Source organism: Streptomyces cavernae (assembly GCF_004023625.1).
Classification (GTDB): domain Bacteria; phylum Actinomycetota; class Actinomycetes; order Streptomycetales; family Streptomycetaceae; genus Streptomyces; species Streptomyces cavernae.
The window spans coordinates 1-57,671 of sequence record NZ_RPDJ01000046.1; the positions used below are offsets into that span (position 1 = coordinate 1).

General features: G+C 71.3%; 45 protein-coding genes, 1 other RNA gene and 4 pseudogenes (1 of these 50 running past the window's edge). 26 read left to right on the forward strand and 24 right to left on the reverse strand.

Going from position 1 to position 57,671, the window contains the following annotated elements; genetic code table 11:
* Positions 1–318 precede the first annotated feature (318 nt).
* Positions 319–1,668 (forward strand): MFS transporter, encoded by a 1,350-nt coding sequence (locus tag EF387_RS39480; protein WP_162467290.1) that lies wholly within the window; start codon positions 319–321, stop codon positions 1,666–1,668.
* Between the two features lie 10 nt (positions 1,669–1,678).
* Here EF387_RS39480 and EF387_RS39485 read toward each other — a convergent pair whose 3' ends face one another.
* Positions 1,679–1,906, reverse strand: coding sequence for a hypothetical protein (locus EF387_RS39485; protein ID WP_128381440.1), 228 nt, complete (start codon positions 1,904–1,906; stop codon positions 1,679–1,681).
* Between the two features lie 58 nt (positions 1,907–1,964).
* Here EF387_RS39485 and map point away from each other — a divergent pair, with 58 nt between their 5' ends.
* Together map and EF387_RS39495 are read left to right on the forward strand one after the other, a co-directional pair.
* Positions 1,965–2,822 (forward strand): type I methionyl aminopeptidase, encoded by an 858-nt coding sequence (map, locus tag EF387_RS39490; protein WP_128381441.1) that lies wholly within the window; start codon positions 1,965–1,967, stop codon positions 2,820–2,822.
* A gap of 223 nt (positions 2,823–3,045) precedes the next feature.
* A complete protein-coding gene (locus tag EF387_RS39495) occupies positions 3,046–3,714 on the forward strand; it encodes a biliverdin-producing heme oxygenase (RefSeq protein ID WP_128381442.1) in 669 nt (222 codons plus the stop codon).
* Positions 3,715–3,729: 15 nt separating this feature from the next.
* Here EF387_RS39495 and EF387_RS39500 read toward each other — a convergent pair whose 3' ends face one another.
* Positions 3,730–4,374, reverse strand: a complete 645-nt coding sequence (locus EF387_RS39500; protein WP_128381443.1) for a PhzF family phenazine biosynthesis protein — start codon at positions 4,372–4,374, stop codon at positions 3,730–3,732.
* Between the two features lie 242 nt (positions 4,375–4,616).
* Between EF387_RS39500 and EF387_RS50225 the strand changes: the two genes are divergently transcribed.
* The 6 genes and pseudogenes from EF387_RS50225 (at position 4,617) to EF387_RS39525 (ending at position 10,162) form a co-directional block, all read left to right on the forward strand.
* The gene (locus EF387_RS50225; RefSeq protein ID WP_155589814.1) at positions 4,617–4,763 is read left to right on the forward strand and encodes a hypothetical protein; all 147 of its coding nucleotides are present in this window, start codon (positions 4,617–4,619) and stop codon (positions 4,761–4,763) included.
* Positions 4,760–5,583: pseudogene (locus EF387_RS39505) on the forward strand (heme ABC transporter ATP-binding protein). The gene EF387_RS50225 and the pseudogene EF387_RS39505 overlap by 4 nt, the downstream one beginning before the upstream one ends.
* A 202-nt stretch (positions 5,584–5,785) precedes the next feature.
* Positions 5,786–6,943 carry an iron uptake system protein EfeO gene (gene efeO, locus EF387_RS39510; protein ID WP_128381444.1) on the forward strand — a complete coding sequence of 386 codons (1,158 nt, stop codon included), beginning with the start codon at positions 5,786–5,788 and terminating at the stop codon, positions 6,941–6,943.
* 44 nt (positions 6,944–6,987) lie between these two features.
* Positions 6,988–8,292 carry an iron uptake transporter deferrochelatase/peroxidase subunit gene (efeB, locus tag EF387_RS39515; protein ID WP_128381445.1) on the forward strand — a complete coding sequence of 435 codons (1,305 nt, stop codon included), beginning with the start codon at positions 6,988–6,990 and terminating at the stop codon, positions 8,290–8,292.
* A 3-nt stretch (positions 8,293–8,295) separates the two neighbouring features.
* Positions 8,296–9,186: an iron uptake transporter permease EfeU gene (gene efeU, locus EF387_RS39520; protein ID WP_128381446.1), complete on the forward strand. Its 891-nt coding sequence runs from the start codon at positions 8,296–8,298 to the stop codon at positions 9,184–9,186.
* Entirely contained in the window at positions 9,128–10,162 is a 1,035-nt protein-coding gene (locus tag EF387_RS39525) for an SCO2278 family lipoprotein (protein ID WP_128381447.1), read from the forward strand. Before efeU ends, EF387_RS39525 begins: the two co-directional genes overlap by 59 nt.
* Positions 10,163–10,255: 93 nt before the next feature.
* On the opposite strand, the gene EF387_RS39530 is transcribed toward EF387_RS39525, so the two are convergent.
* The 11 genes from EF387_RS39530 to add all read right to left on the reverse strand — a co-directional run bounded on the left by EF387_RS39530 (position 10,256) and on the right by add (position 23,852).
* A complete protein-coding gene (locus tag EF387_RS39530; protein ID WP_128381448.1) occupies positions 10,256–10,981 on the reverse strand; it encodes a bifunctional DNA primase/polymerase in 726 nt (241 codons plus the stop codon).
* A 434-nt stretch (positions 10,982–11,415) separates the two neighbouring features.
* Entirely contained in the window at positions 11,416–12,150 is a 735-nt protein-coding gene (locus EF387_RS39535; RefSeq protein WP_128381449.1) for a TetR/AcrR family transcriptional regulator, read from the reverse strand.
* 44 nt (positions 12,151–12,194) lie between these two features.
* Positions 12,195–13,415 carry a hypothetical protein gene (locus tag EF387_RS39540; protein ID WP_128381450.1) on the reverse strand — a complete coding sequence of 407 codons (1,221 nt, stop codon included), beginning with the start codon at positions 13,413–13,415 and terminating at the stop codon, positions 12,195–12,197.
* A gap of 53 nt (positions 13,416–13,468) precedes the next feature.
* A complete protein-coding gene (locus EF387_RS39545; RefSeq protein WP_128381451.1) occupies positions 13,469–14,272 on the reverse strand; it encodes an IclR family transcriptional regulator in 804 nt (267 codons plus the stop codon).
* 245 nt (positions 14,273–14,517) lie between these two features.
* Positions 14,518–15,264, reverse strand: coding sequence for an MBL fold metallo-hydrolase (locus EF387_RS39550; protein WP_128381452.1), 747 nt, complete (start codon positions 15,262–15,264; stop codon positions 14,518–14,520).
* Positions 15,255–16,553 (reverse strand): M20/M25/M40 family metallo-hydrolase, encoded by a 1,299-nt coding sequence (locus tag EF387_RS39555; protein WP_128381453.1) that lies wholly within the window; start codon positions 16,551–16,553, stop codon positions 15,255–15,257. Before EF387_RS39555 ends, EF387_RS39550 begins: the two co-directional genes overlap by 10 nt.
* Positions 16,550–17,593 (reverse strand): ABC transporter permease, encoded by a 1,044-nt coding sequence (locus EF387_RS39560; RefSeq protein WP_128381454.1) that lies wholly within the window; start codon positions 17,591–17,593, stop codon positions 16,550–16,552. Before EF387_RS39560 ends, EF387_RS39555 begins: the two co-directional genes overlap by 4 nt.
* On the reverse strand, positions 17,590–18,543 hold the full coding sequence (locus EF387_RS39565; RefSeq protein WP_128381455.1) for an ABC transporter permease: 954 nt from the start codon (positions 18,541–18,543) through the stop codon (positions 17,590–17,592). Before EF387_RS39565 ends, EF387_RS39560 begins: the two co-directional genes overlap by 4 nt.
* Positions 18,536–20,629: a sugar ABC transporter ATP-binding protein gene (locus EF387_RS39570; RefSeq protein WP_128381456.1), complete on the reverse strand. Its 2,094-nt coding sequence runs from the start codon at positions 20,627–20,629 to the stop codon at positions 18,536–18,538. Before EF387_RS39570 ends, EF387_RS39565 begins: the two co-directional genes overlap by 8 nt.
* Complete coding sequence (locus tag EF387_RS39575) at positions 20,626–21,705, reverse strand: ABC transporter substrate-binding protein (protein ID WP_128381457.1); 1,080 nt, start codon at positions 21,703–21,705, stop codon at positions 20,626–20,628. The genes EF387_RS39570 and EF387_RS39575 overlap by 4 nt, the downstream gene beginning before the upstream one ends.
* 1,121 nt (positions 21,706–22,826) lie before the next feature.
* Positions 22,827–23,852, reverse strand: a complete 1,026-nt coding sequence (add, locus tag EF387_RS39585) for an adenosine deaminase (protein WP_128381459.1) — start codon at positions 23,850–23,852, stop codon at positions 22,827–22,829.
* 523 nt (positions 23,853–24,375) lie between these two features.
* Here add and EF387_RS39590 point away from each other — a divergent pair.
* The 3 genes from EF387_RS39590 to EF387_RS39600 are packed head-to-tail and all read left to right on the forward strand — an operon-like array spanning position 24,376 to position 25,664.
* A complete protein-coding gene (locus tag EF387_RS39590) occupies positions 24,376–24,795 on the forward strand; it encodes a hypothetical protein (protein ID WP_128381460.1) in 420 nt (139 codons plus the stop codon).
* Positions 24,796–24,801: 6 nt separating this feature from the next.
* Entirely contained in the window at positions 24,802–25,113 is a 312-nt protein-coding gene (locus EF387_RS39595) for a hypothetical protein (RefSeq protein WP_128381461.1), read from the forward strand.
* Positions 25,110–25,664, forward strand: a complete 555-nt coding sequence (locus tag EF387_RS39600) for a hypothetical protein (RefSeq protein ID WP_128381462.1) — start codon at positions 25,110–25,112, stop codon at positions 25,662–25,664. Before EF387_RS39595 ends, EF387_RS39600 begins: the two co-directional genes overlap by 4 nt.
* A 154-nt stretch (positions 25,665–25,818) precedes the next feature.
* Here the strand turns inward: EF387_RS39600 and EF387_RS39605 are convergent, their stop codons facing one another.
* From EF387_RS39605 to EF387_RS39630, 5 genes and pseudogenes are all read right to left on the reverse strand, one after another.
* The gene (locus EF387_RS39605) at positions 25,819–26,802 is read right to left on the reverse strand and encodes a small ribosomal subunit Rsm22 family protein (protein WP_128381463.1); all 984 of its coding nucleotides are present in this window, start codon (positions 26,800–26,802) and stop codon (positions 25,819–25,821) included.
* Positions 26,803–26,993: 191 nt separating this feature from the next.
* On the reverse strand, positions 26,994–29,039 hold the full coding sequence (locus tag EF387_RS39615; protein WP_128381464.1) for an NAD(+) synthase: 2,046 nt from the start codon (positions 29,037–29,039) through the stop codon (positions 26,994–26,996).
* Between the two features lie 64 nt (positions 29,040–29,103).
* Positions 29,104–29,334 (reverse strand): annotated as a pseudogene (locus EF387_RS39620) (Lrp/AsnC ligand binding domain-containing protein); the annotation flags it as partial.
* A 167-nt stretch (positions 29,335–29,501) separates the two neighbouring features.
* The gene (locus tag EF387_RS39625; protein ID WP_128381465.1) at positions 29,502–30,716 is read right to left on the reverse strand and encodes a serine hydrolase domain-containing protein; all 1,215 of its coding nucleotides are present in this window, start codon (positions 30,714–30,716) and stop codon (positions 29,502–29,504) included.
* Positions 30,650–32,080 carry a multidrug effflux MFS transporter gene (locus EF387_RS39630; protein WP_238431953.1) on the reverse strand — a complete coding sequence of 477 codons (1,431 nt, stop codon included), beginning with the start codon at positions 32,078–32,080 and terminating at the stop codon, positions 30,650–30,652. Before EF387_RS39630 ends, EF387_RS39625 begins: the two co-directional genes overlap by 67 nt.
* A gap of 124 nt (positions 32,081–32,204) precedes the next feature.
* Between EF387_RS39630 and EF387_RS39635 the strand changes: the two genes are divergently transcribed.
* Entirely contained in the window at positions 32,205–33,242 is a 1,038-nt protein-coding gene (locus EF387_RS39635; RefSeq protein WP_238431954.1) for a Gfo/Idh/MocA family protein, read from the forward strand.
* Here EF387_RS39635 and EF387_RS39640 read toward each other — a convergent pair.
* The gene (locus EF387_RS39640; protein WP_238431955.1) at positions 33,229–34,878 is read right to left on the reverse strand and encodes an alkaline phosphatase D family protein; all 1,650 of its coding nucleotides are present in this window, start codon (positions 34,876–34,878) and stop codon (positions 33,229–33,231) included. The genes EF387_RS39635 and EF387_RS39640 overlap by 14 nt on opposite strands.
* Before the next feature lie 184 nt (positions 34,879–35,062).
* On the opposite strand from EF387_RS39640, the gene EF387_RS39645 reads away from it, so the two are divergent.
* Positions 35,063–35,854: an SDR family oxidoreductase gene (locus EF387_RS39645; RefSeq protein ID WP_128381468.1), complete on the forward strand. Its 792-nt coding sequence runs from the start codon at positions 35,063–35,065 to the stop codon at positions 35,852–35,854.
* Positions 35,855–36,364: 510 nt separating this feature from the next.
* On the opposite strand, the gene EF387_RS39650 is transcribed toward EF387_RS39645, so the two are convergent.
* Positions 36,365–37,360, reverse strand: a complete 996-nt coding sequence (locus tag EF387_RS39650; protein WP_128381469.1) for an aldo/keto reductase — start codon at positions 37,358–37,360, stop codon at positions 36,365–36,367.
* A gap of 175 nt (positions 37,361–37,535) precedes the next feature.
* Here EF387_RS39650 and EF387_RS39655 point away from each other — a divergent pair, with 175 nt between their 5' ends.
* From EF387_RS39655 to EF387_RS39665, 3 genes are all read left to right on the forward strand, one after another.
* The gene (locus EF387_RS39655) at positions 37,536–38,117 is read left to right on the forward strand and encodes a DoxX family protein (protein ID WP_420802677.1); all 582 of its coding nucleotides are present in this window, start codon (positions 37,536–37,538) and stop codon (positions 38,115–38,117) included.
* A 643-nt stretch (positions 38,118–38,760) separates the two neighbouring features.
* Positions 38,761–39,402 (forward strand): NUDIX hydrolase, encoded by a 642-nt coding sequence (locus EF387_RS39660; RefSeq protein WP_162467291.1) that lies wholly within the window; start codon positions 38,761–38,763, stop codon positions 39,400–39,402.
* Between the two features lies 1 nt (position 39,403).
* Positions 39,404–39,919, forward strand: coding sequence for a hypothetical protein (locus tag EF387_RS39665; RefSeq protein WP_128381471.1), 516 nt, complete (start codon positions 39,404–39,406; stop codon positions 39,917–39,919).
* Between the two features lie 75 nt (positions 39,920–39,994).
* Here the strand turns inward: EF387_RS39665 and EF387_RS39670 are convergent, their stop codons facing one another.
* Positions 39,995–40,741, reverse strand: coding sequence for an SDR family NAD(P)-dependent oxidoreductase (locus tag EF387_RS39670; RefSeq protein ID WP_128381472.1), 747 nt, complete (start codon positions 40,739–40,741; stop codon positions 39,995–39,997).
* Positions 40,742–40,836: 95 nt separating this feature from the next.
* On the opposite strand from EF387_RS39670, the gene EF387_RS39675 reads away from it, so the two are divergent.
* The 9 genes and pseudogenes from EF387_RS39675 to EF387_RS39720 all read left to right on the forward strand — a co-directional run bounded on the left by EF387_RS39675 (position 40,837) and on the right by EF387_RS39720 (position 55,213).
* Positions 40,837–41,445 carry a TetR/AcrR family transcriptional regulator gene (locus EF387_RS39675; RefSeq protein ID WP_128381473.1) on the forward strand — a complete coding sequence of 203 codons (609 nt, stop codon included), beginning with the start codon at positions 40,837–40,839 and terminating at the stop codon, positions 41,443–41,445.
* A 1,366-nt stretch (positions 41,446–42,811) separates the two neighbouring features.
* A complete protein-coding gene (locus tag EF387_RS39685; protein WP_128381475.1) occupies positions 42,812–44,395 on the forward strand; it encodes a trypsin-like serine protease in 1,584 nt (527 codons plus the stop codon).
* A gap of 155 nt (positions 44,396–44,550) precedes the next feature.
* Positions 44,551–45,345 carry a response regulator transcription factor gene (locus EF387_RS39690; RefSeq protein WP_128381476.1) on the forward strand — a complete coding sequence of 265 codons (795 nt, stop codon included), beginning with the start codon at positions 44,551–44,553 and terminating at the stop codon, positions 45,343–45,345.
* Positions 45,346–46,584, forward strand: a complete 1,239-nt coding sequence (locus EF387_RS39695) for a sensor histidine kinase (RefSeq protein ID WP_128381477.1) — start codon at positions 45,346–45,348, stop codon at positions 46,582–46,584.
* A 188-nt stretch (positions 46,585–46,772) separates the two neighbouring features.
* A pseudogene (locus EF387_RS39700) lies at positions 46,773–47,234 on the forward strand (3-hydroxyacyl-CoA dehydrogenase family protein); the annotation flags it as partial.
* A 158-nt stretch (positions 47,235–47,392) separates the two neighbouring features.
* On the forward strand, positions 47,393–50,671 hold the full coding sequence (locus EF387_RS39705; protein WP_128381479.1) for a BTAD domain-containing putative transcriptional regulator: 3,279 nt from the start codon (positions 47,393–47,395) through the stop codon (positions 50,669–50,671).
* Positions 50,672–50,679: 8 nt separating this feature from the next.
* Entirely contained in the window at positions 50,680–52,767 is a 2,088-nt protein-coding gene (locus EF387_RS39710) for an AfsR/SARP family transcriptional regulator (protein ID WP_128381504.1), read from the forward strand.
* A 98-nt stretch (positions 52,768–52,865) separates the two neighbouring features.
* Complete coding sequence (locus tag EF387_RS39715) at positions 52,866–53,837, forward strand: helix-turn-helix domain-containing protein (RefSeq protein WP_202918516.1); 972 nt, start codon at positions 52,866–52,868, stop codon at positions 53,835–53,837.
* 404 nt (positions 53,838–54,241) lie between these two features.
* Positions 54,242–55,213, forward strand: a complete 972-nt coding sequence (locus tag EF387_RS39720) for an alpha/beta hydrolase (protein ID WP_128381481.1) — start codon at positions 54,242–54,244, stop codon at positions 55,211–55,213.
* A gap of 301 nt (positions 55,214–55,514) precedes the next feature.
* Here EF387_RS39720 and rnpB read toward each other — a convergent pair.
* From rnpB to EF387_RS39735, 3 genes and pseudogenes are all read right to left on the reverse strand, one after another.
* An RNA gene (gene rnpB, locus EF387_RS39725) (RNase P RNA component class A) lies at positions 55,515–55,919 on the reverse strand.
* A gap of 91 nt (positions 55,920–56,010) precedes the next feature.
* Positions 56,011–57,102 (reverse strand): annotated as a pseudogene (locus EF387_RS50230) (DMT family transporter); the annotation flags it as partial.
* A gap of 169 nt (positions 57,103–57,271) precedes the next feature.
* Positions 57,272–57,671: the final stretch of a helix-turn-helix domain-containing protein gene (locus EF387_RS39735; RefSeq protein ID WP_128381482.1), read on the reverse strand. It continues 413 nt past the right edge of the window; only the last 400 of its 813 coding nucleotides appear in the window; its start codon lies beyond the right edge, outside the window — the gene reads right to left on this strand; its stop codon occupies positions 57,272–57,274.

Below are 57,671 nucleotides of genomic sequence, written 5' to 3' on the forward strand. Positions count from 1 at the left end.
GATGAAGCTGGCGCTGGAGGAGCGGGGGGTGACGGCATGAACACGTTCCAACGGGGGCCCAGCTCGCGGCGGTGGCGGGCGGCCCAGCTCGCGGCGGTGGCGGGCGGCCCAGCTCGCGGCGGTGGCGGGCGGCCCGGCTCGCGGCGGTGGCGGGCGGGCGGTGGCGGAGAGCAGCGGCTCGGGCGGCGGCGACAGGCTGACCGGGTGGCGGCGGTGGCGGGCGGTGGAGGGCCGCCGCTGTGGGTGGCGGCTGAAAACCGTGGGTGCAGCCGGAAAACGGTTGTCCGCGGTGGGGTGCCACGCCGAGCATGGCCCGTCGTGACTGACGACGTCCCCGTGTCCGCGGCCCGCTCCCGCCTGGGCGCCCTGCTGCCCGACCTGGCTCCCTGGAAGGTCTCCCGTGATTTCCGGCGGCTGTGGGTGGCCGGGCTGATCACCAACTTCGGCAGCTTCCTCACCTTCGTCGCGCTGCCCGTGCAGATGAAGGAACTGACGGGTTCGGCGGCGGCCGTGGGCGCCATCGGGGCCGTGGAACTCGTCCCGCTGATCGTGTTCGGGCTGTACGGCGGGGCGCTCGCCGACGCGCTGGACAAGCGCAGGCTCATCCTGTGGACGGAGGCCGGGCAGGGTCTGTGCTGTGCGGTGCTGCTGGTCAACGCGCTGGCGCCGGAGCCGGGGGTGTGGCCGCTGTACGTGGTCGCCGCGTTCACCTCCGCGCTGACCTCCGTGCAGCGGCCGGCGCTGGACGCACTCGTGCCGCGCATCGTCCCGCACGAACACCTGCCGGCCGCCGCCGCCCTGAACTCCGTGCGCTGGACGGTCGGCGGGGTGGCGGGCCCGGCGGTGGCGGGGCTCGTCGTCGCGTACGCGGGCGTCGGCTGGGCGTACGCAGCGGACGTGGTGACCTTCGCGGTGTCCGTCGTGCTGTGCCTGGGGCTGGCCTCGTCGCCCGCCTCCAACGAGGCCGCGAAGCCGTCGCTGAAGGCGATCGCGGAGGGCGCGCGCTATGCGTGGGGCCGCAAGGAGCTGCTGGGCACGTACGTGGTGGACCTGGCGGCGATGTTCCTCGCGATGCCGCTGGCCGTGCTGCCGTTCCTGGCGGACGACCTGGACGCGGAGTGGTCGCTGGGGCTGATGTACGCGGCCGTCCCGGCGGGGTCGCTGCTGGTCAGCGTCACCAGTGGCTGGACGTCACGGGTGCACCGGCACGGGCGTGCGGTGGTGTGCGCGGCGGCGGCGTGGGGGGTCGCCATGGCGGGTGCGGGGCTGACCGGCAATGTGTGGCTGGTGCTGCTCTGCCTGGTGCTGGCGGGCTGCTGCGACATGGTCAGCGGGATCTTCCGCGCGGCGATGTGGAACCAGACGATCCCGGACGAGTTGCGGGGGCGTCTGGCCGGCATCGAGCTGTTGTCGTACTCGGTCGGGCCGCAGCTGGGTCAGGTGCGGGCGGGTTCCATGGCGGCGTGGCTGGGTGTGCGGGCTTCGGTGTGGGGTGGGGGTGTGCTGTGCGTGGGGGCGGTGGGCGTGCTGGCGCTGTGCCTGCCGAAGCTGATGGCCTACGACGTGCGGACGGACGCGCACGCGCGGGCCGTGCGAGAGGCTCGGGAGGGCAGCTCCCCCGAGCTCCCGAGCGCGCTGGAGCAGGGGGGCTCCCCCATGAGTGGCTGAGCTGGGCGGCTCAGGCCTCGTCCTCACGCGCGGCCGCATCGCTCCACCGCGGGTCGGTCTCCCACTCCACGTTGCGTTCGCGGGCGATCTCCATCGCGTGGTTGGCCTCCTCACGGGAGGCGTACGGGCCCATCCGGTCCTTCCCGGGGCATTCCGGGCCCTCCTCGACCTTCTTGTGTTCGAGGCAGTAGTACCATTCACCCGGTTTGCCCGCCGCCCGCTTCTTGAACAGGGCCATGACCCGCTCCTTTCGACAGGGAGAGAGTCCCCCACCCGTGCTGGATACACTCGCTGACATGTCTGGCCAGTCGCTGCTCGTACCCGGAGAGCTCTCTCCCACCCGTTCCGTTCCCGGAAACATCCGCCGCCCCGAGTACGTGGGCCGGCCGGCGCCGACACCGTACTCGGGCCCGGAGGTCCAGACCCCGGAGACCGTGGAGGCGATGCGCGTCGCGGGCAGGATCGCCGCGCGGGCGATGGCCGAGGCGGCGAAGCTGATCGCGCCCGGGGTGACCACGGACGAGCTGGACCGGGTGGCCCACGAGTACATGTGCGACCACGGCGCCTACCCGTCGACACTGGGCTACCGCGGCTTCCCCAAATCGCTGTGCACCTCGCTCAACGAGGTCATCTGCCACGGCATCCCCGACTCCACGGTGCTGCGCGACGGCGACATCATCAACCTCGACGTCACCGCGTACATCGGCGGGGTGCACGGCGACAACAACGCGACCTACCTCGTGGGCGAGGCGGACGAGGAGTCGCGGCTGCTGGTCGAGCGGACCCGGGAGTCCCTGAACCGCGCGATCAAGGCGGTCAAGCCCGGCCGCCAGATCAATGTGATCGGCCGGGTCATCGAGTCGTACGCCAAGCGCTTCGGCTACGGCGTGGTGCGGGACTTCACCGGGCACGGGATCAACACGTCGTTCCACTCCGGCCTGATCATCCCGCACTACGACAACCCGCACGCCACCACCGTGATGCAGCCGGGGATGACCTTCACGATCGAGCCGATGCTGACGCTGGGGACGCACGAGTACGACATGTGGGACGACGGGTGGACCGTCGTCACCAAGGACCGGAAGCGCACGGCCCAGTTCGAGCACACGCTCGTGGTGACGGAGACCGGCGCGGAGATCCTGACCCTGCCGTAGTCGTACGGCCACCGAGCCTGCCCCCGCGGAGGGGCGGGCTTTGTCGTGCGCGCTTCGATGGGGGCGCGCCCATGTGGACCCGCCCCGGATTCGGGATGTGGACCCGCCCCGGATCCTGGGTACCTTTTTGCCGACGGGTTGTCGGGAAACTCATTGACTTAGGTAAGCCTAACCATAGAAGATCTGGGTGACTCCCGTCTCCCGTCGGCACCGGAGGTCCACCATGAACCCGTCGAGCACGCCACCTCCCCCGTTCTCCACGGTCATCCGCACCGCGTCCCACGAGCAGCATGTCGAGGCGGAGACATCGACGTTCATGAGCGACCTGCTCGGCGGCCGGCTCGGGGTGGAGGCGTACACGCGTTACACCGAGCAACTCTGGTTCGTGTACGAGGCGCTGGAGGAGGCGGCGCCGGAGCTCGCCGACGACCCGGTCGCGGGCCCCTTCGTCCGGCCCGAGTTGCTGCGGCGCGACGCGCTGGAGCGGGACCTCACCCATCTGCGGGGCGCCGGGTGGCGCGACACGGTCGCCGCGCTCCCGGCGACCGAGGCGTATGCGGAGCGGGTGAGGGAGTGCGCCCGGACCTGGCCCGGCGGATACGTCGCCCACCACTACACGCGCTACCTCGGAGACCTCTCCGGCGGGCAGATCATCCGGGACAAGGCGGAGAAGACCTGGGGGTTCGCCCGCAAGGGTGATGGGGTCAGGTTCTACGTGTTCGAGGGGATCACCAACCCGGCCGCCTTCAAGCGGGGTTACCGGGAGTGGCTGGACGCGATCCCCGCGGACGAGCTGGAGAAGCAGCGCATCGTCGGCGAGTGCAGGTCGGCCTTCGCCTTCAACACCGAGGTCTTCCGCGCGCTGGGCGACGAGTTCCCGCTGTCGGCGTGAGGACCGTGAGAACGCTCAGCGCTCCAGGAAGACCCGTCCGCCGACCTCCACCCAGCCCTCGGGCTGCGGCGCCGTGAGGATCTGTGAACCCGTGCCCTGGACGATGTTGAGGGCTCGGCCCAGCTGGGCGGTGAGCAACAGTGCCGCCGCGCCCGTGGCCTCGTCCTCGTCGATCCCGTCGTCGCGGCCGGGGAAGGCACGGGCCCGGACGCGCCCGGCCGCCTCGTCCTCCCACGCCCAGGCATAGATCCAGTCCCCTTTCGCCGGCACGGGGAGAGCGTCCACCTCGGCGGCCGACGCGTACTGGCGCAGGGTGCGCGGCGGGACCCACTCCGGGCGGGCCTCGATCCAGCTGAACTCGCCGTCGAGGCGGGCGCCGACCACCCCGGCGGGGGTGACCAGCTCGGGGACGTCGAGCAGCCAGGCGACGCCCACACAGGGGTACCCGGCGAAGGGAAGACGGAGTGTCGGGGTGTAGATGTCGATGACCCCGCGCTCCGGATCGTCGACGAACACGGTCTCGCTGAAGCCGAGCTTCGCCGCGAAGGCCTGGCGGTCCTCATAGCCGGGGATCACCGAGCCGTCGCGTACGACACCGAGCTCGTTGCCGTATCCCCCACGGGGCCCGCAGAAGACACGCAGCACGTCATAGCTAGTCACCCGGGCATTGAAGCATCACCCGTGCGCGGCGGTCTCACCGTGGGCCCAAACCTCTCAGCTAGGGACGGGCGGGGCGCAGGGGGCGACACACCCCATAACGGCCAGGAGCCAGAAAGGTCAGGACCAAGTGACCACCGGTGAGCAGGAGTTGGACGAGCCCGTTGCGGGCGAGGGCCGGAGACCGGGTTAGCCGGCTCTCGTCCCCGCCGCGGCGCGGCACACCCTGGCTCCTCACCGCCGCCATGACCGCCGCCATCCTTGTGCTCACCCTCTCCTCCGCCGCCCTCGGCGCCTACCAGATCTCCCTCGGGGAGGTCGGGGACTCCGTGCTGCACCGGACCGGGCTCGCCGGGGACGCGCTCGACCGGGTGGGCGAGTCGGTGTTGTGAGGTGGATCAGACGGAGGCCCGTGCCGCCGGTTCGCCCGGAACCCGGTGACCAACTCGTCGAAGCGAGGGGCCTGCACGTCCGGCTGAGCGACCACACCGCCCTCGCCGATGTGGACCTCGACGTCCGGGCCGGCGAGGTGCTCGCGCTCGTCGGCCCCAACGTGGCGGGGGTAGTCCACCCTGTTGAGCGCGGTCGCCGCCGATCTCCCGGCCGCCGAGGGTGTCGTACGGATCCACGGCCGGCCCGCGCACGCCTGGTCCGTGCCCGAACTGGCCCTGCGGCGGGCCGTGTTGCCGCAGTCCGCCGCGCGGTCCTTCCCGTTCACCGTCGAGGAGGTGGTACGGATGGGGCGCGCCCTGGGCCGGGACGGTGCGGGAGGACGAGGACGACCGTGCGGTCGCCGAGGCCATGGCGGCGACGGAGGTGACGCCGTACGCGACCCGGGCCTTCGCCGCGCTGAGCGGCGGCGAGCGGGCCCGGGTCGCGCTCTCCCGGGTGCTGGCCCAGCACGCCCCCCTCTTGCTGCTCGACGAGCCGACCGCCGCGCTGGACCTGCGACACCAGGAACTCGTACTGCGGCTGTGCCGGGAAAGGGCGCATGCCGGGGACGCGATGGTCGTGGCGTTGCACGATCTGGGGCTCGCGGCGGCCCATGCGCACCGGGTCGCGATCCTGTGCGCCGGACGTGTCACCGCCGACGGCCCGCCCGCGGAGGTCTTCACGAGTGCATTGCTCAGCGACGTCTACCGGCAGCCGGTCGAGGTGTTTCCGCACCCGAGGACCGGAGCCGTCCTGATCACTCCGGTTCGGGGGTCTTGACCGGCACTTGACCGGTTGATGGGCACCGTTTTGAGCCACCGTGATCGAGTCGTGTCTGCCCGTCGTTCGTGCACTTTTTATGAGAGCTGAATCACTGTACGAGCGGGTATCGGTGAGGCAAGCCTCGGATAAGTTAGGGCAGCCTCACCAATCCCGGTGTGGGCAGTCGCGCGCTGTTTGTCCGCCTGATTTGGAGCCCGAAATGCGTTCCGCCAGACTCCCCTTCGCCACCGTCGCCGCCACCGCGGCGGCTCTGACTGTCGTCACCGGGTGCACGGAGAAGAGCTCGGCCGAGGGCGCCGACAACATCATCCAGGTCACCGCGACTGACTCGAAATGCGAGGTCTCCAAGAAGGAGGTCCCGGCCGGGCACATCGAGTTGGCGGTCGAGAACAAGGGCGCCAAGGTCACCGAGGTCTATCTGCTCTTCCCGGACGACCGGATCGTCGCCGAGCGCGAGAACATCGGTCCCGGCACCAAGCAGACCGTCACCGCCGAGGTGAAGGCCGGCGACTACCGGATCGCCTGCAAGCCGGGCATGAAGGGCGACGGCATACGCCAGGACGTCACCGCCACCGGCACCGGCAAGGTCGCCAAGCGCGATCCGCGTCTCGACACGGCCGTCGCCGCCTACCGCAAGTACGCACAGGCGCAGGCCGACGAGACGATTCCGCTGGTCAAGGTGTTCACGGACGCCGTCAAGGCCGGTGACCTGGAGGCCGCGAAGAAGGCCTACGCGCCCTCGCGCATCGGCTGGGAGCGCACCGAGCCGGTCGCCGAGTCCTTCGGCGACATCGACCCCAAGGTCGACGTCCGAGAGGACGGGCTGGAGGAGGGCCAGGACCCGGCCACCGACTGGACCGGCTGGCACCGCCTGGAGAAGGCGCTCTGGCAGGACAAGAAGCTCGGTGACCGGGAGAAGGAACTCGCCGACCTGCTGGTGAAGGACCTGAGCGACTGGCAGAACCGGGTCGGCAAGGCCGAGATCACCCCGACCTCGATGGCCAACGGCGCCAAGGAACTCCTCGACGAGGTCGCCACCGGCAAGGTCACCGGCGAGGAGGAACGTTACTCCCACACCGACCTGGTCGACTTCAAGGCCAACGTCGAGGGCGCGCAGAAGTCGTACGAGCTGCTGAAGCCGGTCGCCCAGGAGAACGACGCGGCCCTGGTGACGGAGCTCGACAAGCAGTTCGCGGCGCTGAACACGCTGCTCGACAAGTACCGCACGGACAAGACCTCCTACGACTTCACCTCCTACGACAAGGTCGGCAAGGCCGACCGCAAGGAGCTCTCGGACGCGGTGAACGCGCTCGCGGAGCCGCTGTCCAAGCTCGCCGCGGCCGTCGTCTCCCAGTAGTCCGGCCTGGCTCGGCGCAGTTGAGAAGTGATCGAGGGACCGCCATGACGGACACCACCACCGAGACCGAGACCACCGACAACGCGGACAACACCGGCAACACCGCAGGCGGCACCACCCGTGCCCCGTCCCGGCGTTCGCTGATCGGCTGGGGCGGCGCCGGCCTCGCGCTGGGCGCCGCCGCGGCCGGGGGCGCCGTGGCGGTGGCGCGCACCGGGGACGACGAACGGCCGGCGGCCGCGGCGGCGGGCGCCGCGGTCGCCTTCCATGGCGTGCACCAGGCGGGCATCGCGACACCGGTGCAGGACCGGCTGCACTTCGCCGCGTTCGACGTGAAGACCACCGACCGCGCCGAGTTCGTCCAGCTGCTGAAGGACTGGACTGCGGCGGCGCGGCGGATGACCGCGGGACGCGCCGTCGGCGAGGGGGCCTACGGCGGCCTCCCCGAGGCTCCGCCGGACGACACCGGTGAGGCCCTCGGCCTCAAACCGTCCCGGCTGACCCTGACGATCGGCTTCGGCCCGTCCCTGTTCGAGAAGTTCGGCCTCGCGGACCGGCGGCCCGAGGCCCTCGTCGATCTGCCGAAATTCGCGGGCGACAACCTGGACCGCAACCGCAGCGGCGGCGACCTGTGCGTACAGGCGTGCGCGGACGACCCGCAGGTCGCGGTGCACGCCATCCGCAACCTCGCCCGGATCGGCTTCGGCAAGGTCGTCATCCGCTGGTCCCAGCTCGGCTTCGGCAAGACGTCGTCGACGACTCCCGAGGCGCAGACCCCGCGCAACCTGATGGGGTTCAAGGACGGCACCCGCAACATCGCGGGCACGGAGACGGCGCGGCTGAAGAAGTTCGTGTGGGTGGGCGAGCAGGACGGCCCCGCGTGGATGACCGGCGGCTCGTACCTCGTGGCCCGCCGCATCCGGATGAACATCGAGACCTGGGACCGGACCTCGCTGCAGGAGCAGGAGGACATCTTCGGCCGGGACAAGGGCGAGGGCGCACCTGTCGGGAAGGCCAAGGAGCGCGACGAGCCGTTTCTGAAGGCGATGAAACCGGACGCGCACGTACGGCTGGCACACCCGGACACCAACGGCGGGGCGACCATCCTGCGCCGCGGCTACAGCTTCACCGACGGCGACGACGGGCTCGGCCGGCTGGACGCTGGCCTGTTCTTCCTCGCCTACCAGCGCGACGTGCGCAAAGGCTTCATCCCGGTGCAGCGGAGCCTGGCCACGGACGCCCTCAACGAGTACATCCAGCACGTGGGTTCGGCGATCTTCGCGATCCCGCCGGGCGTCCGGGACGCGGACGACTGGTGGGGCCGGGCGCTGTTCTCCGAGGAGGCGTAGCCCGTGTTCAGCAACTATCTGATCGGTCTGCGGGAGGGACTGGAAGCCTCTCTCGTCGTCTGCATCCTCATCGCCTACCTGGTGAAGACCGGGCGGCGGGACGCGCTGAAGCCCATCTGGGCCGGCATCGCGGTCGCCGTCGCCATCGCCCTCGGCTTCGGCTCCGTGCTCGAATTCGGCTCGCAGCAGCTGACGTTCAAGGCGCAGGAGGCGCTCGGCGGCTCGCTGTCGATCCTCGCGGTGGTGCTGGTGACCTGGATGGTCTTCTGGATGCGGCGCACCGCCCGGCATCTGAGGTCCGAACTGCACGGCAAGCTGGACGAGGCGCTCAGGATGGGCACGGGTGCGCTGGTCGCCACCGCGTTCCTCGCGGTGGGCCGGGAGGGCCTGGAGACCGCGCTGTTCGTGTGGGCGTCGGTGCACGCGGCGAGTGACGGCACCCCGCGCCCGCTGATCGGGGTCGCGCTCGGCCTGGCCACCGCGGTCATCCTCGGCTGGCTCTTCTACCGAGGCGCGCTGCGGATCGACCTCGCCCGGTTCTTCACCTGGACCGGCGGCATGCTGGTCGTGGTGGCGGCGGGTGTCCTCGCGTACGGCTTCCACGATCTGCAGGAGGCCGACCTGGTGCCCGGTCTGACGGACAAGGCCTTCGACATCACGGGTACGATCCCGCCGGACAGCTGGTACGGGACGCTGCTGAAGGGTGTGTTCAACTTCCAGCCCGATCCCACCGTGGTCCAAGTCGTGGTGTGGGCGCTGTACTTGATCCCGACGCTCGCGCTGTTCCTCGCCCCGGTAGGGTTCGCCTCCGGGAAGGGGAAGGTGAAGGCACCTGATGAGCGCGGATCGCAGCCCTCGGAGGCTTCGCAGGCTTCGGAGACTTCGCAGGCGTAAGGACGTACCGTCGGCGCGGCTGGTACGCGCGACGGCGGCGGTGGGTGTGCTCGTGCTGACGGCGAGCGGATGCGTCACCGTGCACGGCGAGCGGGAGGTGGTGCCCACGGCCACCAAGTCGGAGGCGGCGCGGGCCCTCTCGGACTTCACCGCCGCGTACAACGACGCGGACGAGGCCTTCGATCCGGCGCTGGACGCGGACCGGGTCACCGGGGCACTCGGGGCGATCAACCAGGCCGGGCTGAAGGCCCAGCGGGCGAGCAGCCCCACGGGCAACCCGAACCACGTGCCGCTGAAGCTGTCCGACACGAGGTTCGTCATCCCCAAGAAGGCGGGCTGGCCGCGCTGGTTCCTCACGGACTCGGACGCCAACCGAGGCAACGGCTCGGACCGTTGGCTGCTCGTCTTCACCCGGGCGACACCCGACGACGTGTGGGCGGTGGCGTATCTGACGGTCGTGCCGCCCGACCAGGTGCCGGCCCTGAAGACCGACAAGGACGGCTACGCCGAGGCGGTTTCCGCGAACTCCGACGAAGTGGCCGTGCGGCCCGCGGACCTGAGTCAGAACTACGCGAACTACCTGCAGCAGGGCGGCGAGGTCTTCGCGCCCGGACCGCACACCTCCGACTGGCGGACCCAGCGCGAGAAGAGCGCCAGCCTGCCCGGCAAGTCCACCCAGTACGTCGACCAGCCCCTCACCTCGGACACGTACGCCCCGCTCGCCCTGCGCACCGCGGACGGCGGCGCGCTGGTCTTCTTCGCCACCCGCCACTTCGAGAAGCAGACCGCGGCGCAGGGGCTGAACCTGAACGTGGACGCGAACGTCCGGGCGTTGATGACGGGCGAAGCGAAGAGTTCGATCACCCTGGAGCGGGTGTCCAACCAGGCGGTCCTGGACCCGGCGAAGTCGGCTGCGGATCGGCAGGTGCGGTTTCTGAGCAGGATTCAGGGGTTGACGGGGGCGCGGGGCGAGTGAGCCGTGGGGCCGTGGGTGGGGGGGAGCCCCAGAACGGGCCCCGGCAGCCCTCCGCCCGGCCCGGCGTTCGAGTTCCGCCGCGACCGGGGTGGTTCAGCCCCGCAGGGGCCAGCCGGCCGCGGCGTGGTCGGACTCCTGCCCGGCATACCGTGCGCACGCGTCCGTGAGTGCCTCGAGCAGGGTCAGCGGGTCGGGCAGCGGTTGCTCGGGGCCCCGGCCCTCCACCCAGTCGACGGTCAGGTCGCCGGGGAGGCGGGCCGGCGGGACCAGGACGTAGGAGCCGCGGCAGTGCCACCGCAGACCGGGGTGTTCGTCCATCGTCTCGGGGTGGCAGTCCAGTTCACAGGGCCACCACTCGTCCTCGTCCTCGGGCGTGCCCCGGGTGAGGGTGAAGAAGAGCATCCGGCCGTCACCGGTGACGGCAACGGGACCCACCTCGACGCCCTCGGACAGCAACCGGTCCAGCGCCTGCTGCCCGGCCGCGCGCGGTACGTCCAGCACGTCGTGCGTCATCCCCGTCGCGGTGATGAAGTTGGCGCCCGGCTGGTGCCGCGCCCAGCGCTCGACCTGTGACGGGTCGCTCGTCGACTGCGTCTGCCAGGCGTGGGAGACGGGGTGCCGCGCGGGAGTGGGACAGCCGACTCGGTCGCAGGAGCAGCGGTATCCGGCGGGGTGCGCGGCCGGCGCGAGCGGCAGTCCCGCCGCCGCGGCGGCGAGCAGCAGTGTCTCCCTGTCGTCGTCGCCGGATGCCTCCGGCTTGGGGCGACGACCGCGCAACCACTGGGAGATCCTGCCCCGCCCGCCGAACTCTGCGCCCATCTATCCCCTCACCTCACCGTGATTCCGTCCATGGTGCCACCATCCTGCGCCCCCTATGACCACAGTTCCTCCGCGGGGTACCCAGGGTCACACCGCTCATGGCGGACCTTGTGGGATTTTGCCGGAATTATGCTCGGGAACCGGGCTAGGGCCCTTACCGGGCTAGGGCCCTTCTGATGGATCTCCGTGGGAGAAGGAGCGGCGTTCGATGCGTGATCTGGGGGTCCCCTGCTCGAAGAGCTTGGGGGAGTGCCGGGCGGAAGCCCTCGATGGGGGGTCCCCCCGCTCGAGCGAAGCCGAGAGTGGGGGAGGAGCTACTAGGGCTTTTGTCCGGTGCGGTGAGTGGGGGTCCCCCCTGCTCGAAGAACTTGGGGGAGCGTGCCGGCCGTCGTGACGTCGCAGAGATCCATCAGAAGGGCCCGGTGAGAAAGCGCTCAGCGCGGGGCGAGGCCAAGGAGGGCGTAGTCGACGAGGGTGTCGGTGTACTCGTACGAGATGGGGCCCGTGTGCTGCAGCCAGCGCTGGGCGAGCGGGGAGACGAACAGTTCCAGGGCGATGCGGGGGTCGACCTCGGGTCGTACGGCGCCGGCCTGCTGTGCCGAACGCAGCCGCTTGACGTAGAGCTGGAGCTGGGGTTCGAGAAGCCGGCTCACGAACACCCGGCCGAGCTGTTCGTTGACCAGGCCCTCGGCGGTCAGGGCCCGTGCCGGCACCTCGAACCTGGGGTCCCGCAGTTCGTCGACGGTGGCCCGCAGCACCATCTTGAGGTCGGCGGCCAGGTCACCGGTGTCGGGGATCTCGTACACCGGCACCTCATCGGGTGCCGGTGACTGCTCGGCACCCTCCGGGGCCACCTGGGCGCTCAGGTCCATGAACGCCTCCAGCAGGACGTCCGCCTTCGAGGGCCACCAGCGGTAGATCGTCTGTTTGCCGACCCCGGCCCGTGCGGCGATGGCCTCGATGGTGGTCTTCGGATAGCCGACCTCTCCGACGAGGCCCAACGCGGCCTCGTAGATCGCCCTGCGCGACTTCTCGCTGCGCCGGCTGGAGTCGGGCCTCCTGGACGGCTTGCGGTCGGCGGGGCCCTGGTCGGTGCGGTCCCGGTCGGTGTGGTCCCGGTCGGTGTGGTCCCGGTCGGTGTGGTCCCGGTCGGTGGTGTTCTGCGCCATGGGGCGAATCTAACAGCGCTGACAAGACGATACGTCTCGCGGTGTCACCGTCCGTCCCTCGCTTTGAGCGCCACGGGGATGCGGTCCAGGACCGGGTACGGAACCAGTCCGTAGTGGTAGAAGTCCACGGCGTCGGCCCCACCGGGGCCCGTGGCCGCCGCGGTCTTCTCCGCCAGGTGCTCGGCCGACGACGTGTCGGGGGCGCCCGGGCGCAGGACCGCGCGCAGGGCACAGCCGTCCGGCAGCGCGGCCCGGTAGGCGGCGGTGTCGGCCGCGACCCGGTCCGGGTCCTGGGCGTAGGCGAGGATTCCGAACCCGGGGACGACGGCACCGATCGCCGCCGGGTCGACGCCGATCCGCCAGGCCTCCTCGACGGCGGGCGCCCCGGTGGGCCGCCCGTCCGCGTAGCCCTTCACCGCGCCGGTCAGATCGAGGAAGACCAGCCGCGAGCCTTCGTCCGCGACGGCGTCGGCGACCGTCGCGGCGAGCGAGGTGACGGTGTCCGGGCGGGTGCGTACGTACGCTGCGACCGGTTCGGGGAGGTCCCCGAGGCCCGCCGCACCGGGCCGGGGGTCCGCGCCGTCGAGCACACGGCCGACGGTCCGCGCGGCCTCGGCGCGGGCGGCCACGGAGTCCGCCCCGGCGGACTCGGCGCGCTCCGTGCAGTGCGGGCAGAAGCACAGGCCCAGCAGGAACTCCTCCACCGGGCCGAGCGGCACGAAACTGCGTTCGTGGTGGTAGCCGTGGCCGAAGGTGCCGTAGTGCAGGGACTCGGCGACCACCGCGTCCACGCCCTGCCGGGCCACCGAGCGGGCCAGCGCGACGGCGTAGGCCCGTACGTCGGGGTGGGCGGGGCACAGATCGGCCGGGGCGGCCCGGTCCCCGAAGCAGTTCTCCTGGGTGACGTCGGGCTGGGCCAGGCCCAGGGTGGTGTTGTGCAGGAACACGGTCCAGCCGTGCAGTGCCGCGCCCCGCTCCGCCGTACTCCGGCGCAGCGACCGCAGCGGCTCGTCCTCGGCGCCCGGACGCACCGGCGGAACAAGCCGCAGGCCGTCGAACAGGTCGGCCGGCGGGAGGAGGTGGACGCCGTCCCCGCGCAGGGTGACCCGTGCCGGGCCGTGCGGGGTGACGTCACGGGCGCGGTGGTAGGCGGCTGCGACGGTGAGCGTGTCGCAGCCGTACGTTCCGAGGATCCGGTCGAGCACCTCTTCGGTGCCCTCCGCCCGCAGGTCCTCGACGAACGTGTACACGGACGAGCTCTGCACGGGTTTCAGCCCTTCTCGGTCAGGCGGTCGAGCGGTCAGGCGGTCGAGCGGCCTCAGTGCCCGACGTCCCGGACCCGCGAGGAGCCGAGGACGTGGGAGATCTCCAGCCCGGTGCGCACCACCATCGGCCCGACCTCGCGGACCCGGGCGGGCGTCATCCGGGTGGTGAGCCCGGAGACGCTGAGCGCGCCGACCGCCGCGTCGGTGTGGTCGAAGACGGGCGCCGCGACGCACCGCACCTCCGGTTCGTTCTCCCGGTCGTCGATGGCGTAGCCCTGCCGCCGCACCCGGTCGAGTTCGATGCGCAGCCGTTCCGCGTCGGTGACCGTGTGCTGGGTGACCGGTGGCATTCCGGCGGCCACCACGACCCGGAACGCGTCCTCCCCCAGCCAGGCGAGGATGGCCTTGCCGACGGCGGTGCGGTAGGCGGGGACCCGGCTGCCGACCCGGGAGGCCATACGGACGTTGGTCTCGTTCTCGACCTTGTCGATGTAGACGACGTCCGGCGGCTCGTACACCACCAGGTGGCAGGTCTCCCCCACCGCGTGCTGGAGCAGCCGCAGCGGTTCGGCGGCGACGGTCCGCAGGTCGAGCGAGGAGAGGTAGGCCTGACCGAGCCGCAGGGTGCCGTGGCCGAGCCGGAACCAGCCGGTCTCGCGGTCACGGACCAGCAGGTCGGCCTCCATGAGCGGGGTGGCGAGCCGGAGCACCGTGCTCTTGTTGAGGCCGAGTTCGTCCGCGATCCGGGTCAGCGACATGCCGCGGCCGGTGCCGGCGTGGTCGCGGATGTACTCGAGGACGGTGAGGGCGCGGCGCAGCGACGAGGACTGGTTGCGGCGGGCCGCGGGTGCGGTCATCGAAAGCTCCTTGCTGCGGATTACCCCACTTCGGGCTGCTTTGGCAGGTTCTTGGCCACTGGGTCGGCGACAACCAGGTCGGCCGGTCCACCGCCGGGCCGACGGCAAGTCAGGTGTCGAGCTCGAGTAAGACCACCGGGCGGCACACCGCCCCCTCGCCGTTGATTCGGGGTGGCTGTGGGCTGCGAAGCGGAAACAGCGGCCTGTGAGGGCCGATTGCCTTGCTTCGAGCCGTCAGGGAGAGGTCACGTCGTGCTCCTCGGCAGTAGTCCGCGGGCGATGGTGTCGTGGGCGGCGGTCAGGTGCCGCCCGGCCCGGGCGAGTGAGACCTCGTGGTGGCCGGGGAAGAGCGCGTCGACATCGAGCGCCGCCAGCCGCGTCAGACTGGCCGCGTACTCGGGCACTCGGCAGTCGTGCAGATTCTGCAACGAGATCCGGCCCCCGGTGAAGAGGCAGTCCCCGGAGAAGAGTGCCTGGTAGTCGGGAGTGCGCAGGTGGTAGCAGAGGTGACCGTCGGCGTGCCCCGGGGTGGCTATGGCCCGGACGACGACATCGCCGCCGAGGTCGATCTCCTCGCCGTCGGCGATGGGCCGCACCCGGGGGCACGGCGGGAAGGCGTACTCGGCCGGGTAGACCCCGGCGGCCCTGCCCTTGTCCACGCTGAGGCCCCGCTCGTCCCCCTCGGCGATCCAGCGGACGGCCTCGGCGCCCGCCAGCACGCGCAGTCCCGGCAGGTGTTCGGCGAGGGCGGCGGCCCCGCCCGCGTGGTCGGCGTGGCCATGGGTGAGGAGGAGGTGGTCCGGCGCGGTGGCCGGCTCCGACTCCGCTTCGGCTGCTCGCAGGATGGTGTGCGCGGACCGGCCGGCGCCGGCGTCGACCAGCACACTGCGGCGGCTGCCCCGTACCAGGTAGACATGGCAGTCCAGCGGGTCGGTGAGGTCGAACCCGGCGGCTCCGCTGGCGAGCAGGGTGACGTGGTCGGTCAGGCGCATCGCTCCCCCATCCCGCGTACCGTCGCCACCACGACCCGCGCGGCCAGCTCCACCTCGGCCAGGGACACCGACTCGGCCGCGGAGTGGGCGTCCGTCACCGAGCCGGGGCCGAAGACCACCGACGGGATGCCGGCGCGGGCCAGTTTGCTGGCGTCGGTGCCGAAGGGCATGCCCTGGACGGCGGACGGGCGGCCGTGGGCGGTGAGCGCCCCGCGCAGGGCGGCGACGACGGCGGCGTCGGGCGGCGTGTCCAGGGCCCAGTCGACGGTGAACGGGGGATCCGTCTCGGCGTCCAGCGCGGCCAGTTCGGCACGGTCGGCCTTCCACACGGCCTCCGGGTCCTCCCCCGGCAGTGTGCGGCGGTCGACGTCGATCTCGCAGGTGCCGGGAATGGTGTTGGGTCCGGTGCCGCCCCGGACGCGGGTGACCGAGCGGGTGGCCGGGCCCAGCAGCGGATGCGGTGGGACGGCCGGGGGCGGGGCCGCGAGGTGGGCGATGACCGGGGCCATCAGCGTCACGGCGTTGACGGCTTCGTCGGGGCGGGAACTGTGCCCGGCGCGGCCCGTGGTGCGCACGGTGTAGCGGACGACGCCCTTGTGCGCCACGGCCGGGACCAGCCCGGTGGGTTCGCCGACGATGGCACCGACGACGGTGCGGCCGGCCAGGGCGCCGGTCCGGTCGACCACGGGTCCGGGGCGGCCGGGGAGAGCGCCCGTACGGTCCCCCAGGGGTCCGGGGCGGCCGGGGAGAGCGCCCGTACGGTCCCCCAGGGGTCCGGGGCGGCCGGGGAGAGCGCCGGTGCGGTCCGCGAGGGTATCCAGCAGGTGCAGGACGCCCCGGTAGTCGTGCTCCTCGTCGCAGACGCCGGCGAGCAGCACCGTGTGCGACAGCGGCTCGCCGCGGGCGAGTTCGGCGGTGGCCAGCAGGAACGCGGCGAGCGGTCCCTTGGCGTCGCAGGCGCCCCGCCCGTACAGCCGGCCGCCGTGGACCGCCCCCTCGTACGGGCCGACGGTCATGCCGTCCGTCTCGACGGTGTCGAGGTGGGACTCCAGCAGCAGCGCCGGTGCCGACAGGTCCCGGCCGGGGACGACGGCGACGACGTTGCACCGCCCGGGCAGCACCTCGTGCAGCTCGGCGTGTACGCCGCGGTCCGCCAGCCAGTCGCGTACGTACTCGGCGACCGCCGTCTCGCCCCCGTCGCCCGCGCCGCCGCGGGGATTGACGCTGGGGATGCGGACGAGATCGCGTACCAGATCCCGTACCAGGTCCGCCGTGTCCGGGGCCGTCACGTCCGGCGCTCCCTCGCGTACACCAGCAGCAGGCCGATGATCAGGACGCCGAGGATGACCTGGCGTACGCCCTCGGACAGGTTCCACGACGTCAGCAGCGCGGTGAGCAGGGTGAGCAGCAGGGCTCCGCCGACCGTGCCGAGGAGGTGACCGCGGCCGCCGAGGATGGAGGTGCCGCCGAGGACCACCGAGGCGATGGACAGGAGCTGGTACGGGTTGCCCATGGTGAGCGAGCTGGTGCCGGTGAAGCCGAGCAACACCAGTCCGGACACCCCCGCGAGCAGCGCGCAGGACACGTATGCGGTGAACGCGGTCGCGGCGAGCGGCACTCCGGAGGCGCGGGCGGCGCTCTCGCCGGCGCCGAGGGCGAAGGCGTACCGGCCGGTGCGGGACAGGTGCAGCAGCCACCAGGCGGCGGCCGTGACCACCAGCCAGAGCACGAACGACCACGGCACCCCCAGCAGACGGCCGTTGGCGGCCGTGTCCAGCAGCGGGACCTTGGCAGAGCTGGGTGAGCCGTCGGTGTAGACGAGCAGGGCGCCGGCGAGGACCGTGCCGGTGGCGAGCGTCATCACCATCGGGGGGACGCGCAGCCACACCACTCCGGCCGCGTTCACCGCCCCGACGAGCGCGCTGAGCAGCAGTGCCGCCGTGATGGCGGTCGCGCCGCCGCCTGTTCCGGAGGCCACCTTGGCGCAGACGACCGCCGAGAGCGCCACCACGCCCGACACCGACAGGTCGATGCCGCTCATCATGACGACCAGGGTCTGGCCGACGGCGACGATGCCCAGGAAGGACGCCGTCTGCACCAGATAGCGGAAGTTGGAGACGCTGTCGAAGCCGTCGGCGAACAGGATCGCCGCCAGCCAGGTGACCGCGAGCACGCCGAACGCCCAGGCGGGCCGGCTGCCGCGCAGGGCGGCCAGTGCTTCGGTGCGCTGCCTGGCCGCGCGGCCCGTCGCCGGGCGCGTCGTGCTCGTCGCGGCGTCCGTCGTCGCGTGCGCCGTCGTGTCCGTCGTCGTTTCCGTCGTGCCGGTCATACGGTCGCCTCCCTCGTGAGGTAGGTCTTCAGGGCGAGCGCGACGACGAGGATCACGCCCTGCATGATGAGCTGGTAGAAGGGCGAGATCCCGGTGAACAGCAGCAGGTTGGTGAGCAGACCGATCACCAGCGCGCCCAGGACCGTGCCACGCATCCGGCCGACGCCGCCGAAGAAGCTGATGCCGCCGAGGACGGAGGCGGCGATGGAGTTGAGCGTGTACGGCACGCCGATCGTGGGGTCCGCCGATCCGGTCTGGATCGCCAGCCCGATCCCGGCGAGCCCGGCGAACGCGCCCGCGAGACCGTATCCGGCGATCTTCACCCCGCGGGTGTGCAAACCGCTGGCGTAGGCGCCGTGTTCGTTGCCGCCGACGGCGTACAGGGCGAGCCCGTGCCGGGTGGTGCGCAGCAGCTTCCAGACGGCGAGGACTCCGGCGATGGCGACGGCCGGCAGGGCCACCCCGTTCCAGCCGTTGTTGTACGCGGTCACCAGCCCGCCCGGCACATGGCCCCCGGGCTGCGGCAGCACCACGAGCGTGACGCCGCCCCACAGGAACGACGCGGCCAGTGTCACCACGATCGGGGGCAGCCCGGCGTAGGCGACCAGGGTCCCGTTGACGGCTCCGGCCGCGACGGCGACGCACAGGGCGAGCACCATCGCCGTCACCACACCGCCCGCGCCCTGTGCCTCGTAGATGGCGAACACGGCCATGGACAGCCCGAGCACCGCCCCCAGGGACAGGTCGATGCCGCCGAGGAGCATCACGGTCGTCTGCCCGGCTGCGGCCAGGATCAGCGGCAGGAACTGGGCGGAGAGGATGGTGATGGAGGCGGGGGTGAGCAGGCTGGAGTCGTAGTGCTGGTAGGCGACCAGCAGGACGAGGAGGAGGGCGAGCAGCCCGAGGAGGTCGGTGTTGCCGCGGGCGGCGACCGTGAGCTTCTCACGCATGGGCGACACTCCCGGAGGGGTCGGGACGGTCGGTCTCGTCGATGGCTGGTTCTTGGCCAGGGTTCACGACCGGAACCGCCACGCTGGTGGCCGTCTCGACGGGAGCCGCGACGCTGGTGGCCGTCTCCACGGGAGCCGCCACGCTGGGGGGCGCCTCGGCCGGAGCCGTCTCGGCGGGAGTCGTGATGACGGGGGTCTCGGCGTGATTCGTCATGACGGGGGTCTCGGCGTGATTCGTCATGCCGGCGGTCTCGGCGGGGGTCTCGACGGGAACTGCCTCGGCCGAAGCCGTCACAACGGGAGCCGTCTCGGCGGGAGCCGTCTCGGCGGGAGCCGTCTCGGCGGGAGCCGTCTCGGCGGGAGCCGTCTCGGCGGGAGCCGTCTCGGCGGGAGCCGTCTCCGTCGGAGCCGTTTCGGTGGGGGCGGCGGTTTCCGGGCCGGGCGTCGTGGGCCCGGCGGCCGGCTCGCGGATCCCCGTGGCCGTGCCCATCACCGATGCCCGGACCAGGCGTTCCTCCGTCAGGGCCGGGCCCATGAGGCGGTCGACGACCGTGCCCTCGTACAGGACCGCGACCTCGTCGCAGAGGCCGACCAGTTCCATGGTGTCTCCGGAGGTGACCAGGACCGCCAGGCCGTCGTCGGCGAGGCGGCGCAGAAGGTGGTAGATCTCGCGCTTGGTGCCGATGTCGATGCCCCGGGTGGGTTCGGCGAGCAGCAGGACGCGGGGCTCGGTCGGCAGCCACTTGGCGAGGGCCACCTTCTGCTGGTTGCCGCCGGACAGCCGGCGGGCCTCCTGCGCCGGGGAGGACGCCTTGATGCGCAGCCGGTCGATGAGTTCGGCGACCAGCCGTGCCTCCGCGGTGCGGGAGACGGTGGTGAGGCGGTTCGCCGGGGCGAGGGTGCGCAGACTGGGCAGGGCGAGGTTGTGGCGCACGCTGCGGGCGGTGTGCACGCCCTCGGTCTTGCGGTCCTCGGGGACGTAGGCGATGCGGTGCCGGATCGCGTCGCGGGGCGAGGAGAGCCGGACGGGGCGCCCGTCGAGGGTCGACCGGCCGGTGTGCCGGGCCAGTCCGAACAGGGCCCGCAGCACCTCGCGCTGGCCCTGTCCCTGGAGTCCGCCGAGGCCGAGGATGCGGCCGGGCGCGAGGTCCAGGTCGACACCGGAGCAGGCGCCGGGGACGGTCAGGCCCCGTACCGAGAGCACGGGTTCGACCGGGCCGACGGGCCCGTCCCGCTTCACGTCCCCCTCCCCCGCCTCGTCCCCGTCCCCGTCCCCGGAGGCCTTCTCCGGGAAGAGGTCCGACAGTTCGCGGCCCACCATCAGGCGCACGATGTCGTCGTGGTCCGTCCGGTCCCGTTCCCGGGTCGCCATCACCGCCCCGTCCTTCAGGACGGTCAACCGGTCGCTCACCGCGAAGAGTTCGGCCATGCGGTGACTGACGAAGATCACCGAGCCGCCCTGGTCGCGCAGTTCCCGGACCACCCGGAAGACGGCGCCCACCTGGTCCTCGTCGAGCGCGGACGTGGCCTCGTCGAGGATGAGCAGCCGCGGCTCCCCCGCCAGGGCCTTCGCCAGCTCCACCAACTGCTGGCGGCCGAGCGGGAGTCGCCCGGCCCGGGTGCGCGGGTCGACGTCGAGGCCGACCCGCTCGAGCAGGGGCCGGGCCCGCGCCGCGAGGTCGCGGGCCCGCACCAGGCCGCGGCGGCTGGGCCAGGCGCCGAGGAAGACGTTCTCCGCGACGCTCTGGTGCGGATTGAGGCTCAGCTCCTGCTGGACCGAGCCGATCCCGGCGGCCCGGGCGCGGTGCGGCGACCACGCCCGGACCGGGGCGCCGTCGTAGACGACGCGCCCGGAGTCGGGTGCGAGGAGTCCGGTGACGAGGGAGAGGACGGTGGACTTGCCGGCCCCGTTCTCCCCGACGAGCGCGAGTACCTCCCCGCGCTCGACCTCGAAACTCACCTCCGTGAGCACCCGGTTGCCCGCGAACGACTTCGACACCTGTTCCACGCTCAGCAGCGGCGCCATGGTCACCTGCTCACCCGTGTACTCGTCCGTGTGATCGTCAGTGCGCTCGTCCCGGCTCACTTGCCGATGAGCTTGTCGATCTCGGACTGCGGCAGGTCGTTGATCGGGTACGAGTCGTCCGGCTGGTCCGTCTTCACGAACTCCGAGAGGTTGTCGTCGGTGATCTCGGGCAGCGGGACGGTGATGTCCTGCGGCACCGACACGCCCTCCTCCTTCGCGACGGCCGCCTCCATGGCGATCACGGCGAGGTAGTTGGGCTGGGCGGTGGCGATCGAGGAGAAGCCGTCCTTCTTCTTGGACTCCCACATCTTCAGGAAGCCGTTGTAGTTCTCACCGGTGATGGGGACGAGCTTCTTGTCCTGCTTGATCAGCGTCTGCAGCGCGGCGGCCGACAGCGCGCCGCCCTGCGAGAAGACGCCGTCGATGTCGGAGTTGGCGGAGTACGCGGAGGCGAACGCCTGGGCGGCCGGGGCGAGGTTGTACTCGCTGTGCACATTGCTGACGATCTTGATGTCCGGGTACTTCTTGAAGACCTCCTCGGCACCGGCCCAGCGGTCCTCGCTGACGGCCACGCCCGCGGGGCCGTTCATCGCGATGATGCTGCCCTTGCCGTCCAGCTTCTTGGCCAGCCACTCGGCCATCATCGAGCCCCAGGCCTTCTGGTCCGTGCCGACCCGGATGACCTTGGTGCTGGTCGGCAGGGAGTCGAAGGCGACGACGGTGATGCCCGCGGCGACGGCCTGTTCGAGGGCCGGGTTGAGGGCCGTGGAGGAGCCCGCGTCGACGAGGATGACGTCGTACTTCTGCTGGATCATGGCGCGGATCTGCGAGATCTGCTGCGAGGTGTCGCCGTTGGCGTTGAAGGTCTTGAACGAGGACACCTTGCCCGCCGACTTCAGCTTGTCGACGTCGGCCTCGAGCATCTTCAGGGTCTGCTGCATCCACGACGGGGTCAGGTAGATGGTGGACCAGCCGACCTTGAGGTCCTTGGCCTGCGCGGGCGACGCGCTCTTGTCGCCACCGCTGCTCGCGGTACCGCTGCCGCTGTCGGACTCGACGTTGCACGCGGCGAGGCCCGCCAGCGTGCACACCGAGGCCGCCATGGCCACCACACCACGTACGAAACGTGCGTTCATCGAAGCTCCTCAGATCCCTCGGGAGGTGCCCGGGCCAGGCACGGAGCCCGGGTGACAGGTGAGTTGGGGAGGGTGAGTCGGGGAGGGGGCTTTCGCCGGGCCCGCGCCCCGGAACATCGCTGTTCCGGGTGGTGGGGGACGCGTCGCCCGGTGAGGACCGGTCCTGTTGAGAGGGGAACGTAGGAGGTCGGCGCGGCCGCGCACCACGTCTGCAACACAGAATTTCGCATTGCACAACATGCCCGCTCGGAGGGCTGCTCGGAGGGCTGCTCGAGGCCGGTGCCCGGGGGTGCGTGCTGCTGCCGCTTGACCGAGCGCAGGCGCGCATGGGCGAGTGTGCGTGAGCGCGCATGGGTGAGTGTGCGTGAGTGCCGGTGCCGGCGGCGAGGCGGGGGGCGGGCGGACGGTTTCGGCGTTCAGAGCGCGGGGTGAGGAGATCCAAGGAACCGGCGTTGGGAAACGCCGCTCACAGCGACGATGACAGCGGAAGGAAGCGGCGAGCCGGGCCCGACCCGCCGGACTCGCTCAGCGCGCCGGCTCACCGGGCGGGCGGCGAGGTGCTCAACCCCGGGCTCGCCAGGGCGCACGGAGGCCCCGTTCAGCACACCTCCCCAGTCACCTCCGGCACGAGCGGCAGCACACTAGCCCCGGCAGGCACCGTTTGCCCGTCAAGGAGCGGCGTCATGGGGGTCCCCCTGCTCATGGGGGTCCCCCCGCTCGAGCGCAGCCGAGAGTGGGGGAGAAGTCGAGAGCTTGAGGGAGCGTGCTCTGGGGGTGCCCCCTGCTCGAAGAGCTTGGGGGAGCGTGCCGGGCGTCGCGACGGGGCGAACGGTGCCTGCCGGGGCACTAGGCTGAAGCCGCTGACCAGCCCTGGGGTGCTGGCCATTCGGGAGGGGTTTCGGCGATGCCGCTGAGCAGCGGAGGAGCGGGTTCCATCGGGTCCATAGGCGGCTACGCGCTCGTCGACCGGCTCGGCAGTGGCGGCATGGGTGTCGTGTACTTGGGCCACTCGGCATCGGGACGTCAGGTCGCGGTCAAGGTCGTGCACGCGCAGTACGCGCAGGACGAGGAGTTCCGGGCAACCCCCACCCGTAAGACCTCTCTGTGTCCTGGCAGCGGACTCACTCCCGCTCGGTCTCCAGGAACGGTGCCGTTGCTTGTGCAGGGGCGTCCAGCCAGTCGTCGATGAGTGTGAGCGCAGCCTTCGCCGCGGCGGGCGGGGCGCCCGAGAACTCGATCGACGTGCGGGCTATCGCGGCGAGTTGGGGGTCGGTCAGAGCGAAGGCCGCGCGGGCCGATTCGTACTCCTCCAGGAGGCCGGGACCGAACAGAAGGGGGTCGTCGGCGTTGAGCGTGCACCGGACGCCGGCTTGCAGCAGCAGCGGGAGGGGGTGAACAGCCAGCGATGTCACGACGCCGAGGGCGACGTTGGAGGTGGGGCAGACGTCCAGGACTACGCCTTCCGCGGCCAGGCGGGCGACGAGAGCCAGGTCCTCGACCGCCCGTACGCCGTGGGCGATCCGTCGCGCGCCGAGCACGTCGAGCGCGGCGCGCACGCTGGCCGGGCCGGCGAGTTCCCCCGCGTGCGGAGCGGAGATCAGCCCGGCGTCACGGGCGATGGCGAACGCCTCGGCGAAGGGCTCGGGCGGATATTGGGCCTCGTCTCCGGCCAGACCGAAGGCGACCACCCCGTTGCCTGCCCGCCTGGCTGCGAGGCGGGCGACCTCGACAGCCTCCGAAGGGTCCGCGTTACGCCGGGCGAACAGCAGGACGCCGAAGCCGATGCCCAGACGTGCAGCGGTACGACGACCCTCGTCGACCACCGCGTCCAGCACATCGAGCGCGGCGTCCGGATCATCCTCGTAGGTCAGGGGGTTCACATGCGGCTCGATCCATACGGCTCCGTCCGCGGCGGCGTCCTCGACCACTTCGCGCACCAGCCGCAGAAGGTTTTCCCGCGGTCCGCAGCGCACCACTCGCGCAGCGGCGCGATACATGGGCGTGAAGTCCTCGAACGACGTGAAGCCGCCCCGGTCCGGCGGTTGTCCGCCCTGCGCGGCCGTCAGTTCCGCGAATGTGGTGGGGCGCATCGCGCCTTCAAGGTGCAGATGCAGGTGGGCCTTCGGCAGACGGACAAGGCTGCGCATGAGGCATCACTCTAGGACCACCCCGACGGTCGTTCGGAGCCGCACCGATCGTCGATGGCGCGCGCCGGGACCGTCCGTGGCGCCGGGGTCGCCGCCCCAAGCTCTCGACTCTGTCTCGATCGGACCACCGTCCGTACCCCTCACCGCGACCGATGGGACGTGGCTTGGTCCAGTCCCCCATCGAACGACGTCCCGCATCCGATCACCTTGGTTGGTCACCCTCCACCCGGCGTGACAGCCGGTCCACCAACCTGCCTGAAATCGGCACAAACAGCCGAGACGGCCTACCGAAAAAACCGACGGACCGTCACGAAAGGTCGACGACAGTTCGCAACCAGGCCATCCACCTTTCGACGGAATTGAGTATTCCATATAACAAGGATCACCCAAAGGGGTGTCAGAATTGGCCAACATGGCAGTAGCGTGACGTTCGCAGACCTTTGTTGAGCAAGGTTCTGTCGGTGTCAGGACCAATCGGTCGCTATTCACGGGGGACTCAACAGTGATCGGCTTCAAGAAATCCATGATAATTTCGCTCGCGGTCGGCGGGATGCTCCTTGGCGGAGCGGCACCCTCCGGTGCGGCGGAAGTAGACGTGGAGCCCCAGCACGTCATCACCTGCGAGTGGGACAGCGGAGTGGGCACACCCTGGTCCGTCGACGCGGACACGGTGAAGGGCTTTGTACGGGTGAAGTGCTCGGACTCACTCGACAACGCGAACACACAGGCTCAGATCCAGTATCTCTACGGCTACGAGTGGAGGGACAAGGGCGTGGAGAACGTCAGCTACAGCACCGCGAAGACGATCCACGTCAACGACAGCACCACCAAGGTTGAAGGCCGCTGGCTGTACCGCACCAAGGGTCAGCATTATGGGCAGCACGGCAACATCTGGGCGCTGCCCACGTACTACTCGCCGTCGCGCTACCTCACGAGGAGTTGACAGCCGATGCGGGACCTGACCCCTGACGCGCGCACCCTCTTCTTCCTGTCCCAGGAAGTCACACGGTCCAGGAACGGTCGCGTCTGCACACCCCGGGATGTGGTCTTTGCCTACGTCCTGCTCAAGGTCGCCACACCCGAGCTGGCATCCGGCAACCTCGCCGCACAGGCCAGCACCTCACCGGACATGGTGCAGATGGGGCCTGAAATCACGGCTGTCATCGCACTGGAGACACCCGAGCCGGTACAAATGGCGGAACTCCTGGATGTCGCCGCGGAAGGGAATCCGGATCTCGCGGATTATCTCGACCTTCCATGAACGCGGCGAAGTTCACCGCAGGGCTGTTGCTCATCTTGTGCGCCGCCTGCGCAGCCCCGCAGGAACCGTCTCTGGAAGAAGCGCTGGAGGAAGCCGGCTGGAAGAAGGAAGCTACCCTCAGCGGCGCGGAATCAGAGATATCCTCCGTGTCACCACCGTGCGAACAACTCTTCCGGCTTCTGGACCGCAGCAATGACAAAGACTCCGTCTCCGGTTTCCGTAACGAAAAGCGCGATTCTTATCTTCTGATCCGGGATTTCCCGGCGGGCCGGAATCTACCTGGTGCGGTTCTTGACGCCGCCGCGGCATGTCCTCGCATGGAGATGGGTTATGACTCCACCGTACTGGTCTACACCATCAAAGTCGTAGGTGAGTGGCAGAACGAAACCCGTCTGCTGCTCTCGGTTCGCGAGGGCGTCGGCGAAAAGATCAACGAGATGCTCGTCTCCGCATCCACCGGCCAAGGCGAGAATCGCCTGATCCGGGTGATGAACCCGACCGGGATCACAGGACCCGAAGAAGATGCCGCGGACCTTGCCGCGCTCCGCTAGTGCCCCAATAGGCAACCCGCCCATAATTCGCGATCATTGATGCGGGACGATCACGGCCGCGACGCCGGCGGGCTCGCCGCCCTGGCCAGCCGACCAGCCAGGCATTCCGGCCCACGCCACGACCCCTACCAACCGGACACCGAGTTCGTCGGGGTCACCTGTCGGCCGGCGGCCAGGCGTCGCCCCAGTCGGTGTCGCGGGCGGACCTGTAGAGGTCGCCGTGACGCTTGGTCACCGTTTCGCGGTGCAGGTCGGCGGCGCAGAGGTCCAGCAGGACCTGTCCCTTGCGGATCTGGGGGCGGCGGACCACCCGTGACGGGGCCGGCGCGACCGGGAAGCGAGTGGCGGCGACGTAACTGAACTTCTCGTCCTCGTAAGGGAGTTGGCCGCCTTTGACCTGGCGGTGCAGCGAGGTGCGGCTGACCCGTGCCGAGAAGTGGCACCAGTCCTGGCCCGGGACGACGGGGCATGCGGCGCTGTGCGGGCACGGCGCCGCGATATGGAACCCGGCTGCGACCAGCCGGTCGCGGGCCTCCAGGACCCGGAGGTAGCCGTCGGGGGTGCCGGGCTCTACGACCACGACGGCCTGCGCGGCGCCCGCGGCGATGTCCACGACACTGGCGCGGTCGGCCTCGGTCAGCTCGCCTAGGACGTACGACACCGTGACGAGATCGGTGCTCTCGACGGTGAGCGATGCTCCGATACGAGAGCGGCGCCACTCGGCGTCCTTCAGGTCCGGGTGCGCCGCCGCGATCTCCCGGCCCAGTGCGAGCGCGGGCTCGGCCCAGTCGAGCACCGTGACGGGCCGCTCGCCGCCCCAGGTGGCGGCGACCGCCCAGGTCGCGGCGCCCGTGCCGCCGCCGATGTCGACATGACCGCCCGGCCTCCACCCGGGTGCGGCGTCCGCGAACGCGTCCAGCGCCGAGCACACCGCCTCGAAGGTGGCGGGCATCCGGTAGGCGGCGTAGGCGACGACGTCCGAACGGTCGCGCAGTACGGGGGCGCCGGTCGGGGTCCGCCCCCGGTAGTTGGCGATGAGCCGCTCCACGGCCTGCGCGGCCTGCCGGGGCGGCAGGCCGTCGAGCAGCCCGGCGAGGGCACTGCGCAGGGTCTCGGGCACGGCGGAGGGAACGGTCACCCGGTGATTGTACGGAGGTCGACGGCACCGCCCGTGTCCGCCGGGAGGCGGACCGGGGCCTCCCGGCGCGGGCGGCGGAGCCACTGCCGGCGGCGCGTGCGGGGCCCGTCGGCTCGCAATCCGTCAGCCACCGGGTCACGTGCTCGGGGATTGGTGGGGGCTGGTGCGGGTGACCGGCTACTCCGGCCTGCCTACTCCCCGGCCTGCGGCACGTCCCAGCGGGCGAGATCTCGCAGCCAGGCCTCCGCCGTACTGTCGGAGGGTGCGCGCCAGTCCCCGCGAGGCGAAAGGGAACCACCGGCCAGGACCTTCGGCCCGTTGGGCATGGCTGAGCGCTTGAACTGCGCGAACCCGAAGAAGCGGCGGCAGAAGCTCTCCAGCCAGTGCCGGATCTCCGGCAGGTCGTACGCCGTCCGCTCGGCTTCGGGGAACCCCGGCGGCCATGCGCCGGCGTCCCGGTCGTGCCACGCGTGCCAGGCCAGAAAGGCGATCTTCGACGGCCGGAAGCCGTGGCGCAGTATGTGGTAGAGGGTGAAGTCGTGGAGCGCGTACGGTCCGATCTTGGACTCGGTGGACTGCAGTTCCTCCCCCGGCACGAGTTCCGGACTGATCTCCGTGTCGAGGATCGCGGCCAGGGTGTCGTTGGTCTCCTCGTCGAATTGGCCACTGCTGATGACCCAGCGGATCAGGTGCTGGATGAGCGTCTTCGGCACGCCGGAGTTGACGTTGTAGTGGCTCATCTGGTCGCCGACGCCGTAGGTGCACCAGCCGAGCGCCAGTTCGGAGAGGTCACCGGTGCCGAGCACGATGCCCCCGCGCTGGTTGGCCAGCCGGAACAGGTAGTCCGTACGCAGTCCGGCCTGCACGTTCTCGAAGGTCACGTCGTACACCGGCTCTCCGGACGAGAACGGGTGACCCATCTCCTTGAGCATGAGCCGGGCGGTCGGCGTGATGTCCAGTTCGGCTGCGGTGACACCGAGCGAACGCATCAGCTTGTGCGCGTTGCTCTTGGTGTGCTCACCGGTTGCGAAACCGGGCAGCGTGAAGGCCAGGATGTCGCTGCGGGGGCGGCCGGCGCGGTCCATGGCCCGGGCGGCGACGATCAGCGCCTGCGTGGAGTCCAGGCCACCCGACACTCCGATGACGACCTTCGGGCCGCCGATCGCCGCCAGTCGCTGCTGCAGACCCGCGACCTGGATGTTGTAGGCCTCGTAACAGTCCTGGGCCAGGCGGGAGGGGTCGGCCGGCACGAATGGGAACCGCTCGATGCGGCGGCGCAGTCCGAGGTCGGTCGCGGGCGGGTCGAGCCGGAACGACACGTGCCGGAAGCCGCTGGTACGCGCGGCGTGGGTACGGCGGTTGTCGTCGAACGTGCCCGCCCGTCGGCGGGCCTGTTGCAACAGGTCGAGGTCGATGTCGGCCACGGCGTACTGATCGTCCTGCGGGAACCGGTCGGTCTCGGCCAGCAGGACACCGTCCTCGTAGATCATGGTCTGGCCGTCCCAGGACAGGTCGGTCGTCGACTCGCCCAGTCCGGCCGCCGCGTAGACGTAGGCGGCGAGGCAGCGCGCGGACGCCGAGCGGCACAGCAGCCGCCGGTCCTCGGCCCGCCCCACCGTGATCGGGCTGCCCGAGAGGTTGACGAGCACGGTCGCTCCGGCCAGCGCCGCCTCCGCGCTCGGTGGCACCGGCACCCACATGTCCTCGCAGATCTCCGTGTGCAGCACCAGGCCGGGCACGTCCTCGGCCGCGAAGAGCAGGTCGGTGCCGAACGGCACGTCCGCGCCGCCGATGCGGATCGTCCCGCCTCGCTCGTCGTCGCCCGCGGCGATCTGCCGCTTCTCGTAGAACTCGCGATAGTTCGGCAGGTAGGACTTGGGCGCGACGCCGAGGATCCGGCCGCGGTGCACGGTCACCGCGCAGTTGTAGATCCGGTGGCGATGGCGCAGCGGGGCGCCGACGACGAGCGCCGTCAGCAGGTCCGCCGACCCGGCCACCACGGTCTGGAGCGCCGCCTCGACCTCGTCGAGCACCGCATCCTGCAGCAGTAGGTCCTCGATCGAGTATCCGGACAGGCAGAGCTCGGGGAACACGGCGACGGCGACCCCCTCCTGCGCGCATCGGCGCCCTTGCCTCAGGACCGCCTCGGCGTTGGCGGACGGCTCGGCGATGGCCGCATGGCCGGTGCACGCGGCGATGCGCGCGAAGCCGTGCTGATAGATCGACCTGAAGTTCACGACGCGAAGTGCCCTTTCCCGGCAAGCTGTTTCACGATGGGGTGCGTCCCGGCACCCCGCGGCATCAGTCGGCGCGGACCGGCCTATCGAAGAAGGTCTCCAGCACGACCGTCGCCTGTGTCCCGCTCACACCCTCGATCGCGTAGAGCCGCCGCAGGACGTCCTGCAACTGCTCCGTGGTGTCCGTGCGCACCTTCACGAGGACGGCGGCGGTTCCTGCGATGATATGGGCTTCCTGAATCTCGGGGATGGCGGCGAAGGACTCGGCCCTGTCCCCCATCCAGGCCGACGAGTCGAAGCGACCCTCGCTGTACTCACTCGTCATGTCCGTGACGGGCCTGCCACGGGTGCTGTGACGGCCGCACGGGCATCGGATGCTCGCGCCTGCGGCCGTACGGCATCGGATGCTCGCGCCCGCGGCCGCGAACCCCTCCGACGGCAGGCGGGCAGGGGGACGGATCGCTAGGCCGGATCAGCCGGCCGGCGCACCGCCCGCACCGCTCTGGCCAGCCGTGTCCCCGCCGCCGCCCGCGGCGCGTTGTCCGGTGGTCGGCGCCGCGGATGGACGGTGTTCGCGAGCAGCACGAGGAAGGTGTCCGTCGCCGGGTCCAGGACCAGGGAGGTGCCGGTGAAGCCGGTGTGGCCCGCCGCCCCGCGGCCGGACAGGGCGCCCATGAACCAGGGCTGGTCGAGGGCGAAGCCGAGGCCCGGCGGGGTGAGCATCAGCTCGACGAAGTCGGGGCCGAGGATACGGGCGGGCCCGTAGGAGCCGCCGGCGAGCAGTGCGCGGCAGAAGACCGCGAGGTCACGGCCGGTGGAGAAGAGCCCGGCGTGACCGGCGACCCCGCCGAGCGCCCACGCGTTCTCGTCGTGGACCACACCCCGCAGCATCCCCCGGTCCGCCCTGGCCCACGGCCGCCGCTGGTCCTCGGTGGCGGCGGCGTCCGGGCAGGGCCCGAACCGGGTGGACATCATGCCCAGCGGCCGGGTGATGCCCTCCCGGATCAGCGCGTCCAGCCGCCGCCCGGTGAGGCGTTCCAGCAGGTGCTGGAGCAGCAGCATGTTGAGGTCCGAGTAGCGGAAGACGCCCGGCGGCCCGGTCGGGGCCTCCGCGCGGAGCATCTCCAGCCGTGCGTCCGGGGTCGGGCGGTCGTACAGCGGGAGGTCCGGGCGCAGCCCGGAGGTGTGGGTGAGCAACTGCCGTACGGTGACGCCGTGTTCGGCGGCGGCCCGGAAGTCCGGCAGATACGCCCCGACGCGGGCGTCGATGCCGAGCGTGCCGCGCTCCAGTTGCTGCACCGCGGCCACCGTGGTGAACAGTTTGGTGAGCGAGGCCAGGTCGAACGGCGTGTGCAGCCGTACCGGGACGCGGGAGGACCCGCGCGGTTCGGCGCCGGCGTCGGTGTCGGGGTCGTAGGCCGAGTAGCGGACCGCCCAGCCGGCGGCCTCCTCCACGGCGACGACCGGGCCGCGTCCGGCGACCACCACACAGCCCGCCGCCCAGGGGCGGGGTCCGCGGGTGAGGTCGCGTACTTCGCGGACGAGGTGCCCCAGTTCGGCAGGGTCCAGCCCGGCTCGTTCCGGGGTGTCGGTGCGCAGTCTCGGCGCGCTCAGCTCCCTGCTCCCTCCACGACGCTCTCCATCCGCTTCCCGGCCCTGCTCCGCCCGGGACGGCACAGTGCCATGAAGCAGACCGCGGCCACCACCGCGGACGCCAGTTGGACGACGGCCATCGGGACGGCGGTGTCCTCGCCCGCGACGCCGACGAGCGGGGAGGCGATCGCCCCGACGAGGAAGGAGGAGGTGCCGAGCAGCGCGGAGGCGGAACCGGCGGCGTGCCGGGTGCGCATCAGCGCGAGGGCCTGGGTGTTGGGCAGTGCCAGGCCCATCGCGGACATCAGCACGAACAGCGCTGCGGCGACCGGGGGCAGGCCCACCTCGCCGAAGGCGCCGGTGGCCATCAGCAGCAGCGCGGTCGCGGCGAGGAGTACCAGCAGCAGGCCGACGGCCAGCACCGTGTCGAGGCTGACCCGGCCGACCAGCACCTTGCCGTTGAGCTGGCCGCAGGCCACCAGACCGATCGAGTTCAGGCCGAAGAGCAGGCTGTACGTCTGCGGGGAGGCGCCGTAGATCTCCTGGATGACGAACGGGGACGCCGCGATGTACGCGAACAGCGCGGCGAACGCGAAGCCGCCCGCGAGCATGTAGCCGGTGAAGACGCGGTCGGCGAGGAGCGTCCGCATCGCGCGCAGGGCCTGCGTCACGCCGCCGCCGTGCCGGTCGGCCGCCGCCAGGGTCTCGGGGAGTTTCACCCAGACGAGGGCGGTCAGGGCCATGCCGACGGCGGTGAGCACGGCGAAGACGCCGCGCCAGTCGGTGACGCGCAGGATCTGGCCGCCGATCAGCGGGGCCACGATGGGGGCGACCCCGCCGATCAGCATGAGCGTGGAGAAGAACCGGGCCATGGCCACACCGTCGTAGAGGTCGCGGACCACGGCCCGGGCGATCACGATCCCGGCGGCTCCCGCGAGGCCCTGCACCAGCCGGAAGGCGACGAGCAGTTCCACGTTGGGTGCGAGGGTGCACAGCGCGGTGGCAACCACGTAGACGAGCAGTCCGGCCAGCAGCGGCCTCCGGCGCCCCCACCGGTCGCTCATCGGCCCGACGATCAGCTGCCCGAGCGCCATGCCCGCGAGGCACGCGGTCAGGGTGAGCTGGACCGTCGCGGCGGACGCGCCGAGCGCGTCGGTGACCGCCGGGAGGGCGGGCAGGTACATGTCCATGGACAGCGGGGGAACCGCGGTGAGCCCGGCGAGGACGAAGGTGACGAGGAGGCCGGTGCGGGTGACGCCCTTCGGGTCCAGGTCGTTCTCCGTGCGCGCCGAGCCGCGCACGGGCGAACCGCCCTGCTTCCGCGGCGCCTGCACTGGTTCCGTTCTCGCGTCCGCCGCCGGCCGGGCGGCCGCGGTGTTCGGTATGTCCCCCTCCGACGGCCCGTCCGGGCCCTGGCTGTCCCGCGCGGTGTGGCCACGCTCGGGCATGCGCCCCTCCCTTTTGTTTGAATCCGGCACCTATGCTCTCAGCTCGTGCGGGGTGGTCGTCATCCCGTACCGGAATGCGCTGGGTGCACTGGATGGTGGCGGGACCACCGGGGAGGGGTTCGGGTTGGCCGACAAGGTGCGTTGGGGTGTGCTGGCCACCGGGGGGATCGCCGCCGCGTTCACGGCGGATCTCGTGGACATGCCGGACGCGGAGGTGGTGGCGGTCGCCTCGCGGACCGAGGCGTCGGCGAAGGCGTTCGCCGAGCGGTTCGGGATTCCGAGGGCGTACGGGGAGTGGGGCGCGCTCGCCGAGGACGAGGACGTCGACGTGGTGTACGTGGCCACGCCGCACTCGGCGCACCGGGCCGCCGCCGGGCTCTGTCTCGAGGCGGGGCGCGCGGTGCTGTGCGAGAAGGCGTTCACGCTGAACGCGCGGGAGGCCGAGGAACTGGTCGCGATCGCCCGCTCCCGGGGCCGCTTCCTGATGGAGGCCATGTGGATGTACTGCAATCCGCTGGTGCGCCGGCTGAAGGCGCTGGTCGAGGACGGTGCCGTCGGTGAAGTGCGCACGGTACAGGCGGACTTCGGGCTGGCGGGGCCCTTCCCGCCCTCGCACCGGCTGCGCGACCCGGCACAGGGCGGCGGTGCGCTGCTGGATCTCGGTGTCTATCCGGTGTCGTTCGCGCATCTGCTGCTCGGGGAGCCTTCGGACGTGACGGCGAGAGCGGTGCTCTCCGAAGAGGGCGTCGATCTTCAGACGGGGGCACTGCTCTCCTGGGAGAGCGGCGCTCTCGCCTCGGTGCACTGCTCCCTCCATGGCGGCACTCCCGTCTCCGCCTCGGTCACCGGCTCGCAGGGCCGCATCGACATCCCGGGCGGCTTCTTCTTCCCGGACCACTTCGTGCTGCACCGCGACGGCCGCGACCCGGAGGAGTTCCGGGCCGAGCCGTCGGCCGGGCCGCGCACCAGCCTCAAGCACGAGGCCGCGGAGGTGATGCGCGCGTTCAGGGCGGGCGAGACGGAGTCGCCGCTGGTACCGCTGGACGGTTCCCTCGCCGTGATGCGGACGCTCGACGCGATACGGGACCGCATCGGCGTCCGCTATCCCGGGGAGTCCGATCCGGCGGGCGAGGCCGGCCGGGCGGACCTCACGCCGGTTTGAGCCCCTGGTCCCCCACCTGTGTCACGAAGGACGCGGCCGTCGTGATCGGCGCCCCGGGCGTCGTCACGGCGGACACCGTCCTGAAGTCGGCGCGGGCCGCCTCGCGGCCGAGCGCCACCGTCACATAGCCGCGGCGGCCGTTGTAGAACTTCAGGTGCGGGTTGGCCCTGGTGTAGGTGTCCCAGTTGGCGGGCCGGTCGGCGCCGTCCCGGCCGCTGGAGATGGAGGTCGCGACGATCTCCGTGCCGAGCGTCCTCGACGACGGGTCGTCGAAGTCGTCCTTGATGTCGAAGGCGTAGCCGACGTGCACGTCCCCGGTCAGCACCATCAGGTTGTCGATCCCGGCGGACTTGGCGCCCTCGAGGACCCGCTGCCGGGACGCCCGGTAGCCGTCCCAGGCGTCCATGGACACCTTCGCGACCGGGTTGAGGTCCAGTTTCCGCTGGGAGAAGGTGACCTGCTGCGGCACCACGTTCCACAGCGCGTCCGAGCGTCGCCAGCCGTCGATGAGCCAGCGCTCCTGGGTGGCTCCGGTCATGGTGCGCGCCGGGTCGTCCGACTCCGGGCCGGGCACGTGGGCCACGTCGCCGTACGCCTGGTTGGAGCGGTACTGGCGCGTGTCGAGGATGTCGAACTGGGCGAGCCGGCCCCAGCGCAGCCGGCGGTAGAGCTGCATGTCGGGCCCGGCGGGCCGCTGCGGGCGGCGCAGCGGCTGGTTCTCCCAGTACGCGCGGTACGCGGCGGCGCGACGCAGCAGGAACTCCTCCGGCGGGTCGTCGTTCTCGGAGGTGTCGTCGGCGTAGTTGTTCTCGGTCTCGTGGTCGTCCCAGGTGACGACGAAGGGGTGCGCGGCGTGTGCGGCCCTGAGGTCTGGGTCGGACTTGTAGAGGGCGTACCGCAGCCGGTAGTCCTCCAGTGTCACGGTCTCCCGGTTGAAGAGGTCCGGCAGTACCCGGTCGGTGTAGTTGCGCTGTCCGCCCACGGAGTTGACGGCGTACTCGTAGAGGTAGTCGCCGAGGTGGAAGACCACGTCGACGTCCGCCTCGGCGAGGTGGCCGTAGGCGGTGAAGTACCCGTCGTGGTACGCCTGGCAGGAGACGGCGGCGAAGTTCAGGGCCGAGGTCCGGGCGTGTGCGGCGGGCGCGGTGCGGGTGCGGCCGGTCTCGCTGATCCAGGGGCCGGTCCTGAACCGGAAGTAGTACACGCGGCCGGGTTCTAAGCCGTCCGCCTCGACGTGCACGGAGTGGTCGAACTCGGGGTGCGCGATGGCCGTACCGCGTCTGAGGACCTGCCGGAAGCGCTCGTCGCGGGCCAGCTCCCAGCGTACGGTGACGCGTTCGGCGGGCAGTCCGCCGCCGGGTTCGTACGGGGACGGCGCCAGCCGGGTCCACAGCAGGACGGAGGTGGGTCCCGGGTCGCCCGAGGCGACGCCCAGGGTGAACGGGTTTTCGGAGAGACGGGCCGCGTCCAGTTCGGCGGCACTGGCCACTCCCGCGGTCGGCAGGTTGGTGGCGAAGGCGAGCGCGGCGGCGGCGCCGGTGACGGTCAGGAAGCCGCGGCGCCCGAGGTGACGGGCGGCGGCACGGAGCTCTGGGGCGTGCGATGCCTGCGGAGTACGATGGGCTGCGGGTGTCAACGTGCCCTCCCCTGAAGGTTGTTGTATGAGGCATTGGAGTGGCCGGGGCCAACGGCCACCTGTCGCGTACACAACAACCTGATGACGGTCGGGTGAGTTCCACATGGCCCGCCCTTCCCTGACGTCGCGCCGTCCCCCGGTGTCGCGCCCCCGCACGCGGCGCGACCCCATACGCTGCGGCCCCATGAAGCAGACGCAGACGAAGATCGCGGTGATCACGGGAGCCGGCTCCGGCATCGGCCGGGCGGTGACCGTGGAGCTCGCCCGCTCGGGCTGGTCGGTGGCACTCGCGGGACGCCGGACCGAGGCACTTCAGGAGACGGCGCGACTGGCCCTCGGCGAGGCGGCTGCGCCGGACGACCCGGACGCCGCCGCCGAAGTGCTCACCGTCCGTACCGACGTCTCACAACCCGAGGACGTCGCCGCCCTGTTCGCGGCCGCCCGGGACCGCTTCGGGCGGGTCGACCTGCTCTTCAACAACGCGGGCACGTTCGGCCCCGGCGGGGTCCCGCTCGAGGAGCTGCCGTACGAGGCCTGGCGCCACGTGGTGGACACCAACCTCAACGGCGCGTTCCTGTGCGCCCAGGCGGCCTTCCGGCAGATGAAGGAACAGGACCCGCAGGGCGGGCGGATCATCAACAACGGCTCCATCTCCGCCCACGCGCCCCGGCCCCGGTCGATCGCCTACACCGCGACCAAGCACGCGCTGACGGGCCTGACCAAGTCGGTCTCGCTGGACGGCCGCCCGTACTCGATCGCCTGCGGCCAGATCGACATCGGCAACGCGGCGACCGACATGACCGCGCGGATGAGCACGGGAACACTCCAGGCGAACGGCGAACTGGCGGTCGAGCCCGTGATGGACGTCGCCGATGTGGCGCGCACGGTACGGCACATGGCGGAGCTGCCACTGGAGGCGAACATGCAGTTCGCGACGGTACTGGCGACCACTATGCCCTTCATCGGACGGGGCTAGGGGCCTTCCGCCGGGCCCGACGGACCCCATGAGCCGACCGCCGCCTCAACTTCCACAAACGGAATATGAACCTCCATGCCGTTCGGGCCGTTGTCGGGCTTATGCTCAGGTCCTCTCCACGAGAGCTTCACACTTGGAGCACAGCGCTTCCGCGGACCACACCGACGGGGGGAAGAGGGCAGCCGTTCCCATGGCAAGGGTGGGGGGACCCGCGCGGAAGCGCGGGACTTACCCGAGGCCGGGAACGGCTGCCCCGGACTCCGGCGAATGCGGCGGGCCCCGGCCCGCGCGGATCCACCGTCCAACCGTGGGTGCGCGAGGCCGGGCCCGCCGTTCTTCTCGGGATCCCCTCCGCATCTTCTCCCGTACCGAACTCAACCGCCCTTCCCTGACATTGAGCTGTCTCGTCCGGGCAGACCGTCCCGGGACGGCTTCGGGTCAAGGTCCCGGGACGGCTTCGGCTCACCGCCCCGGTACGGCGCCTGCTCACCGTCCCGGCACCGCGTCGGCTCACCGTCCCAGGACGGTGTCGACCTCCGTCAACTGCTCGGCGGTGAGGGGGCCTCGTTCCAGCGCGCCGGCGTTCTCCTCGGCCTGCTCGACCGAGCGGAATCCGGGAATCGGCACGGTGCGCGGGCTGCGCGCCCACAGCCAGGCCAGGGCTCCCTGGGTGAGGGTGCGACCTCCACTGGTGAGGATCTCGCGCAGCGCCTCGACCCGGCCGAGCCACTCCGCGTCCGCTCCCCCTCCCTCGCTGAACCCCGGCAGCCAGGCGGGCGGAGCGCTGCGGATGTCACCGGACTCCAGCACACGCCCGGGCATGTGCTTCCCGGTGAGCAGACCCATCGCCAGCGGGCTGCGGTTGACGCTCGCGAGGTTCAACTCCTCGCACAGAGCGACGAGTTCCGAAGCGTCCTGCAGTACGTTGAGGCGGTGCTGAACGGCCGTGCAGTGCGGGCCCCGCGCGAAGACGGCGGCGCGGTCCGGGTCGTCGGTGCTCCAGGCGTACGCCCGGATGAGCCCTTCGCTGACGAACTCCTCGCAGAGGTCGCGGAGTTCGGCGGCGCGCTCCGGGTCGGCGTCGGAGAGGTGCAGCTGATAGAGGTCGATGTGGTCGGTACCGAGGCGCCGCAGGGACGCGGTCAGCGCGCGGCGCGCGTACGCCGGGGTGTCGTCGCCGCCGGTGCGGGTGCGTGTCTCCTCGTCGAAGATGTTCCCCCACTTGGTCGCGACGACCACCTCGGACCGGCGCCGGCCGAGCGCGCGTCCGAGGACGTGTTCGCTGTGCCCGGCGCCGTAGGTGTCGGCCGTGTCGAAGAAGGTCACGCCGAGGTCGAGCGCGCGCCGGACGGCCCGCACGGACTCCTCGTCGTCGACCTTGCCCCAGCCCAGCGGTTGCCCGGCCGCGTCCCACCACTCGCCGCCGATCGCCCAGCAGCCGAAGCCGAGTGCGCTGACCTCGATACCGGATCGGCCGAGTGTCCTGGTGTGCCCTTTGGTCTCCATGCCTGCGCACGCTAGGAGCTGGAGCCCACTCCAACGCAAGAGCCCCGGTGCATCGGACCGCACCGGGAGGCCCCACCCGGAGCCCGGCGGGAGCGCGCGCCGGGGGTGTGAGGGGCGGTGTGAGGGGCGGGACGGTGGGTACCCGGGCCTTCTTCGCGTGCGAGGAGGGATGACCGTGAGCAAGAAGGCCAACGGTTACGACCGAACAGACCTGGGACTCCTGTTCCTCCGACTGGGCGCGGGCGGGGTACTGGCCGCCCACGGCGCGCAGAAACTCTTCGGCTGGTTCGGCGGACACGGGGTCGAGGGCACCGGCGCCTTCATGGAGTCGGTGGGATACGCGCCAGGGAAGGCGAGCGCGGTCGCGTCGGGCGTCGCGGAGACCGGCGGCGGGACGCTGCTGGCCCTGGGGCTCGCCACCCCGGCGGCCGGAGCCGCGGCCGCGGGCGCGATGACCGGCGCGGCGGCGGTGCACGTGCCGCAGGGCTTCTTCAACCAGAGCGGCGGCTTCGAGTACGCGGGCTTCCTGGGCCTGACCGCCGCGGGCCTCGCCGTGACGGGCCCCGGCCGGCTCTCCCTGGACCACGCGCTCGGCCACACGGTGAACCGCGGCTGGATGATCCCGGCGGCCTTCGCCGGCGCCGCGACGGCCACGCTCGCGGTGATCGGGACACGCGCCAAACGGCTGCGCAAGACCGACGAGCCATCGTTGGAGGAGGCCGCCCAGGCGGCTACGCCGACGGCAGAGGGCTCCTGACGCCGAGGGGCCCTGGCCATGAGCGAAGGGCCTGGCCCATGGTCGAGGGGTTTGGCCCATAGCCGAAGGCCCTCGCCAATACCCCCGGCCAGGGGGGTGCATCGCCTGCCCCCTGGCCCTGGCCTAGCCCGGCCCGGCCTGGCCTGGCCTGGCCTGGCCTGCGGTCGGGCGTACGGGCCTGTGTGTCCCGCGGCGCATGGCAAGCTCTGCTCAATGACCGACGACGGCTCCCTCTGGGACACCATCGACCAGCTGACGACCTGGCTCGACGAGCACAACTCCCCCTCACCACCACCTGCCTGTGGCCACCCCCTCAGCATCACGTCGTCGACACCGAATCGCCCTGACGGCGAATCGGCCCCCTGCCCCACTCCTCTAGAGCGGGCATTCACCCCGGCCCTGAACGACCGGGCACCCTGCCCGAAAGCAAGGTCGAAGCCGCGGACCATCCCCAGCGGGACAACCTCCTGGAGCACCTCGGGAAAATCTCCCAGGTTACGGACGAGGATCTCGCCGAGACACTGACCCGCCGGCGCCGCCACTACGACGAGATCCTCGACGAGTTGAGCGGGGAGTGAAACGAAGTGGGCAACCATGTGTGCGACCGCCACAACGTTCGTGGCAGCCCTGCCATCATGTGTCCGTGATCAGCGTGGATTCGTCAGGCGGGCCCGATCAGTTGCTCCGTGGCCAGCTGTTGCGATTGCTCAGCGGCATCGATCCCTGGGATGCCCAGGAGCAGGAACACCTTGACGCAACTGCGGAGTGGATCGGCGGCGGAGCGCCTCTGTACCGGACGCAGAAGCCCGCGACCCCGGCGAAGCATCTGGTCAGCTACTTTGTCGTGCTCGACGAGACCCGGGAGGAGCTCCTGCTCGTCGCCCACCGCAAGGCCGGCTTGTGGCTTCCCAGCGGTGGCCACGTCGAGCCGTTGGAGGCCCCGTGGGACACGGTCCGGCGTGAATGCCGTGAAGAGCTGCGCATCGAAGCCGTACCCGCCTCGATCACGGGCGACCGTCCGCTCTTCCTGACCGTCACACGGACTCGCGGCCCGGGACAGCACACTGACGTGTCCTTGTGGTACGTCCTACGGGCAGACGCGGGCCAGGTGACTTCCTTCGACGAAGCCGAGTTCGACGCGATCAAGTGGCTTTCCCTGGACCAGGTCCTCGCCGAGCCGGAAGACACCCTGGACCCCCACATGCACCGATTCACGCGCAAGTTGAAAAGCCTGCCGGCCTCGCACCAAGCGCACCTCGCGCGGGTCTCGGAACGGTCGCTCTGAGATGGCCGACAACGCGTTCTGGATCGCCTCACTCACCGCCGGCACCGCCGTCCTGGCCAGCTGGGTCACCAGCCGGGGCACGGCACGCGCCGCACGGATCCAGGCGGACACCACGGCGAGCGCCGGACGGGTGGAACGCCAGCGGGAGACACGGCGGAAGGCCTACGCGGACCTCATCGAGCAGGCGCAGCGCATGGGCGACCTGTACTGGAAGGTGTCCGATCTACGCGATGTGACCGGGCACGAGGCCGAGTTGAAGGAGCTGCGGATACGGCTGCGGGACGAGTACGGCAGACTGCGGCACTGCGTGTGGATCGTCTCCCTGGAGGGCCCACCCGCCACGGCGGACGCGGCAAACACTGTCAGACGCTCAACCTCCCCGTTGTACAAGGCACTTGGCGACATGATCAACGGCGACCCGACGGCTACCGACCGATTCGACGCCTCGTACGGACCGTTCTGGCAGACGCTCAAGGAGTTCATCGCCCGGGCGCGGGAGACCCTCGAGACGATGTGACTTCTGGCGCCCCGCCCTTTCGTGGTCCGTCACGGATCGTCGCCGCTGGTGACCGCCAGGGGTGTTGCCGTCGGGTCAGATCTGGTTCTCGCCGCCGTCGACGTACAGGTTGGCTCCGAGGATGAACCTGCTCTGCTCGGAAGCGAGGAAAGCCACCGCGTCGGCGACCTCCTCCGGGCGCCCGATCCGGCCCAGTGGGACACCGGCGGCGAACTGTGACTTGGTGACAGGGGCGTCTCCCGCCACCGCGGCGTCGAGTCCAGGAGTGTCAATGGTGCCCGGGGAGATCGCGTTGACCCGGATGCCGCGGCCCTTGAGCTCGTTGGCCCAGGTCCGGGTGAAGGACCTTAACGCCGCCTTGGACGCCGCATACGTGCCGAACGCCGCCACACCGTCATCGGCGCGCACCGAGGAGTTCAGGATCACCGAGGCGCCGTCGTTGAGCAGCGGCAGCGCCTTCTGCACCGTGAACAACGTGCCCCGGACATTGACGCCGAAGGTCTCGTCGAAGTGCTCCTCGGTGACCTCTTCCAGGGTCGCGAACGACGCGCTGGCGGCGTTGGCGAACAACACGTCCAGGCCACGGCCCCGGGCGCGGACCGTGTCGTAGAGGCGATCCAGGTCGGCCAGGTCGGAGATATCACCCACCACCGCGGTGGCCCCTGCCGAGCCTATGGTCTCGACGGCCTCGTCCAGCACGGCCTTGCGCCGGCCGGTGATGAACACGTGAGCGCCCTCGACTGCCAGCCGGACTGCGGTGGCCAGGCCGATCCCGGTGCCGCCGCCGGTGACGACGGCGGTCTTGCCATCAAGCTGTCCCATGCGAATGACCTCCGCAAAAATTCAGTACCGATCGATACCGAAAAGGACCGTAGCACATCTGCACCGACCGGTACGGAAGAGGTATGATCGCTCGCATGGAGACGCGGCAGAAGGGACCGATCGGCCGGCCGAGGGGCTTCGACGCCGACGAGGCCCTTGAACAAGCCATGCGGGTCTTTTGGGAACAGGGCTACGAAGGCGCCAGCCTCACCGATCTGACCAACGCCATGGGCATCACCCGCACCAGCATGTACGCGGCCTTCGGCAACAAGGAGGACCTGTTCAGGAAGGCCTTGGAGCGCTACACCGAAGGCCCCGCCTCGTACGGGGCCCGGGCCCTGCGAGAACCGACCGCCCGGCAGGTGGCCACCGCGTTCCTCAACGGCTCGGTCAGAACCACCACCCGCCCCGGCTGCCCCACCGGGTGCCTCGGCGTCCAGGGATCCCTCGCCGCCGGCGACCCGGGAAGCCACGCCCGCGACGCCCTGATCGCCTGGCGCAACGAGCACACCTCCCTCCTCCGCGACCGGTTCCGGCGAGCCGTCGACGAAGGCGACCTGCCCCCCGACACCGATCCCGAACTACTCGCCCGCTACCTCATGACCGTGGCAAACGGCATCGCCGTGCAAGCCGCCAGCGGCGCCACCCGCGACGACCTCCAGCGGGTGGCCGACATGGCCCTGCGAAGCTGGCCACCTGCCTGACGACCCGTAGCCGCGAGTACGGACAATCAAGCGAGCGCCATAGGCAAGCACGATTGGGTGGCGCTCGCCATGCGCGCCACCCAACGGCTACGGCACCACGACGGCCTGGGGTCTTCGCACTTCGGCGGCCGGCCACCTCTGGGCCCTTTGGGGATGGCTGATGGGGCGGCGCGCCCGCGAGCAGCTTCCATCAGGCCGCCGGCTGGTCCTGCCGCGGGCTTGATACCGACGGGCAGTCAAATGCTCTCGGCCAACGAAACCGACGAACGACGCACCGTACACGTCGGTCTCCCCCGGCTCCCTGATCCTCCGCGGCACCACGGCCCCACCGGCCAAGGCATAAGGGGTCCTTTCACTATGAGCGTCCGATCAGGTCGCGTGGTCTGGTGCCGTGCATCGCAAGGCGCGGAAGGTCCTCGTAGCGGAGCTACTAGGACCTTTTGGCAACGCGGCGATGGGGGTGCCCCCTGCTCGAGCGCAGCCGAGAGCTTGGGGGAGCGGTGCCAGACCACGCGACCCGGGCGGGCATAGTGAAAGGACCCCTAAGGGCTTGCCGGGAAATAACTTGCGTGCTCCAGGTCTTGACACCGCAGCTCAGGAGCGATGCTTGCCGACGAATTATTTATCGGCGAGCCCTAAGCCCCCGCAGCTCCACCCGACCGAGGGGCTGTGGGCCACGCCCCTCACAACACCCAGCGGCAACCGACACCGCAGGGCGGACCCGAACCCCCACGACCCGCAGCCGCGAACCGCCGGAAGGGGACGTGCCGGACTCTCCGCGTCACAGGGGCTGCGGACCCCCGACCGGCTTCGCGCACCCCACGACCCGCAGCCGCGAACCGCCGGAAGGGGACGTGCCGGACTCTCCGCCCGCAGCGGCTGGCGCTCGGGTCACTCGTACTCCTCCGTGCAACACGAAACGCTCCCCCCAAGCTCTCGACTTCTCCCCCACTCTCGGCTGCGCTCGAGCGAGGGGACCCCCATGAGCAGGGGGGGCACCCCCATGACCGAGGACGGAGAGTCCGGCGCGGCCCCGACCCACGAACCAGCAGGCGCAACGGCGCAACGGCGCAACAGCCACTGTCCACCGCCCACCGCCCACCGCCCACCGCCCAAGCCGGTGTCACTCCCTCCCCGTGTCGTACGGAACGCGGGCGGGGCCCTCACGCTCCGTGAACGCCTCGGCTTCGCCCAGCCGTGCCCGCTGATACAGAACTGAGCGGCTGCCGTGCGGCGCTCGATACACGGGTGAGACCCGCCGGTGGACCGCCGGGTCCAGGATCTGGTCGACGGGACGGCCGGGCGCTGTTCCTCCGTACAAACCCGCCGGCGCTCTGGTCCGGGGGAAAGAAATGGGGAGTGACTCATGCTCAAGTCGATCAGCCCAAGGGCGGCCGCCGTCCTGACGACAGGGGTCGCGGTGACCGCGATCGTGATGGCCGCCTTACCTGCGCAGGGCATCGTGGGTGGCACCGAGTCAACACGGGCCTACTCGTTCATGGGTTCGTTCCAGCCGTCCTATCCCGCGCCGCCGCGCTCGGACGGACACGGCTGTGGGGTGGAGGTCCTTGCACCGCAATGGGTACTGACCGCCAGCCACTGTGCCGGCAGGAACCCGACCGATGCGAAGGTGGGTGTCCCGCGTGGCTGGAAGGTCCGGGTCGGGTCACTGGACACAACCTCCGGAGGCGAGGTCGCCGAGGTCGACCACTACTACCGGCTGGCGACCAGTCGCGATGAGGGAGGGTTCTGGGGCCGCGACCTCGCGTTGATGCACCTGCGGACCCCGGTCCGGGCCAAGCCGGTGCGGATCGCCTCGACCACGCCGGCGGACGACACGCCCGTCCGCATCATGGGCTGGGGCATGACCTGCGACGACAGCACCGATCCGGCGTGTTTCCCCACGCGGCTGAGGGAGGCCGACACCGTGGTGCAGCCGCTCTCGACGTGTCCGTCGGCCGGGCCCGTCGGAGAGTTGTGCGTCGGTAGCGCCGACGGCAAGGTCGCCGCGTCGAACATGGACTCCGGTGGGCCTGCGCTGGTCCGCGAGCGCAACCAGTGGGCCGTGGCCGGTGTGGTCAGCGGCCCCGATGAAAGCGGCAAGACGCTGTACACCGATGTCACCAGGCACGCCGACTGGATCAACGGCATCATCTCGGGCGCCAACGTGCCCCCCGACGACCAGATTCCGAACGTGGAAGGCGCGGCGGACCTGGGTAACTGCGTGGGCTCAGTGGTCCGCCCCCCGGCTTCCCGGCCGCAGGACCCGGCGCTGCTGCTGACCAACGGTCACTGCGTACAGGAACAGCGGCCCGCGCCCGGAACCGCGCTGGTGGACCGGCCGGCCGACCGCGAGGTGCCGATCGCCGACCGTCAGGGCTACCCCCAGACCACCGCCCGTGCGAAACGGCTGGTGTACGCGACGATGACCGGCACCGACATCGCTCTCTACCGCCTGGACAAGACCTACGCGCAGTTGAAGGCCGAGGGCGCGAAAGTCTTCCAACTCACCTCCACCCCCGTGCGCGCAGGCGGCCCGCTGACCATGGCCTACGCCGGCGGCCGCCTTGACTGCACCGCCGAGGCCGTGGTCACGAACCTGCGGGAGGGCGGCTACCAGCAGGACGACTCGATCCGGTACGCCACCAGCGAGGACTGCGCCCCCTGGCACGGCACCTCCGGTTCGGCCCTGCTGGCCCCCGACCTCACCACGGTCGTAGGGATCCACAACACCCACAACGAAGCCGGCGAGCAGTGCACCGACAACAACCCCTGCGAGGTGGGCCCGGACGGAGCCGTGACCTCCGTACAGGGCCGTAGCTACGGCCAGCAGGTTTACCAGATCGCGGCCTGCCTGACCGAGGGGTCCGAGCTGGACCTGTCCCACCCGGGCTGCACCCTCACTGGTGCCGCGCCCCGTCCCGGCCACCGCGACGGCCCGCCCCAGTGACCAGGACCGGCGCAGCGGCCTCCGGACCCACGCATCCTGATCCGATCACATTCACTCAGAACCCAGGCCCGGTGGGCGCGGTGAAGGCAGAATTCGGCAGGGAGGGATTCCCCGTCGCATGATGGGCCTTCAGCACCTACGTCCGATGGGGATAGATGTCGGTTCCAGCGGCCGGGGGAGACGCCCTGGCGCCCGTGGCGATCCTGCTCGTCGAGGACGACGAGGTGATCCGCAGGTCGGTCGCGATGGCGCTGGAGCGCTACGGCTACCGGGTCACCTCCGCCGGTGACGGACTGACCGGTCTCGAACTGTTCAGGGAGGGCGGGCACGACCTGCTGTTGCTGGACGTCATGCTGCCCGAGCTCGACGGCATCGGGCTGTGCCGCCGGATCCGGGAGAGCAGCACGACTCCGATCCTGATGATGTCGGCCCGCGGGGACACACTGGATGTCGTGTCCGGCCTGGAGGCGGGCGCCGACGACTATGTCGTCAAGCCGGTCGACACCCCGGTGCTGGTGGCCCGGATCCGATCGCTGCTGCGCCGCGCCACGTTCGCACCGACCGTGGCACCGGCTCATCCCGCCGGCACGGAGGCGGGCGGATCCCGAGTCCGCCCGCCGGACCGGTCAGCCCGGCTCGATCAGAACGACCCGCCCCATCAACGCACCCGGCTCGTCTTCGGAGACCTGGCCATCGACACGGCCGGCCTTGAGGTGTTCCTGTCCGGTGAGCCGGTCGCGCTGGCCCCCACCGAACTTCGGCTGCTGCTGGAGTTCGTCGCGCGCCCCGGCATCGTCCTGGACCGGCAGACCCTGCTGCGCAACGTGTGGGACTACGGCTGGGACGGCGACAGTCGTGTGGTCGACCTGTGCGTGCAGCGTTTGCGCAAGAAGATAGGCGCCGAGCGCATCGAGACGGTCCGAGGCTTCGGCTACAAGCTGAGGCGCTGAATGGAAGCCGGACGGACCCTGCTCAACTGGCGCTCGCTGCGCTGGAAGATCGCCCTGCTGGTGGCCGCGGCGTGCTGCGGAATTGCGCTGACGGTCGGGCTGCTGGTGCACCACAGCACGTACGAGCGGTCCATGAACGACGGTGCGGCCAAGGCATATTCCGCCTTGGACACCGCCCTCTCGGCACAGAGCGGCAGCGGGACCGACGGCCTGACCCGGACTTCCGGGGAGATGCCGACGGACCTGGTACGGATGGTCCGGGAACACGGGATTGCCGCAATGTACGACGAGAGCGACGAGTACCAGCCGCGGATGTGGGCCGGCAAGCGGATGCCGGACGGACGCCTTGCGGCGATCTCGGTCGACATGACTCCCGATCAGCTCAGCCGCCGCGCCCTGGACCGGCACATGTGGAAATACTCACTGGCCGCGCTTGCCGTCATCATCCCCCTGTCCGCCCTCGCCGCCGAACTCCCCAACCGGCGCCTGCGGCGGGTGGCGCGCACCGCACGGCGCATAGCCTCGGGCGACCTGGCCGCCAGAACCGAGGTGGGCGGCCGGGCGGGCGACGAGATCACCGAGATCTCGGCCACCGTCGACTCGATGGCCGACAGTCTGCAGGACCGGCTGCGCAGTGAGCAGCGTTTCACCGCCGATGTCGCGCACGAACTGCGCACCCCACTGATGGGCCTGGTCACCTCCGCCGAACTCCTCCCCGAGAGCGAGGCCACCGATCTCGTCAGGGACCGGGTCCGGGTACTGCGCACCCTCGTCGAGGACCTGTTGGAGATTTCCCGGCTCGACGCCGGCGTGGAACGCGCCGACCTGCGGCCCGTCGCACTCCCCGACGTGGTCCGGGACTCGCTGTCCCGTACCGGCCTCAAGGCACGGTTCGCGGTCGGCGCCGCGCCGGCCGTGGTGGAGACAGACCCCCGCCGACTCGACCGGATCCTCGCCAACCTGATCGTCAACGCCCACCGCCACGGCGCCGGGCCGGTCGAGGTCACCGTCGAGGACACGACCGTCGCCGTCCGCGACCACGGCTCCGGCTTTCCCGACAGCCTCCTCGCTGAAGGGCCGCAGCGCTTTCGCACCGGAGCCGCCGAGCGCGGCCGCGGGCACGGCCTCGGGCTGACAGTCGCCTCGGGCCAGGCCCAGGTTATCGGCGCGTCGCTGCTCTTCTCGAACGCCGCCGATGGCGGAGCCATCGCCACGCTCCGGCTGCCGAAGGCGGGCTGACACCACAGAACTGAACTGTGTCGCCACCCGGGCATTCACCGGACCCCCGCCCGGGGCGCGCACCCCCACGACCCGCAGCCGCGAACCGTCCCGGCAGTGACCGTGCTCCCAACGCGGCACTCCGCCCCATGGCTCACCCCGCGGCGAACCTGTTCTGCCCTGACGTCGCCGCGGGGTGTTCTTTTCCACACCAGCCCCGGCCAGGACCGGTGCTGCCGCTGGTGGAGATCATCCCGTCGCTGCACACGTCCAAGGCCACGGAGCTGCGCGTGCGGACGTTCGCGGGCGAGGTGTTGGGCAAGCGGACGATCGTCGCGCAGGACCGCGCGGGCTTCGTGGTGAACTCCCTGCTGATTCCATATTTGCTGGCCGCGGTGCGGATGGTCGCCTCCGGCACGGCGACGGCCGAGGACATCGACACGGCCATGACCGCGGGCTGCGCACACCCGATGGGCCCGCTGCGCCTGGCCGACCTCATCGGCCTGGACACGGTGGGGGCGATCGGCGAGGCGCTCTACGAGGAGTACCGGGAGCCGCTGTACGCGCCTCCTCCGCTGCTGCGCCGCATGGTCGAGTCGGGCCTGCTGGGCCGGAAGTCGGGGCGGGGGTTCTTCAGTTACGTACCGGGCGCCGTCGGCCGCGCCGCCTGACCAGGAGCCGAAGCCCGGCGCGCGAACCCGTCGCGCGAGCCCCCTCCGAGAGCCCGTCGCCCAACCGGCCGGTGCCGAACGAATGTGACTCTGGGTAACGCCCGATGTCACGTACATTCGTGCCGGGGGGAGCGAGATCAGGGGGAGAAGAAGTGCCGATGGAACCTTTGGGGTTCGCGGTTCTCGGGCCGGTCCGGGTCCGGCGGGAGGACACGGAGCTGCCCTTGGGGGGTCCTCAGGAAAGGGCCCTGCTGGCGCTGCTGTTGGCGCGGGCCGGGGAGCCGGTGGCCGTGGGCGAGATCGTCACCGTGCTGTGGGGCCGGCGTCCGCCGACCAGCGCGGTGAACGTGATCCGGCGTCATGTCGGGTCGCTGCGCCGTCTGCTGGAGCCCGGGCTGCCTACCCGGGCGGTCGGCCGCTGGCTGCTACGGGACGCGGGCGGATACCGACTTGCGGTGGACGGCGCGTGTCTGGACCTCTTGCGCTTCCGTCTGCTGCGGGACACGGCGCGGCGGGCCGCGGCGGAGGCGTCCCCCGCTCGGGTGGTGGAACTCCTCACCGAGGCGCTGGCGTTGTGGCGGGGGCCGGTCGCGTCGGGGGTCCCCGAGGAGGTTCGCGAGCGGGCGGGATTCGGCTCCGTCGACCGGGAGCGTCTCGCGGCCGTGCGGGAGGCGGCGGACGCGGCGCTGCAGGTCGGCCTACCGGAGGCCGTCCTGCCCGAGCTCCAGGAGGCCGCGGTCCGCAGCCCGTTGGACGAGCCCGTACTGGCCCGGCTGATCCTCGCGCTGGCCGCCACCGGACGCAGGTCGGAGGCGCTGAGCACCTACCGGGCCGTGTGTTCCCGGCTCGCCGACGAGTTGGGCATCGATCCAAGCCCGGAACTGCGCGACGCCCACCAGGCGACGCTGCGCGACCCCTACGATTCGTCGCGCCACGCTCACGAGACGGTGCCCCACGACAGCCGCACGACGGTGCTCCACGACCCCCACAAGACGGTGCTGCGGAACACCCACAAGACGCTGAACACTCACACGACGACGCAGCGCGACACATCCTCACCGGCCGCCGGCACCGTCTCCACCCGGACCGTCGCCAACACGTCCCCCGCCGGAACGCGTTACGCCCCGGCCCCCGACAACACGCCCACCGTCTCTTTCGGTTCCGCCAATCCCAGCGGCACGGTCAGCACAATCGGCTCCACCGCCGCAACCGCTCCCGCCCGGGACAACTGCGTCCAGCCCACCGCCCCCCGCCCCCCGGCCTCCCCGCCGCCACCACCGAAACCCGCACAACTGCCGCACGACCTACCGACCTTCGTAGGCCGCCGCACCGAACTGGACGAGGTACTGGCCCTGCTCGCGGGAGACGACGGGCCGCCCGCCGAGACCGTCGTGATCAGCGCCATCGGCGGAATGGCGGGCATCGGCAAGACCACCCTCGCCGTGCACTGGGCGCACCGGGTCGCCGACCGGTTCCCCGACGGACAGCTCTACGTCAACCTCCGGGGCTTCGACCCGTCGGGAGCGGTGCTCGGCGCCGGGGAGGCCGTCCGGGTGTTCCTGGACGCCCTGGGCGTACCCCCCGACCGGGTTCCGCACGGTGTGGACGCCCAAGCCGCGCTCTACCGCAGTCTGTTGGCGGGGCGCCGGTTCCTCGTACTCCTGGACAACGCGCGCGACACCGCTCAGGTACGACCGCTGCTGCCGGGCACGTCCGGCTGCCTCACGATCGTCACCAGCCGCAACCAACTGTCCGGGCTGGTGTCCACGCACGGGGCCCACTCGCTGACCCTGCGTCCGCTCGACGCCGGGCAGGCACGGGAGTTCCTCGCCCGTCGGCTGGGTGCCCAACGCCTGGCGGGCGAGTCCGGGGCGGTGGCCGAGATCACCACGCTGTGTGCCGGGCTGCCGCTCGCCCTGGCCTGTGTCGCGGCTCGCGCCGCCGCCCACCCCGGTTTCCCGTTGTCGGCCGTCGCGGCCGAACTGCGTGCGGCACACGGCAGTCTCGTGGCGTTCAGCCGTACCGACCCGGCCACGGACGTCAGTGCGGTCTTCTCGTGGTCCACCGGCGCGGTGACGTCCGACGCGGCCCGACTCTTCCGGCTGCTCGCCCTGCACCCGGGACCGGACTTCTCGATACCGGCCACGGCCGCGCTGGCCGGCGTCCCGGCGGCGCGGGCACGGCGGCTGCTGGCCGAGCTCGCCGACGTCCATCTGCTGGGCGAGCGCGCCCCCGGCCGGTACGCCTTCCACGACCTGCTGCGCGCCCACGCCGCCGAACTGCTCGGCGCCCATCACCCGGAGTCCGAACGCCGGTCCGCCCTCGACCGGTTGTACGCGTACTACCTGCACACGGCGCACGCCGCCGGTCTGCTCCTCGCGCCGCACGCCGACCCGATGCCACCGGGTCGGCCCCCGGCGGGTGTCGTGCCCGATCCGCTCGCCGACGACCAGCAGGCCCTGGCCTGGCTCGCCGCGGAGTACCCGGTACTGCTGGCCGTCATCGACGCGGCGGCGCAGTCCGGCCACGACAGCGACGACAGACAACACAACCACAACCGCGACCACGACCACGACCACGACCACGACGACAAGCACCACAGCCACGAAGGCCAAAACCACGACGGCCACAACGGCCACGAAAGTCACACCAGCACGGCCTGCCTGCTCGCCTGGTCCCTGGAGCCGTTCTTCGACCGCCGCGGGCATTGGCACGACTGGGTGTCCGTCCAGCGGACCGCGCTCGAGTGTGCCCGTCGGCACCGGCAGGCCGACCCCGCCTGGGAGGCCCACGGACTGCGGGCGCTGGCCCGGGCGGAGGGCCGGCTCGGGCTGCACGAGCGGTCCCGCCCCCGTCTCGACCGTGCCCTGGAGCTGTTCACCGCGCTCGGCGACGCCATCGGGCGGGCCAACACCCACCGCAGTCTCGGCTGGACGTGCGACCAGCAGGGCGACTTGGCCGGTGCGCTGCGCCACAACCAGCTGGCCCTGCAGTTGTTCGAGGAGTGCGACCACCGGGCGGCGCAGGCCAGTGTCCTCAACTCGGTCGGCTGGTACCTGGCGCAGACCGGGGAGTACCGGCAGGCGCTGAGCCACTGTTTCCGGGCCCTGACCATGCTGCAGGACCTGGGCGACCGCTATGGCGAGGCCACCACCTGGGACAGCATCGCCTACGCCCACCACCATCTGGGCCGCCACCCGCACGCCCTGCTCGGCTACCGCAACGCGCTCGCCCTCTACCGGGACCTCGGCGTGCCGTACCTCGAGGCCTCCACCCTGATCCACATCGGTGACACCCATCTCGCGACGGGCGACCACGAGGACGCCCGGGCCGCCTGGCAGCAGGCCCTGACCATCCTCGTCGCGCTCGGCCATCCCGACGCCGACGAGGTCCGGGACCGGCTGCGGGAGCAGAGCGAGCGACGCGGCCTGGCGTGACGTGTGTGATGCGGTTCGAGGTACTGGGACCACTACGCGTGTGCCGTGGGGGACGGGAGCTGGATCTCGGGTTTCCCCAACAGCGTGCGCTTCTGGGCCTGTTGCTGGTGCGGGCGGGCCGGCCCGTGCCGATGGGCGAGATCGTGGACGTGCTCTGGGACCGGAAAGCGCCGGCGAGCGCGACGAACGTGGTGCGCCGCTACGCCGGTTCACTGCGGCGGCTGCTCGAACCGGGGCTGCCGCCCCGCGCGCCCGGGCGCCGGGTGCTTCGCCGGTCCGGTGGCTACCTCCTGGAGGCGGACGAGACCGAGGTGGACCTGCTGCGCTTCCGTGTCCTCACCAAACGGGCCAAGCGTGCGGTGGCCACGGGGCGGCCCGAGGTGGCGCTGGGGCACTTCGTGGAAGCGCTGGGCGGGTGGCGGGGCCCGGTGGCGATGGGGGTCCCGTCGTCCGTACGGGAACACGCCGTGTTCACGGCGGTGGAACGCGAAATCGTGCACACGGTGCGGATGGCGGCCGACGCGGCCCTGCTGTGCGGCAGGACGGAGTACGTCGTGCCGCAGCTGCGCCGGGCCGTCGGGCTCGACCCGCTGAACGAGTCCCTGCACGCCAGACTCGTCATGGCGTTGGCCGTCTCCGGGCTGCAGGCGGAGGCGCTGGCGGCGTACGAGGACGTACGACGGCTGCTGGCCGCGGAGTTGGGCCTCTCGCCCGGCGCCGAGCTGACTGCGGCCCACACCCGGGTGCTCCGGCAGGAGCTGCGAAGGACCCGCACGGCCCCCGCCCACATGACGCCCACAGCACCGCCCCCACCCCCAACGGCCCCCAACCACCAAACACCCACACCACCACCCCCACCGCCGCCACCCCCACCCCCAACGGCCCCCAACCACCAAACACCCACACCACCGCCCGACCCCCCGGCTCCCCTGGTCCGGCCCGCCCAGTTGCAGCCCGACCTGAAGGTGTTCTCCGGCAGACGAGCCGAACTCGCCGTCCTGCGGGAGCTCACCGACGCCATCGGCCCGCCGCGGGAACGCAGGCCGGCCCCGCGGCGGCGGCCCGACTCACCCGGTGCACCGGCGACCGTCCTGATCAGCGGGATGCCCGGCATCGGAAAGACCACCCTCGCGGTCCACTGGGCCCACACGGTCGCTGACCGGTTTCCGGACGGTCAGCTCTACGTCGACCTGAAGGGGTTCGCCCCTTCAGGTTCCCGGGCTCCCCTGGATGCCTCGGAGGCACTGCGCGGGATGCTCACGGCGCTCGGCGTGGCGCCGCGGCACCTGCCCGTCGGCCTGGACGCCCTCACCGGCCGCTATCGGGACCTGCTGGCCGGACGGCGGCTGCTCGTACTGCTCGACGACGCCGCCGGCACCGAGCAGGTCCTGCCCCTGCTGCCCGCATCGCCCGGCTGTCTGACGCTGGTCACCAGCCGCACCCGGCTGCCCGGCCTGACCGCCTCGGGCGCCCGCCCGCTGCGTCTGGACCTGCCGTCCGCCGTGGACGCGCGGGCCGCGCTGGCTCTGCGCATGGGCCGCGCTCGCCTGGCCGCCGAGCCGGACGCGGCCGACGAGATCGTCGCGTGCTGCGGCCGGCTGCCGCTGGCCCTGGCCGTCGTGGCCGCCCGCGCCATCAGCCGCCCCGACTTCCCGCTGACGGCCATCGCCGCCGAACTGCGGCGCGCCCGGGGCAGTCTCGAGGCGTTCAGCGGCTCGGCGGGGGGAGCGGCCGACGTCCGCGACGTCTTCGCCGTCTCCTACCGGCGACTGTCGCCGCAGGGCGCCCGGCTGTTCCGTCTGCTGTCTCTGCACCCCGGCCCGCACCTGACGGTCGACACCGTCGCCGCCGTCGCCGGTCTTCCGGTCCCCAGCACCCGGCCGCTCCTCGACGAACTCGCCGACGCACACCTCGTCGTCGCAGAGGCACCGGGTCACTACGTCCTGCACGAGCTGCTGCGCGTGTTCGCCGCCGAGCTCACCGCTGGAGAGTCCTCTGACGCCGACGAAGAGGTCGCGGAAGGAGCCGACGAATGTGCCGACGAAGAGGCCGACTGGGAGAAGGGCGAGGAGACCGACGCAGCCCACGGGAAGTGACGGTCACTCCGTTGTCACTTCTTTTGTGCATCCGCCTTCCTACGCTCGGCGCGAAGTGAATGACCGTTTCTTCAGACGGGTTTCGGAGGGACCGACAGATGACGTCCGACTTACTTGACAGGGTGCGCAGGATGCCCATGGGCCTCGACGTCGTCGTCTCCGGCCCGGCGCCCGCGCGGCTGCCCGGAGAGGGCCGGCTGGGGGCGGGAGTCCACCGGCTGATCGGCCGGGGAACGGGCGAGTACCTGTTCGTGGGAGTACGCGGGAATGGCGCGGCCGGTACCGCCGCTGCCCGTCCCGCTGGTCCTGCCGGTCCCGGCGGTCCCGGCGGTCCGGGCGCCCTACGCGGTGCCGTCGCCTCCGGTGCACCCGGCGTCCGGGCACCGCGGGACGTCTTCCTCGACCCCGGGGACATCTGCTTCTACGACGCCGACCGGCCGCCGGTGCCGGTGTTCCCCGAGCCGTCGCGGCTGAAGGTGTTTCTCGTGCCGCGGGAGTCGCTGGGGATCGACGAGCGTGACGTACGGCAGGTCATGGCGACTCCGGTCGCCCGGACGTCGAGGCTGGGGACGCTGCTGTCGCCGTTCCTGTCCGAGCTCGCCGACATGGCTTCCGCGTCGCGGCCCTCCGTCGGCGAGATGCTGGCCTGGAACGCCGTGAACCTCCTGGCCACGCTCGCGACGGAGCAACTGGGCCGGGACGCGACGGGCATCCCCGACGCCCAATCGCCACTGCTGTCGCGGATCCTGACGTTCATCGAGGCGCATCTGGCGGACGCGGACCTGTGCCCCGAGACGATCGCCGCGGCCCAGCACATCTCGGTCCGGTATCTGCACAAGCTGTTCCAGGACGAGGGCACGACGGTCGGCCGGTGGATCCAGCGCCGCCGGCTGGAGGAGTGCCGGCGCGATCTGCTGCTGCACGTCCGGGGCCGGCAGACCATCGCCGCTGTCGCGGGCCGCTGGGGCTTCCTGAGCGCCACCCACTTCAGCCGGGTGTTCCGGGCCGCCTACGGCATGTCGCCCAGCCAGTGGCGGGACACGGCCGGCCGGGGGTGTGCGGTCGGGTAACCAATAGGCGCAGGCGACCCGCGCACCCCGGCGCCGCAGACCCGCACGCCCCGGCGCCGTACGCCGACGCACCCCGACGCCGCAGACCCGCGAACCCCAGCGTCGTACGCCGGCGCACTCCGCCGCCGCAGACCCGCGAACCCCGGCGCCGCAGACCCGGGCAAGTGCAGGCTATTCAGGCCCCGACTCTGGTGTGTCCCGGCAGCGCACCGGATGCGTGCCGACAGCGCACTGCCTCCGTTCCATGCGCTGGTGGGCCGACACCGGTGCGCTGACGGGCAATTCCCTCCACCGGCACGGTTTTAGCGTGGCCGTCACGGCCCCGCAGATCTCCGTGTCTGACCCGGCCTCGTTCGTCCCACCGGAGAAGACCGGCGGGACACAGGAAACTCAGGAGAACTCACATGTCCGACGCCGTCGAGCCGGTCCGGCCGGTCCTGGAGCCGGCGGCAGCCTCGTTCGCCGAGGCAACCGCCAACCCGCCCTACCTCTTCGACCTGCCGCCCGCCGAGGGACGCAAGGCCGTCGACGAGGTGCAGTCCGGCGAGATCGAGAAGCCGGAGATCGACGAGGAGTGGATCACCGTCCCGGGCGGCCCGACGGAGGGCGTCCGGGCTCGTATCGTCAAGCCCGCCGGTGCCGAGGGAAGCCTGCCGGTGATCCTCTACATCCACGGCGCGGGCTGGGTGTTCGGCAACGCCCACACGCACGACCGGCTGGTGCGCGAACTCGCGGTCGGCGCGAACGCCGCGGTGGTCTTCCCCGAGTACGACCTCTCCCCCGAGGCCCGCTACCCGGTCGCGATCGAGCAGAACTACGCGGTCGCCCGGTGGATCGTCGAGCAGGGCGCGTCGAAAGACCTGGACGCCTCCCGGCTCGCCGTGGCCGGTGACTCGGTCGGCGGCAACATGACCGCCGCGCTGACGCTGATGGCCAAGCAACGCGGTGACGTGCCGCTGGTCCAGCAGGTCCTCTTCTACCCGGTCACGGACGCGTCCTTCGACACCGGTTCCTACCACCAGTTCGCCGAGGGCTACTTCCTGCGCCGCGACGGCATGCAGTGGTTCTGGGACCAGTACACGACCGACGAGGCGGAGCGCGCCCAGATCACCGCATCCCCGCTGCGCGCCACCACCGAGCAGCTCACCGGCCTGCCCCCGGCGCTGGTCATCACCGGCGAGGCGGACGTCCTGCGCGACGAGGGCGAGGCCTACGCCAACAAGCTGCGCGAGGCGGGCGTCCCGGTCACCGCGGTCCGTTTCCAGGGCATCATCCACGACTTCGTGATGCTCAACGCCCTGCGGGGGACGCATGCGGCGGAGGCGGCCATCACGATGGCCGTCGGCGCCCTGCGGTCCGTGCTGCACGCCCGCTGACACGGTACGGGGCGGCTCGGCCGGCGCGCGGCCAGCACCCACTGACACCACCTCAGCGGCATCAGGCCAGGGGAAGAACCGAACTACGCGCGACGAGCTGACGCAACGGCGTGCGGCTCACCGGACCAGTGGACGTCCCCGCACCGAGTACGCCCACTGGTCCGGCGAGGGCATGTGTTTCAGCCCAGGGTCCGCTGAGAGGCACCGGCCTGTGACTTTGCCATGGCGCTCGCCACCTGGCGGTCAGAGGCCCTTGGGCATGGGCCTGCCCTGGTGACTGTCCCAGGTGAAGCCCCAGCGGCAGACGAGTCGGGCTGTACGCCGGGTTCTGTGTCCCCGGGCGCCTCGCGGCGGCCGGGGCGACGGCCATCCATCTAGGGCCGGCGTTGCCGTCGGCCTCGTGCGGTCTACCCGCGGACTCGGGCGGGCAGCCCTCGAGCGTCCGCGCAGAGCGCTTTTCACGGCGCTCCTTTTGACCTTGCTCCGGGTGGGGTTTACCTAGCTGCCCAAGTCACCCTGGGCACTGGTGGTCTCTTACACCGCCGTTTCACCCTTACCCAGCGCCTGAGCGCTGGGCGGTTTGTTTTCTGTGGCACTGTCCCGCGGGTCACCCCGGGTGGCCGTTAGCCACCACCCTGCCCTGTGGAGCCCGGACGTTCCTCGGGGAGGTCCACAGGGACCCCCACGCGGCCGTCCGCCCGGCTCGTCTGCCGTGGGGACGATGATACCCGGCGGGTTACCCGGTGTGTCACCGAGCGGCTGCCCTCCGTCGGCGCCGCGGCCGTGGCCAGGAACGAGCCCGCCAGGATCAGGGTGAACGCGACGAGCACGCCGGCCGTCAGTTCCTCGCCGAGGAACACCGCGCCCGCGGCGACCGCGACGGCCGGGTTGACGTAGGTGAAGACGGTCGCCCGGGTGGGGCCCGCCTCCCGGATCAGTTCCAGGAAGACCACGAAGGCGAGGGCCGTGCAGATCACGCCGAGGCCGGCGAGCGAGGCCAGCACCTCGCTGGACGGAACCTCGGACGGCCAGGTCAGCGCCGCCGCGGGTGCGTACACCAGTGTCGCCAGGAGCAGGCAGGGGGCTATGAGTTGCAGCGTGGGGACCGACTTCAGGTAACGCGCCATGATCAGCGGCGCGATCGCGTAGCCCAGGACCGTCACCCCGACTTCGGCGAGGGAGCGCGCGTCGCCGCCGGTCAGGTGCGGGACGGTCAGCACGGCCACTCCGCCGAGACCGAGTGCCAGGCCCGCGACACGGCGAGCGCCCAGCCGTTCACCCTCGCCGAAGAAACGGGCGAGTACGACACCCACGATGGGTACCCCGGCGATCAGCAGGCCCGCCGTGGTGCTGGACAGGTGCCGCTCGGCGTCGGTCAGCGTCCACCACGGCCCGATGATCTCGATCACGGAGAAGGCCAGCATGGGGCGCCAGTACGCCCGTACCACACGGACGAGGTTCCCCTGCCGTACCGCGAAGGGCAGGAGCAGTACGGCGCCCAGGGCGCAGCGCGCGAACACCACCATGGACGGCGACACCCCGTCCACGGCCACCTTGATCATCAGGTAGGGGATGCCCCAGAGGACTCCCATCAGGGAGAAGAGGAACCAGCCACGTGCAGTCATACCGGCAGTTTCGGCCGGGCGGGGGTGCGGAGTCTTGAACGCTGTTGCGCCGCCAGTCACCGGCCGCGACCGGCTGTCTGCCTGACCGGCTGACCGGCTAAGGGGTCCTTGCACTATGCCCGCCCGGGTCGCGCGGCCTGGCACCGCTCCCCCAAGCTCTCGGCTGCGCTCGAGCAGGGGGCACCCCCATCGCCGCGTTGCCGAAAAGCCCAGGTAGCTCCTCCCCCAAGCTCTCGGCTCCGCTCGAGCAGGGGGCACCCCCATCCAGGGCTCTCCGGCGCCTTGCGATGCACGGCACCAGACCACGCGACCTCATCGGACGCTCATAGTGCAAGGACCCCTAAGGGCTTGCCGGGATACAACTTGCATGCTCCGGGTCTTGACACTGCAGCTCAGGACAGATGCTCGCCGACGATTTATTTCCCGGCAAGCCCTAAGGGCCGACGCCCGCCCGGTACGTCGCCGGGGTCACTCCGACCACCCGCCGGAACCAGCGCGTGAGATGGGCCTGGTCCGCGAAGCCCACCAGGCCCGCCACCTCTGCCGGGCGGTGGCCGGACTCCAGGAGCGTACGGGCCCGGCCCACCCGGTACTGGGCGAGCCAGGCGTACGGGGGCATGCCCATGGTGCCGCGGAACGCTCGCAGGAGCTGGTAGCGGGACATGCCCAGCTCGGTGGCGAGTTCCGCGAGGGAGGGCGGGGCGAGGAGTTCCTCGGCGAGCCGGTCGCGTACGGCATGGGCGACGGTGCCGGCGCCGGGGACCGTGTCGCGCACCGGCCGGGCGGTGGAGTGGCGCCGGGCGAGCGCGGTGAGCAGCCAGGGGAGGCGGGAC

Bases quoted from the DNA above. Each gene is read 5' to 3' on its own strand.
- EF387_RS39485 (WP_128381440.1), bottom strand. From the start codon at position 1,906: ATGGCCCTGTTCAAGAAGCGGGCGGCGGGCAAACCGGGTGAATGGTAC.
- EF387_RS39595 (WP_128381461.1), top strand. From the start codon at position 24,802: ATGCGGGACCTGACCCCTGACGCGCGCACCCTCTTCTTCCTGTCCCAG.
- EF387_RS39685 (WP_128381475.1), top strand. From the start codon at position 42,812: ATGCTCAAGTCGATCAGCCCAAGGGCGGCCGCCGTCCTGACGACAGGG.
- EF387_RS39715 (WP_202918516.1), top strand. From the start codon at position 52,866: ATGACGTCCGACTTACTTGACAGGGTGCGCAGGATGCCCATGGGCCTC.
- EF387_RS50225 (WP_155589814.1), top strand. From the start codon at position 4,617: ATGACCGCCGCCATCCTTGTGCTCACCCTCTCCTCCGCCGCCCTCGGC.
- EF387_RS39565 (WP_128381455.1), bottom strand. From the start codon at position 18,543: ATGCGTGAGAAGCTCACGGTCGCCGCCCGCGGCAACACCGACCTCCTC.
- efeO (WP_128381444.1), top strand. From the start codon at position 5,786: ATGCGTTCCGCCAGACTCCCCTTCGCCACCGTCGCCGCCACCGCGGCG.
- EF387_RS39560 (WP_128381454.1), bottom strand. From the start codon at position 17,593: ATGACCGGCACGACGGAAACGACGACGGACACGACGGCGCACGCGACG.
- EF387_RS39550 (WP_128381452.1), bottom strand. From the start codon at position 15,264: ATGCGCCTGACCGACCACGTCACCCTGCTCGCCAGCGGAGCCGCCGGG.
- EF387_RS39575 (WP_128381457.1), bottom strand. From the start codon at position 21,705: ATGAACGCACGTTTCGTACGTGGTGTGGTGGCCATGGCGGCCTCGGTG.
- EF387_RS39545 (WP_128381451.1), bottom strand. From the start codon at position 14,272: ATGACCGCACCCGCGGCCCGCCGCAACCAGTCCTCGTCGCTGCGCCGC.
- add (WP_128381459.1), bottom strand. From the start codon at position 23,852: ATGCGCAGCCTTGTCCGTCTGCCGAAGGCCCACCTGCATCTGCACCTT.
- EF387_RS39530 (WP_128381448.1), bottom strand. From the start codon at position 10,981: ATGGGCGCAGAGTTCGGCGGGCGGGGCAGGATCTCCCAGTGGTTGCGC.
- EF387_RS39535 (WP_128381449.1), bottom strand. From the start codon at position 12,150: ATGGCGCAGAACACCACCGACCGGGACCACACCGACCGGGACCACACC.
- EF387_RS39630 (WP_238431953.1), bottom strand. From the start codon at position 32,080: ATGCCCGAGCGTGGCCACACCGCGCGGGACAGCCAGGGCCCGGACGGG.
- EF387_RS39690 (WP_128381476.1), top strand. From the start codon at position 44,551: ATGTCGGTTCCAGCGGCCGGGGGAGACGCCCTGGCGCCCGTGGCGATC.
- EF387_RS39495 (WP_128381442.1), top strand. From the start codon at position 3,046: ATGAACCCGTCGAGCACGCCACCTCCCCCGTTCTCCACGGTCATCCGC.
- EF387_RS39665 (WP_128381471.1), top strand. From the start codon at position 39,404: ATGGCCGACAACGCGTTCTGGATCGCCTCACTCACCGCCGGCACCGCC.
- EF387_RS39675 (WP_128381473.1), top strand. From the start codon at position 40,837: ATGGAGACGCGGCAGAAGGGACCGATCGGCCGGCCGAGGGGCTTCGAC.
- EF387_RS39525 (WP_128381447.1), top strand. From the start codon at position 9,128: ATGAGCGCGGATCGCAGCCCTCGGAGGCTTCGCAGGCTTCGGAGACTT.
- EF387_RS39705 (WP_128381479.1), top strand. From the start codon at position 47,393: ATGGAACCTTTGGGGTTCGCGGTTCTCGGGCCGGTCCGGGTCCGGCGG.
- EF387_RS39710 (WP_128381504.1), top strand. From the start codon at position 50,680: ATGCGGTTCGAGGTACTGGGACCACTACGCGTGTGCCGTGGGGGACGG.
- EF387_RS39670 (WP_128381472.1), bottom strand. From the start codon at position 40,741: ATGGGACAGCTTGATGGCAAGACCGCCGTCGTCACCGGCGGCGGCACC.
- EF387_RS39590 (WP_128381460.1), top strand. From the start codon at position 24,376: ATGATAATTTCGCTCGCGGTCGGCGGGATGCTCCTTGGCGGAGCGGCA.
- EF387_RS39720 (WP_128381481.1), top strand. From the start codon at position 54,242: ATGTCCGACGCCGTCGAGCCGGTCCGGCCGGTCCTGGAGCCGGCGGCA.
- EF387_RS39600 (WP_128381462.1), top strand. From the start codon at position 25,110: ATGAACGCGGCGAAGTTCACCGCAGGGCTGTTGCTCATCTTGTGCGCC.
- EF387_RS39645 (WP_128381468.1), top strand. From the start codon at position 35,063: ATGAAGCAGACGCAGACGAAGATCGCGGTGATCACGGGAGCCGGCTCC.
- efeB (WP_128381445.1), top strand. From the start codon at position 6,988: ATGACGGACACCACCACCGAGACCGAGACCACCGACAACGCGGACAAC.
- EF387_RS39695 (WP_128381477.1), top strand. From the start codon at position 45,346: ATGGAAGCCGGACGGACCCTGCTCAACTGGCGCTCGCTGCGCTGGAAG.
- map (WP_128381441.1), top strand. From the start codon at position 1,965: ATGTCTGGCCAGTCGCTGCTCGTACCCGGAGAGCTCTCTCCCACCCGT.
- EF387_RS39650 (WP_128381469.1), bottom strand. From the start codon at position 37,360: ATGGAGACCAAAGGGCACACCAGGACACTCGGCCGATCCGGTATCGAG.